This window comes from Pseudomonas sp. SWRI179, assembly GCF_014268705.1.
GTDB lineage: Bacteria > Pseudomonadota > Gammaproteobacteria > Pseudomonadales > Pseudomonadaceae > Aquipseudomonas > Aquipseudomonas zanjanensis.
Genome location: NZ_JABWRA010000051.1, coordinates 1 through 46,091, shown reverse-complemented (window position 1 = coordinate 46,091; position 46,091 = coordinate 1). Strand labels below are relative to the sequence as shown.

Genomic DNA, 46,091 nt, shown 5'->3' with positions numbered 1-46,091 from the left:
TACTGTGGGAGCGGGCTTGCTCGCGATAGCGATCCTTCAGCCGACGCGGATGTTGGATCAACCCTCACTTCCACAAGGGATCAGGGCTCGAGGCCGATGGGGAAAAACTCGCCGCCGCTCCACACACCCAGCCAGCGCTGCCCATCGATCTCGCGACTGACCGCCAGCTCCACCAGTTGATAGAACACGTTGCGGTGGATCAGTGCTTCGAGGTTGCTGCGCACATGCACGTAGGGCGTCGGTTCCTGGGTCTGGGGATCGATCTCCACCCGCAGCGGGTGCTCGGTGCCGGCCTCGGTAGTTTCCTCGACGTTGGTGGTGAAGCGCAGCAACTGCCCTTCCCCCCGCCCTTCCACCTCAAGGGTCACGGCCACGAACGGCGCGTCATCGACCTTGATGCCGACCTTTTCCACGGGGGTGATCAGGAAATAATCATCGCCGTCGCGGCGGATGATGGTGGAGAACAGCTTGACCATCGGTTTTCGTCCGATGGGCGTACCCAGGTAGTACCAGGTACCGTCCCGGGCAATGCGCATGTCGATGTCGCCGCAGAAGCCGGGGTTCCACAAGTGGACCGGCGGCAGGCCTCTGGTCTTGGGGATCTGCCCCAGCAAGTCATTGGCTTTTTGCGGTCCGCTCATGGTGACTCCTCGAGTTACTGGTCGCTCATCCCCAACAGGCTGCGGGCATATTCACGCAGCGGCGCGGCGATGAGGTCTTGGGGCTGTTTGTCGTGGAACGTCAGTAAACCGCCACGACTCTTGATCCGTGCAGTATCAATCAAATACTGCGTGCTGGTCTCGATCAACATGATTTGAATCACGCCGGTATCGACACCCAGGCGATCCACGGCCTCTTCATCCAGCCATTCGTCGGAGTTGCCGATGCGGTTATCGGCCTTGGCGAACCGGGTGTACAACAGGTAATGGGCACCGGCGGCACGGGCTTCGCCCATCGCCTGATCGAGGCCTTCGGGAACACGGGCACGACGGACCATGGGGAAATATTCGATGAAGCCATTGAAGGCTTCTTCGGCCACGACATTGGGACGTGGATAGGCACTGCCCGGCGGAGCGAAGGCGCCCTGGGCGATGTAGATGAACGAGTCGGGCTGGATTCGCAGGTTGTTCACACGACGGCTGTCGCTATGGTCCAGCAGGCCGGCATCGCTCATGTGATAACGAACGCCCTCCCCCATGTCGCTGACATTCATGCAACCGCCAAGCACCAAAACGGCCAGCAGCAAAACCAGGCTACGCATCCTATTCCTCCAAAGACCGGTGTCGGAAAACCGGCGAATGGTCGTGGGATGCAGCTTTTGCGCCAGCTCGCAGGATGGTTGGGGTTGCGCCTTGGAATACCTGTGGCGAGGGAGCTTGCTCCCGCTGGGCTGCGCCCGTAGGAGCTGTCGAGTGCAACGAGGCTGCGATCTTTCCCCAGACACTTGAATCCCAAGCGAAAGATCAAAAGTCAAAAGATCGCAGGCTTCGCCAGCTCCTACAGACTCAAGCCAGGAAAGGTCCGATCAGCCGCCAATGATTTTCATGATGGTCGCACCGCCGGAGAACGCCACTTCCTGCTTGTCCCCCAGCGCCTTGACCAACAAGCGCTGAAGCGCCGGCAAGGCCTGATGGCGTGGCTTGTCCAGAAGATCACCGACGAAGTGACGGTTACTCGACGACAGGCAGCCGTGCAGCCAGCCCGTGGAAGACAGCCGCAGTCGCGAACAGGTACGGCAAAAAGGCACGCTTTCGTTGGCGATCACGCCAAAGTGCCCCAGCCCCGGTATCTCATAACGCACCGCCGTGGCGTCCACCGGCGCGTCGGCCTGCAGGTATTCGTACTGGTCGCCGATCAGGCTGAGCAGTTGTTGAAGGCTGACGAACTGCTGCAGGAAGGCGTTGGAATCGCTGGCCAGGTGGCCCATGCGCATCAACTCGATGAAACGCAACTCATAACCACGCTCCAGGCAGTACTCGAGCAACGGCATCACCTGGTCGAGGTTTTGCCCGCGCAACGGCACCATGTTGACCTTGATCTTCATCCCGGCGGCCCGGGCCTGCTCCATGCCATCGAGCACGGTCGCCAGGTCGCCGCCACGGGCGATACTGCGAAACGCGGCGGGGTCCAAGGTGTCGAGGGAAACGTTGATGCGACGGATACCGGCATCCACCAGCAACGGCAGTTTTTTCGCGAGCAACTGGCCATTGGTGGTCAGGCTGATGTCCTCCAGCCCCATCTGCCCCACCGCCGTCATGAAACGCTCGAGCTTGGGGCTGACCAGCGGCTCGCCGCCCGTGATGCGCAGCCGCTCGATACCGGCGGCCTCGATCAAATACGCCACGCCGCGCGCCATGGCTTCGGCTGACAGTTCATCCTGCGCAGCCACCAACCGCTTGCCGTCAGGCACGCAGTAGGTACAGGCGTAGTTGCAGGCTGAGGTCAGGCTGATCCGCAGATTACGGAAACGCCTGCCTTGACGGTCAACGATCATGGATCACTCCGGCACGAGAAAAATCGGACTCGCAAAAATTGACCTAGAAATCAAGATTTCGCAAGACCCAAACCTGAGTATATTACTGGGGCACTGCGCCATGTAAGCGGACATGGCGCAATAAGGCAGCTGAATGTCTTGGCTCGTGTGGCCAGTCAGGTGCTCGGGTGGTCGGTATCGCGCTTGCGCTTGTTGCCCATGCGCACGCCAATGTCCATCAGGAACTGGAAGAAACCTTCCTGGTCTTCCAGCACGTTGCTCCAGAACGGCGAGTGATACAGCGCCACCGCGCCGTGCACCAACGCCCAGGCGGCGCAGTAATGGAAATAAGGCGGCACGTCCTCGAGCTTGCCTTCGCTGATCCGGCCCTTGATCAACAGGGTCAGGCGTTCGAAGTTGGAGGCGCGGATCTTGTGCAGCTCCTCGACCATTTCCGGGACCTGGTTGCCCTTGACCACCTTCTCTTCCAAGCGGTCGAACAAGCGGTAGCGCTGCGGGTCGCGCATGCGGAACTCGAAGTAGGCCCGGGACAGGGCCTCCTTGTCCTTGTCCACATCGGCTGAATGCAGCAGCTCGTTCAAATCGCGCTCGTAGTCGAGCATCAGGCGCAGGTAGATCTCCGCCTTGGATTTGAAATGTTTATAAATCGTGCCTTTGCCGATACCCACGGCATCCGCAATCATCTCGACGGTGACACTGTCTTCACCCTGGTCGAGGAACAACTTGAGCGCGGTGTCGAGAATTTCCTGCTCGCGGCGGCGAAACTCACGGACCTTACGGGGTTCTTTGTGCATAAGAAAAAGGTCTGAAGGGTCAAAATTCGAAGCCGGGTATTATGCCTAACTTACGCAAAAATGCACGGATCATCCATTCTCGGCCACCGTTCTTCACAAAACCGTGCACACCCGGCTCGTCGTTTCCCTTGCCAACGGGCCGTACTGGCGAGCTTTGACGACAGTGAGAACTTATCCGAAGCGAGCGTATTCCAAATTTGTTTAAAAACCGCCCCGGCCAGACTGGACGGGTGGGCATACTGATCAATACTTGAACTGTCGGCGCGACATCTCCCCCAAGTGACGCGCTGATAAAGGTGCCAACGGACCGCGTGCCTTTGTTTTACTCCTAATGGTCTTAACCCGGATTCACCCCCCAGAACCCGGGTTTTTTTTGCATGAAATTCAGGCGTGCGCCGATCGAACGTGAGCCAGCGGAAACAATTGCTTAAAATTTTCCGTCGTCTGCTCGGCAAATCGCTCGTAGGACTCGCCCCGCAGCATCGCCAGAAACTCCGCCACTTCCCGCACGTATTGCGGAAGGTTCGGCTTGCCGCGATAGGGGATCGGCGCCAGGTAAGGCGAGTCGGTTTCCACCAGCAGCCGATCAGCCGGCACTTTGCTGGCAACGTCGCGCAGGGCATCGGCATTGCGGAACGTGACAATCCCGGACAAGGAAATGTAATAGCCCATGTCCAAAGCAGCCTTGGCCATGTCCCAGTCTTCGGTGAAGCAATGCAGCACACCGGCCTGGGGCAGCGCGGCGTCACGCAGCAAGGCCAGGGTGTCGGCCCGGGCGCCGCGGGTGTGGATGATCACCGGTTTGCCGGTCTGTCGGGCGGCCTCCAGGTGCAGCCGGAACGACGCCTGTTGCACGTCGGCGGCTTCTGGCTCGTAGTGATAGTCCAGGCCGGTTTCGCCAATGGCGACCACCCGTGGATGATCGAGCTCACGCAACAACCAGTCGAGCGCTGGCGCGGCGCCGGGCTGGACGTCCAACGGGTGGATGCCGACCGAACAATCGACATCGGCATAACGCTCCGCCAGCGCCTTCACATCGGCGGCGTTATCGGCGCTGACGCCGATGCACAGGAAGTGACCGACGCCCCGCTCCCGGGCCGCGTCCAGCGCGGCATCCAGGGAGCAGCCATGGGCAGCGAGGTCGAGACGATCAAGGTGACAATGGGAATCTACAAGCATAAAAGGCCAGGCTACATCGTATGGGTGGGACGGTCGGACTTCAGGGAGCCGGCCAAGTGGGTTTCGATCTGATTGCGGGCCGAATTGTCGCCGTCGCTGAACTGCACGCCCACGCCGGCGGCCCGATTGCCCTGGGCGCCCTTGGGGGTCAGCCAGATCACCTTGCCGGCGACCGGAATTTTCTCCGACTCATCCATCAGGCTCAAGAGCATGAACACCTCGTCGCCCAAGCGATAATTCTTGTTGGTCGGAATGAACAGGCCGCCGTTCTTGATGAAGGGCATGTAGGCGGCATAAAGCACCGACTTGTCCTTGATGGTCAGGGACAGGATGCCGTTGCGTGGACCGGGACTGACAGGTTCGTTCATGCTGATCTCCGCTGCGATTGAGCTGAGTCTAGGCGGTACCTGTCAACTTCGACCAGGCAAACTCGCCCACTGCACCAACAGCGCCTCGAGCAACAGCACTCGATTGAGGTTCGCCTTGCTCAGCACCTTCTGACGTTGGGCAAGAATCCAGTCCTGGATGTTCAAGATTTTATCCTGGCTGCTTTTTTGCGCCAGGTACTGGATCACCTTGCGCATGTCGGCCAGCCCCAGGCCGGCCTCGTCTTCGGTCAACTGGTAACGCAGGATCAGGCTCGACCAGTCGCAGAACCAGTCAAACAGCAACAGTAGCGGGATGGCGTTCCAGCCCTCGGCCAGTTGCGTGGGGGACTGCTGCTGCTTGAGCAGTTTCTTGACCCCGTCCACCACCAAGGCCCGCTGCTCACGCACGCCCTGGGCCTGAAGGCTGACAGCCGCCAGGGGCGAGCCAGCCGCGAGGGTCAGCAGCTCGACACGCTCTTCGTCGCTGCTGTCAGGCAGGGCCTGGGCCAACCATTGCAAGCTCATCGCCTCGCTTGGCAGCGGGCAGGCCTGTTGCACGCAACGACTCTTGATGGTCGGCAGCAAGCGACTCGGCTGGTGGCTGACCAGCAGCAACACGGTATCGCCAGAAGGCTCTTCGAGGCTCTTGAGCAAGGCGTTGGCAGCGTTGATGTTCATCGACTCGACCGGCTCGATCAGCACCACTTTGCGCCCGCCCATCTGCGAGGTCTGGACCACGAAGCTGACCAGGTCGCGAACCTGGTCGACTTTGATCGCCTTGTCCGCCTCTTCCGGCTCCAGCACGTAATTGTCGGGATGGCTGCCGGCCTTGAGCAGCAGGCAGGACTTGCATTCGCCGCAAGCGTTGGAGACCCCCGGGCGTTGGCACAACAGGCTGGCCATCAGCCGCTCGGCCAGCGCCCGCTTGCCGATGCCGACCGGGCCGTGTAGCAGATAAGCATGGGCATGCTGGGCACGACCGGCCAGTTGCTGCCAGAGACCGTCTTGCCAGGGATAGGCTTCAGCCACGGACACGCTCCAGCAAACGTGGCAGCAAGCTATCCAGGGACTGCTGGACCTGGGTCAGCGGCTGCGCGGCATCGATCAGCAGGTAACGCGCCGGATCGGCCTTGGCGCGCCCCAGGAAGGCATTGCGCACGGCATTGAAGAAAGCCTGGCCCTCAAGCTCGAAACGATCCAGCCGGCCACGGGCGCTGGCGCGGGCCAGGCCGATTTCCACCGGCAGGTCGAACACCAGGGTCAGGTCTGGGCGCAGCTCACCTTGGACGAAGCTTTCCAACGCGGCGATGCGCTCCACGGACAAGCCCCGGCCGCCGCCCTGGTAGGCATAGGTCGAATCGGTAAAACGATCGCAGAGCACCACGGCGCCACGGGCCAGCGCCGGGCGGATCACCTCGGCCAGATGCTGCGCCCTGGCGGCGAACACCAGCAGCAGCTCAGTGTCAGGGTTCATGACTTCTTCGAGGGGCGCCAGCAGCACCTCGCGAATTCGCTCGGCCAGTGGCGTACCGCCCGGTTCACGGGTCAATACCACCTCGATGCCGGCGGCCCGCAGGCGTTCGGCCAGGTATTCGCGGTTGGTGCTCTTGCCGGCGCCTTCCGGGCCTTCCAGCGTTATAAACAAGCCAGTCACGGGGCGATCCTTAATCAAAGTCATTGCGGGCTCGGTGGCTCGCTGGCGTCCGGTTCCGGGGCAGGTACCTGAGGTGGCACATGGGGCACCGCTTCAGGTGCCGTGTCGGGCGATGCCGCCGGGATCGGCGCCTGCTCGTCCGGCGTTACCGGCGCCGGACTGGAGCGGTAATCGGCACGGCGCTTGAGCTGGAACTCGCGCACCGCGTTGTTGTGCGATTCCAGGTCATCGGAAAACACATGGCTGCCATCGCCACGGGCGACAAAATAAAGACTGTTACCCGGTGCCGGGTTCAACGCGGCATGAATCGCTTCGCGCCCCACCATCGCGATCGGCGTCGGTGGCAAGCCCGGGATCAGGTAGGTGTTATAGGGGTTCTCTTCTTTCAGATGGGCGCGGGTGAGCTTGCCGGTGTAGCGCTCACCCAACCCGTAGATCACTGTGGGATCGGTCTGCAGCAGCATGCCCAGGCGCATGCGCCGGACAAAGACGCCGGCAATTTGCCCACGCTCCTGGGGTACGCCGGTTTCCTTCTCCACCAGGGACGCCATGATCAGCGCCTGGTACGGCATGGTGTAAGGCACATCGGCGGCACGCTGTGCCCATTCCTTGGCGAGCACGTCTTCCAGACGGTCGTAGGCTTTTTTCAGCAGGTCGACATCCGATGTGCCGCGCACGAAGCGGTAGGTGTCCGGGAAGAACCGGCCTTCGGGAAATACTCCCGAATGACCCAGACGGTCCATGACCTCGCTGTCGCTCAGGTTGGCAAGGGTCTGCTGGAGTTTTTCATCCTTGGCCAGTGCGGCGCGCACCTGGCGGAAATTCCAGCCCTCCACCAGCGTCACGCTGTACTGCACCACTTCACCGCGCTTCCAGACACCGATCAGCCCCTCCATGGTCATGCCTGGCACCATCCGGTATTCACCGGAGTGCAACGGCTGGCCGGCAAGATTGAAGCGCCAATAGACACGCAGCCAGAAGGCGTCCTTGATCAGGCCATCGGCCTCGAGGCGCTTGAGGGTTCCGGTCGGGGTGGTTCCGTTGGGCACGTCCAGCAATTCTTCCTGGGTAATGTTCAGCGGCTGTTGCAGCGCCGAATGAATTTTCCAGGCCGAAGCGCCCAACAACAGCCCTGCCAGTACCAGTCCGGTCTCCAGCAGCAGCAAGAATTTACGTCTCACGAATCAAGCATCCAATAGCGCACGGGCAAGGGTTTGCAGTTTACGGGTGAGCGGGCCAACCGACCAGCACGCCGAACCGCATCCGCGTACCGGCCACACGCCATATACGCTGTTGCAGACGAAGACTTCATCGGCCTGGTGCAGTTGTTCGAGGCCGATGTCGGTGATTTGCGTGGCGATGCCCTGGGACTCGGCTTGAAACAATAATTCCGCGCGCATCACGCCGGCCACACCGCAACGGCTCAGGTCCGCCGTGAACAAAACGCCATCGCGCACCAGGAACAGGTTGCTGAATACGCCTTCGATTACCCGCCCAGACGCGTCCAACATCAAGCCTTCGGCGTACTGCCCATCGCGCCATTCGGCACGGGCCAGTACTTGTTCCAGGCGGTTGAGGTGCTTGAGGCCGGCAAGCAAGGGCTGCTCGGACAAACGCACGGTGCAGGGAAACAGGTGGACGCCTTGTTCGGCATGGGCAGTGGGATAAGTGGCCGGCGGGTTCCCTTGCAGGATGCGCCTGGCCGGCACCGAAGGATCAGCGGCATAACCGCGCAGGCTGTCGCCACGGGTCACGATCAGTTTCAGCACGCCACCACCCAGGCAACCGGCGTAGCTGCTCAATTCTGTACTCAATGCGCCCATGTCAACGTTGAGCGCCAACCGCTGGCAACCGGCTTCCAGGCGTTGCAGGTGGCGTTCCAACAGCACCGGGGTGCCATCGTGCACGGCGATGGTTTCGAATAACCCATCGCCGTAAGCCAGGCCGCGATCTTTCAGCGACAGGACGTCGGCCGGCTGACCGTCGACCCAGCTTTCCATCACCCAGCGAACCGGCGGAACACCAGCGAACCGTTGGTCCCGCCAAAACCGAAGGAGTTGGACAGCACCACATCGATATCCATGCTGCGGGCCGTGTGCGGCACGAAGTCCAGGTCGCAGCCATCGTCCGGCTCATCGAGGTTGATGGTCGGCGGCGCCGTCTGGCTGTTGATCGCCAATACGCTGAAGATCGCTTCCACCGCCCCTGCCGCACCCAGCAGGTGACCGGTCATGGACTTGGTCGAACTGACCGCCAGCTTGTAGGCATGCTCGCCGAACACGGTCTTGATCGCCTGGGCTTCGGCCAGGTCGCCGGCCGGGGTCGACGTGCCGTGGGCGTTGATGTACTGCACCTGCTCGCCGTTGAGCTTCGCGTCACGCAAGGCGTTGGCGATGCAACGGGCCGCACCGGCGCCGTCGGCCGGTGGCGAGGTCATGTGGTACGCATCGCCACTGGTGCCAAAGCCAATCAGCTCGGCATAGATAGTCGCGCCGCGCGCCTTGGCGTGCTCCAGTTCCTCGAGCACCAACGCACCGGCACCGTCGGACAACACGAAGCCATCACGGCCCTTGTCCCACGGCCGGCTCGCGCGGGCGGGCTCGTCGTTGCGGGTCGACAGCGCGCGGGATGCGCCGAAACCGCCCATGCCGAGGCCGCATGCGGCCATCTCGGCGCCACCGGCAATCATCACGTCGGCTTCGTCGTACATGATGTTGCGCGCGGCCATGCCGATGCAGTGGGTACCGGTGGTGCACGCCGTGGCGATGGCGTAGTTGGGCCCCTGGGCACCCAGGTGGATGGACAGGAAACCGGAAATCATGTTGATGATCGAGCCCGGCACGAAGAACGGAGAAATCCGTCGCGGCCCCGATTCGTGCAGCGTGCGGCTGGTTTCTTCGATATTGGTCAAGCCGCCAATACCCGAGCCCATGGCCACGCCGATGCGTTCACGGTTGGCGTCGGTGACTTCCAGGCCGGCGTTACGCACTGCCTGAAAACCGGCTGCCAGGCCGTATTGAATAAACAGGTCAAGCTTGCGGGCTTCCTTGACCGACAGGTATTCCTCGACATTGAAGCCCTTTACCGAGCCGCCGAAACGGGTGGAATAGGCAGAAAGGTCGGTGTGTTCGATCAGACCAATGCCACTGCGGCCGGCCAGAATGCCCTGCCAACTGCTCGGCACATCCGTGCCCAGTGGCGACAACATACCCATACCGGTGACTACGACGCGTCTACGCGACACAGCACTCTCCTTTTTCTAATGACGACTTTGCATCAGGCCTAAAGAAAAAACCGCACGCCGTGATGGCAGTGCGGTTTTTCCATGACAGCTAGCGACGACTAAAAACGATTACGCCTGGTGGCTGGTAACGTAGTCGATAGCAGCTTGTACAGTAGTGATCTTCTCAGCTTCTTCGTCAGGAATCTCGGTCTCGAATTCCTCTTCCAGAGCCATCACCAGCTCAACGGTGTCAAGGGAGTCGGCACCCAGGTCTTCTACGAAGGAAGCGGTGTTCACAACTTCTTCTTCTTTAACGCCCAGTTGCTCGGCAACGATTTTCTTGACGCGCTCTTCGATGGTGCTCATACCTTGTTTTCACTCCTAATGGACAAATTCAGGCAGCTGGCCGGTGGGTAAGTGTATAGAAGAACTTTTCGGTTTTTCAACCGAAAGCTTCACTCCTCAAACCCAGCGGCCCGCCGTCTATAAATTGATTGCAGCTTTATAACGGATTTTAGACAGCTCGTATGACATTTTTTTGAAGCAATCCGTCACATTTAACTCATGTACATCCCGCCGTTCACCGGGATTGTAGCCCCGGTCACGTATGCCGCACCGTCCGACGCAAGAAAAGCGACCACGGACGCGATTTCTTGAGCTTGCCCCAGACGACCCAGCGGAATCTGCGTCAACAAGGCTTCACGCTGTGCTTCCGGCAGTTCACGGGTCATGTCGGTGTCGATGAAACCCGGTGCAACCGAGTTTACCGTAATCGAGCGCGAACCCACTTCACGCGCCAGCGCACGGCTGAAACCTTCCAGACCGGCCTTCGCCGCAGCATAGTTTACTTGGCCTGCGTTGCCCATGGCACCCACAACCGAGCCGATACTGATAATTCGACCCCAGCGCGCCTTGGTCATGCCACGCAGAACGCCCTTGGACAGCCGGTACAGACTGTTCAGGTTGGTGTCGACCACGTCGAACCATTCGTCATCTTTCATGCGCATCATCAGGTTATCGCGGGTGATACCGGCATTATTGACCAGGATCGCCGGCGCACCGAACTGCGCCTGAATGCTCGCCAGCACCGCCGCAACGGATTCGTCGCTGGTGACGTTCAGTTCAAGGCCGGTGCCTTGGATGTCGTTTTCCTTCAGGGTCGCGGCGATGCGCTCGGCGCCCGAAGCGGAAGTCGCGGTGCCGATGACGATGGCGCCTTGACGACCCAGTTCCAGGGCGATGGCCTGGCCGATGCCACGGCTTGCACCGGTCACCAGTGCAACTTTACCTTGCAGACTCATGCAAGCTTCTCCTGTTCAGGCCTGCGCTGCACGGGTGGCAGCGAAGGCATCTGGGGTATTGAGATTGGAAGTCGACACGCCTTCGGCGCAGCGTTTGTTCAGGCCTGCCAGCACTTTGCCAGGACCGCATTCGACCAGTTCGGTCGCGCCCTTGGCTGCCAGGGCCTGCACCGATTCGACCCAGCGAACCGGCTTGTAGAGTTGCTCCAGCAGATCACGCTTGAGGGTCTCGAGATCTGGCGCCACGTTGGCGCTGACATTCTGCACCACGGGAATCTGCGGAGCCTGCCAGTCGATGGCAGCGATGGATTCGGCAAAGCGCTCGGCGGCCGGACGCATCAGTTCACAGTGCGACGGCACGCTGACCGGCAGCGGCATGGCACGCTTGGCACCACGAGCCTTGCAGCCTTCGATGGCACGCTCGACGGCCGCCCTGGCACCGGCGATGACTACCTGGCCCGGGGAGTTGAAGTTCACCGCGCTGACCACATCGCCTTGCGCCGCTTCGGCACAGGCAGCGAGCACATCAGCGTCTTCCAGCCCCAGGATCGCGGCCATGCCGCCCTGCCCGGCCGGAACGGCCTCTTGCATCAACTGGCCACGACGCTCCACCAGTTTCACCGCGGCGCCCAGGCTCAGGCTGCCAGCGGCCACCAGGGCGCTGTATTCGCCCAGGCTGTGACCGGCGACGAACGCCGGGCGCGCGCCGCCTTCAGCCAGCCACAAGCGCCACAAGGCGATCGAGGCGGTGAGGATGGCTGGCTGGGTTTTATCGGTTTGATTGAGCTGCTCTTCCGGCCCTTGCTGGGTCAATGCCCACAGGTCATAGCCGAGCGCATCGGAAGCTTCTTTGAATGTTTCGAGGACCAGCGGGTATTGCGCGCCCAGCTCGGCCAGCATGCCGAGGGACTGCGAGCCCTGCCCTGGAAAGACGAATGCGAGGGAAGCAGACATGAAAACAAAGCCCCTAATGATCTTGTCGTCAAAAATTGACGCCCCTGGGGGCGCTAGCAAACTGCACATTGGATGGCGGGTTGAACCGACCGGTCACATTTAAGCATTGTCGGACGAAAACGCCTAAGTTAACAAATCCTCGAGGCGACCGTGCAAGCGCTCCGGCAGGTTCTCCTGGATCTCGATCACCGCTCGGTTGATCGCACTTTGGAACCCCAGCACGCCCGCCGATCCGTGACTCTTGATCACGATACCTTGCAGCCCGAGGAAGCTCGCTCCGTTGTGCCGCGCCGGCGCCAGGTCGGCCTGCAACCGACGCATCAACGGCAGCGCCAAGGCGCCGACCACCCGCGAGGCGAGGCTTTGCCTGAATAAAGTCTCGATGCGCTGGCCGATCATGGTGGCCAGCCCCTCGCTGGATTTGAGCAGGATATTGCCCACGAAGCCGTCACAGACCACCACATCGGCCTCGCCACGGTACAAGCCATCGCCTTCGACGAAACCGATGTAGTTAATACCCCGCGCAGCCTGCAACAACGTGGCCGCCAGCTTGACCTGCTGGTTACCCTTGATGTCTTCGGTGCCGATATTCAACAGCGCCACGCGAGGACGCACGATGCCCAGGGTTTCAGCCGCGACCGAGCCCATCACCGCAAATTGCAGCAAATGCTCGGCACTGCAGTCGACGTTTGCCCCCAGGTCGAGCAACTGACAGAACCCACGCTGGGTCGGGATCGCCGCCACCATCGCCGGCCGGTCGATACCCGGCAAGGTCTTGAGTACGTAGCGCGACAGTGCCATCAGCGCACCGGTATTGCCGGCACTGACACAGGCCTGGACCTTGCCATCGCGCAGCAGCTCAAGGGCCACCCGCATCGAGGCGTCAGGCTTGCCGCGCAGGGCCTGGGCTGGCTTTTCGTCCATGGCGATGATTTCAGACGCCGGGACAATCGTCAGGCGCGCGCGATCCACAGCCGATTGGCCGCTGAGCATGTCTTCCAGGAGGGGGGATTGACCGACGAGGGTCAGGTGCAGCGAGGGAGTAGCATTCAGGCAAGCAAGGCTGGCCTGAACAATGCTGCGGGGACCGAAGTCCCCGCCCATTGCGTCAATCGCGATGACTTGAGCGGACAAGTGATTACTCGTCGGCGCCCTTGTCGATCACTTTACGGCCACGGTATACGCCTTCTGGCGATACGTGGTGACGCAGGTGAACTTCACCGGTGGTCTTTTCTACGGACAGGGTGCTAGCCTCGAGAGCGTCGTGCGAACGGCGCATGTCACGGGCAGAGCGGGATTTTTTGTTCTGCTGAACAGCCATAATTGATTAACTCCTAAACGTTTGGGTCACGCTTTAACTGCGCCAATACACTGAACGGGTTGGACCGCGTTACCTCGTCCTCGCTCGGTTCGGGCTCATCTGCTCCCGCCGGCTGCTGGCATTCTTCCGGATGATGAGCAGGCACAATGGGCAAGGCGAGCAGAAGCTCCTCCTCGATCAGTGACTGCAGATCCAATGGATCTTCGCCCAGTTCCAGCACGTCATAACCTTTCGGCAACGACTGGGTATTCGCACCCTCCTTCACCACGGCGTAACTGCATTCGCTGTGGATCGGCAGGGTGACCAGCTCAAGACAACGCTGGCAAACCATTTTGACTTCGGTGTCGATAAAGCTGTGGATAACCACAGATTTACGTTCATCTCGTTCAAAAACGAATTTGGCCTGGACCGTACCGACATCGTCGGAAAGCGGGTCGCAGAGTCTCTTCAAATCGGCCAGCAGCAGTTCACCTTGAAGGGTGGTGCCACGGTCAGCCAATTTGCGCGGGTCAACGTGAGGTGGAATCGGGTCATTCAACATAGGCGCAGCATTATAGGGATGCCCCCAGCCATGTCAAAGGAAATTCAGCCCTGTCCGTCACTTGCGTGCCTCGCTAGAATTCACCCCTGCCTCCTGGAGACGTCCATGCTGCCTTTATTACTTGCCTCGAGCTCGGTCTATCGCCGGGAATTGCTTGCCCGCCTGGGACTGCCGTTCGTCTGCAGCTCACCCGATATCGACGAAAGCCATCGCCCCGGCGAGCCCGCCGTCGAGCTGGTCAAGCGCCTGGCCCGGGAAAAAGCCCTGGCGCTGGCCGACAGCCATCCGGCCCACCTGATCATCGGTTCAGACCAGGTCGCCGTGCTCGGCGAGCGCATCCTGGGCAAACCCCACACCTTCGACAATGCTCGCGAGCAACTGCTGGCCGCCAGCGGCACCAGGGTCACGTTCCTGACCGGCCTGGCGCTGTTCAACAGCCAGACCGGCGCCTGCCAGGTCGATTGCGTTCCATTTACCGTCAACATGCGCACCCTGGATCCTGGGCGCGTCGAACGCTACCTGCGCACCGAACAACCCTACGACTGCGCCGGCAGCTTCAAGGCCGAGGGGCTTGGCGTAAGCCTGTTCCAGAGCACCGAAGGGCCGGACGCCACCAGCCTGATCGGGCTGCCGTTGATTCGTCTTGTGGATATGTTGCTGGTCGAGGGCGTGCAGGTTCCCTAACGCTAAAATCCGTGGCGAGGGAGCTTGCTCCCGTTCGGTTGCGCAGCGACCGCAAAATCTGGGGCCGCTTCGCAGCCCAGCGGGAGCAAGCTCCCTCGCCACAGGGAAACTTGCACCCACTATATCGCGAGACGCCTAGCGCAACGCAGGCCCCTGGAACCCCATCCACATCGCCAGGTGCTGGGCGACACTGGCACCCAACTTCTTCGAGAAGCGGTCGATCGGTGACTCTTCGACGGTGAAATCCACCAACTCTTTCTCACCAATCACATCCCGAGCCACGGAACTGGCGCTGCCCAGGCCATCGATCAAGCCCAGCGGCAACGCCTGCTCGCCCGACCAGACCAGCCCGGAGAACAACTCTGGATGCTCTTTGTCTTTCAGGCGCTCGCCCCGCCCTTTCTTGACGCTGGCAATGAACTGTTTATGGGTGGTGTCGAGCACGCCCTGCCAGAACGCCGTCTCCTCAGGCTTTTGCGGCTGGAACGGATCCAGGAAGGATTTGTGCTCGCCCGCGGTATAGACCCGACGCTCCACCCCAAGCTTGCCCAGCGTCTCGACGAAGCCATAACCGGCCGCCGTCACGCCAATGGAACCCACCAGGCTGGCCTTGTCGGCATAGATCTGGTCCGCGGCACTGGCGATGTAATAAGCACCGGAGGCGCCGAGATCGGCAATCACCGCGTAGAGCTTGATGTCCGGGTGCGCCGCACGCAAACGAACGATTTCGTCATAGACGTAGCCGGCCTGTACCGGACTGCCGCCCGGGCTATTGATGCGCAGCACCACCCCTTTGACTTTCGAGTCTTCGAACGCAGCTCGCAGGCTACCGATGATGTTGTCCGCGCTGGCCGCTTCCTTGTCGGCGATCATGCCTTCAATATCGATGACCGCCGTATAGGCTGCGCCACCTCCCGGACTCGTTTTCCCGTCAACCGCCTGGTAGATCAGCGCCAAGCCGAAAAACAGATAGATAAAGACCAGGCACTTGAAGAAGATCCCCCACCGGCGCGCACGACGCTGCTCTTCCACCCCGGCCAGCAGGGTCTTTTCCAACAGCTTCCAGCTTTTTTCGTCACCGTTGTCAGCGCTCGCTTTGGCCGGTGCCTTCCATTCATCGGTCATACATGCATCCTCAACAGACTTTAATCAGCGCGCCGGCTCAGCCAGGCGTGCAATTCAGGAAAATGGTCGATCGCCAGTCGCGGCTCGAACGCCTTGAGCGCCTCGATGGACTGCGCACCATAGCTGACAGCCACCGAACCCATGCCGGCGTTACGCGCCATCTGCAGGTCGAACGAGGAATCCCCCACCATCAACGCTTGCGCAGGCTCCACCCCGCAATGGGCCAGTATCTGTTCGAGCATCAACGGATGCGGTTTGCTGGCCGTCTCATCGGCGGCACGAGTGATGTCGAAATAATCTTCCCACCCATGGGCCTTCAATACCCGATCCAACCCCCGACGAGCCTTGCCGGTCGCGACCGCCAAGCGATAACCCTCGCCTTTCAAGGTTTCAAGGGTATGAACCACCCCCTCGAACAACGGCGAAGGCTCAGCCTCCAGCGCGATGTAGTGGTCGGCATAGTGCTGGCGAAAAACCACCAGCGCATCGTCATCGATATCCGGATACAAGCTGCGAATCGCTTCCGGCAATCCCAGGCCGATGATGCCCTTCACTGCAAAATCGTCGCACCGGGCCAAACCCGAACGATCCGATGCGACATGCATCGCTTCGACAATCCGACCAACAGAGTTCGCCAGAGTGCCGTCCCAATCGAAGATCAGCAATTTGTAGTCAGGATGCACTCAACCGCTCCACGGTCTTGGCCCACATGTCATCCACCGGGGCCTGCAACTTCAGCTCGCCACCATCGGGCAGCGGCACGGTGAGCATATAGGCATGGAGAAACAGGCGCTTGCCGCCCAGGTCGCGGATTTCCTTGGTGAAATCGTCGTCGCCGTATTTGCTGTCACCGGCAATGCAGTGGCCGGCATGCAGGGTATGGACGCGGATCTGGTGCGTACGCCCAGTCACCGGCTTGGCCTCGACCAAGGTGGCGAAGTCGTCGAAACGGCGCAATACCTTGAACACCGTCAGCGCCTCCTTGCCCTCCTCGTTGACTTCCACCATGCGCTCGCCGGAACGCAGGTTGCTCTTGAGCAGCGGCGCACGGACCTGCTTGATGGAGGTCTCCCAGCGCCCCCGCACCAGCGCCATGTAGCGCTTGTCGACACCATCGCCGCGCAACTGCTCGTGCAGGTGGCGCAACATGCTGCGTTTCTTGGCAATCATCAGCAGGCCGGAGGTGTCGCGGTCGAGGCGATGGACCAGCTCCAGTTCCTTGGCGTCCGGACGCAACTGACGAAAGGCTTCGATCACGCCGAAATTCAGGCCGCTGCCGCCGTGGACCGCAATGCCCGCGGGCTTGTTGATCACGATCAGGGCCTTGTCTTCATAGACGATCGAGGCTTCAAGGCGTTGCAACAATCCCTGGGCCAGGGGTACCGGCTCATCGCGCTCGGGCACGCGAACCGGGGGCACGCGCACGATGTCGCCGGCCTGGAGCTTGTATTCAGGCTTGATCCGACCTTTGTTCACCCGCACTTCGCCTTTACGCAAAATGCGGTAGATCAAGGTCTTGGGCACGCCTTTGAGCCGGGCCAGCAGGAAATTATCGATTCGTTGGCCGGCATATTCCGGCGAGACCTCGAGCAGTTGAACGCCAGGGGTCGAAGGGGCAGTAGTTGTCATGGCGGCGATCATAACAATTTTTTATGGAATTGAAGCACTTAATCATTGCTGCTATAGTCGCGAACGCCGCCAAAAGTGGCTGGACAGTGGACCAGCGGTCAAAAACCGGCCCTGACCAACGCAATTCACGAGGACGAGAGGCCGTCCTACGGGGCTTTCGCTACGTAACGGTAGAGTTTTCAGGTGTAACGAGCGCAGGTGACATGAGGCCTGAGATACGCCGCAAAGCAGAGTTTTGACTCGCCTTGCGCGCCACATTCACGGCCAGTTCACAAAGTGCAGTCAGCTGCGAACGACCCCGAGCGAGAGCTTCGGAAACAACGCCTAAATTAGCCATGATGCGTGACCTCCCCTTCCGGAGCTCACGGTAAATGCCAACCCGCTGCGGATTCTGCGCGCGGCAGCACCCGAATTATCAGGGATACGTGTAGGGTGGAGACGTACAACCGTCGGACTGTGTAGCACTAGGCTTATATTTAGACGCTTCATCTCGTCCACAGACGCCGGTTGATTCCTCCTCCTGACTGAGTGCTTGAGTACCAGCAAGCAGGACGCGTCCGTCGCGACTTCGCCATCATTGGGCCGAACTCGCTGGACACTGGAATGGCCTTGCCACCTCCAGGACGCACCTGACACCGACCGTGAGAAGTCGTGTGTGCCGAACGCCGTTTCCGGCAGCCCGGAAACCGACGGTACTACATGAAAAGAATGCTGATTAACGCAACTCAACCCGAAGAGTTGCGTGTTGCACTGGTAGACGGCCAGCGCCTCTACGACCTGGATATCGAATCCGGTGCACGCGAGCAGAAGAAGGCCAACATCTATAAAGGCCGGATTACTCGCATCGAACCAAGCCTTGAGGCTGCCTTTGTCGATTTCGGCTCCGAGCGCCACGGCTTCCTGCCCCTCAAAGAAATCTCCCGCGAATATTTCAAGAAGGCCCCTGAAGGCCGCGTCAACATCAAGGACGTCCTGAGCGAAGGCCAGGAAGTCATCGTCCAGGTCGAAAAAGAAGAACGTGGCAACAAGGGCGCCGCCCTGACCACCTTCATCAGCCTCGCCGGCCGTTACCTGGTCCTGATGCCGAACAACCCGCGTGCCGGCGGCATCTCCCGTCGCATCGAAGGCGAAGAGCGCAACGAACTGCGTGAAGCCCTCAATGGCTTGGTCGCACCGGCCGACATGGGCCTGATCGTGCGCACTGCAGGCCTGGGTCGCAGCAGCGAAGAAATGCAGTGGGACCTCGATTACCTGCTGCAACTGTGGACCGCCATCAAAGAAGCCTCGCTGGATCGTTCCGCGCCGTTCCTGATCTACCAGGAAAGCAACGTGATCATCCGCGCCATCCGCGATTACCTGCGCCAGGACATCGGCGAAGTGCTGATCGACAGCGTCGAAGCCCAGGACGAAGCCCTGACCTTCATTCGCCAGGTGATGCCGCAGTACGCCAGCAAGATCAAGCTCTACGAAGACAGCGTTCCGCTGTTCAACCGTTTCCAGATCGAAAGCCAGATCGAGACCGCCTTCCAGCGCGTCGTCGAACTGCCGTCCGGCGGCTCCATCGTCATCGACCCGACCGAAGCCCTGGTGTCCATCGACATCAACTCGGCGCGCGCCACCAAAGGCAGCGACATCGAAGAAACCGCCCTGCAGACCAACCTTGAAGCGGCCGAGGAAATCGCCCGTCAGTTGCGCCTGCGCGACATTGGCGGCCTGATTGTCATCGACTTCATCGACATGACCCCAGCCAAGAACCAGCGCGCCGTGGAAGAAAAGGTCCGTGAATGCCTGGAAGCCGACCGCGCCCGCGTCCAGGTCGGTCGTATCTCGCGCTTCGGCCTGCTGGAAATGTCCCGCCAGCGCCTGCGTCCATCCTTGGGCGAAAGCAGCGGCATCGTTTGCCCGCGTTGCAACGGCACCGGCATCATCCGTGACGTCGAGTCGCTGTCCCTGGCGATCCTGCGCCTGATCGAAGAAGAAGCCCTGAAAGACCGCACCGCCGAAGTTCGCGCCCAAGTGCCGATCCCGGTGGCCGCGTTCCTGCTCAACGAAAAACGCAACTCGATCACCAAGATCGAACTGCGCACCCGCGCCCGTATCGTCATCCTGCCGAACGATCACCTCGAGACGCCGCACTTCGAAGTGCAGCGCCTGCGCGATGACAGCCCGGAAGCCCACACCAACCAGTCCAGCTACGAAATCGCTGCTGCCGCTGCCGAAGTGGAAGAAGTCCAGCCGGCCGCCGCCACTCGCACCCTGGTTCGCCAGGAAGCCGCGGTCAAGACCGCACCGGCCCGCGCCAACGCTCCGGTTCCTACCGAAGTGGTTGCCCCGGTTGCCGCCCCGGCCGCAGCCCCGGAGCCGAGCCTGTTCAAAGGCCTGGTGAAGTCGCTGGTCAGCCTGTTTGCAACCAAGGAAGAGCCAGCTGCCCCGGCCGTCGTCGCCAAGCCTGCCGCTACCGAGCGTCCGGCCCGCAACGAAGAACGCCGCAACGGTCGCCAGCAAACCCGCAACCGCAACGGTCGTCGCGACGAAGAGCGCAAGCCTCGCGAAGAACGTGCACCGCGTGAAGAACGCGCGCCGCGTGAGCCGCGTGAAGAGCGCCAGCCGCGCGAGGCCCGTGAGGAAGCGCCAGTCGTAGCCCGCGAAGAACGCGCACCGCGTCCGCCGCGTGAAGAACGCCAGCCGCGCGCACCGCGTGAAGATCGCAAGCCACGTGGCGAGCGTGAAGAGCGTGTTCGCGAACTGCGCGAGCCACTGGATGCCGCCCCGGCCGTGGCTGTTGCCACTGCTGAAGAGCGTCCGGCTCGCCCGCCTCGTGAAGAACGCGCGCCGCGTCCGCCACGTGAGGAGCGCCAGCCTCGCGCTGAACAGGCAGCCGCCGCTGCCAGCGAAGAAGAAGTGCTGAACGCCGAAGAGCAGTTGCAGGAAGACGGCCAGGACACCGCCGAAGGTGATCGTCCACGCCGCCGCTCCCGTGGCCAGCGTCGTCGCAGCAACCGTCGTGAGCGTCAACGCGACGCCAACGGCAATGTGATCGAAGGTTCGGAAGAGTCCGAGTCCAGCGAAAACGCCGAAGCGCCAAGCGCTGCGGATCTGGCCGCCGGCCTGGCCGTGACTGCGGCCGTTGCCAGCAGCGCGATCAGCGCTCCGGCCGAAGCCCAGGCGCACGAACAAGCTGAACGTGCCACCGCTGCGGTGGAAAGCGCGCCGGTTGAAGCGCCTGCGGTCGAAGCCACCACCCCGGTAGAAGCCACCGCTTCGCCAGAAGTGGAACTCGCACCGGCACCTGAAGCCCAGCCTGGAGCCGAAGTCGCCGCCGAGCCTGCACCGGTCGTCGAGACACCAGTGGTGGCTGCCGAACCGGTCGTCGAAACACCGGCCGAAGAAAAGGCACCCGAGCCTGTCCGCGAAGAGCAGACGGCGTTCAACTGGACCGCCGAGCCTGCCGCACCGGCACCGGTTGTCGAGCCTGAGCCGGCACCAGAGCCCGTGAAAGCGGTCGAGCCAGAAGTGGTCGAGCCTGCTCCAGTGGTCGAAGCGCCCGTGGTTGCCGAAGCCCCTGCCCCGCTGGAAGAGCCTGCACCGGCCAGTGCCCTGACCGCGAATGGCCGCGCGCCGAACGATCCACGTGAAGTGCGTCGTCGCAAGCGTGAAGCCGAGCGTCTGCAGAAGGAAGCCGAACAAGCTGCCGCTGCCGCCGCTCAAGTGCCTGCCGCCGAGCCAGCTCCAGTCGTGGAAGACGTTGCCGAGGCAGCCCCTGCCCCGGTCGCCGAAACCCCGGCTGAATCAGCTCCGACGTTCGACGAACCTCAACACGTCGCTGAGGAAATCGCACCGCGTCACACTGAAGCCCAGGAAAAAGAGCACGAGCCTAAACCTCACGCCTGATTCCACCGCCCAGTACAAAGCCCCGCCTGGTAACGCCAGGCGGGGCTTTTTTATGCCTGCAGACTTATCCACAGGGGAACTGGGCCGGACACAAGACTCATATCCGCCGAAGCTCCCACAATGTTTACTGTTGATCAATCTGTGCCGTGATGGCTGGGAAGCTCTTGTGGCGAGGGAGCTTGCTCCCGCTTGACCGGGCTGGCGCTCCAGTGCGCAGCGCTCATCGCTTTCTGGGGGCCGCTGCGCGACCCAGCGGGAGCAAGCTCCCTCGCCACAGGACCGTGCTGTTCCCATAAACCTTGGGGTATCCAACATCACTGCAAATTGACCCTGCGCCATCGCTCGCACACAAGGGGCCGGGGCCCGGCACGAGGCTCATATCCACTGGAGATCCAATGTGTGAGCCGAGCTTGCTCGCGATAGCGTCGGCTCAGCCAGCATCAATGTTGAATGCCAAACCGCTTTCGCGAGCAAGCTCGCTCCCACAATGTTTACTGTTGATCAATCTGTGCCGTGATGGCTGGGAAGCTTTTGTGGCGAGGGAGCTTGCTCCCGCTTGACCGGGCTGGCGCTCCAGTGCGCAGCGCTCATCGCTTTTTGGGGCCGCTGCGCGACCCAGCGGGAGCAAGCTCCCTCGCCACAGGACCGTGCTGTTCCGAGAAACCTGGTGGTATCCAACATCACTGCAAATTGACGACCCTCCGCCCTCGCGAGCTTGCTCCCAAAGGGTTTTGCGTCGCCTGTTATTTGAAGGTCAGTGCCTCTGGCACATCGACATCCCACGTCACGCCCGGATCGTCCACCGGTACTTCGACTACCTGCGCCCCGGCAAACAATGCCTTGGCGCCACGATCTCCAGTCAACGCCATCAATTTCGGCCCAAACCCACGACCAAATCCCACCGGATGCCCGTACTCCCCAGCCAGGACCGGCACGCTGATCCCATCCTCATGAATCCCCGCCGTCACCTGCTCAATGCTCGACGGCAAGATGAAGGGCATGTCGCCCAGCACTATCAGCCAGCCATCAAGATCAGGGCAAGCCTGGACACCCGCGGCGATGCTGTCACCCAGGCCGGGGGAGTCCAGCTCCAGGAAATCGCACCCATACGCCTGGGCCATGCGTATGGCTTGTGGCCGGTCCTTGTTCGTCACCAACACACGCTTTTCCAGGGAGGCCGGCAGATTCACCAGCACCTGCTCGATCACCGACCGCACGGCGCCGTCACGCCCGGTGCAATCGGCGAGCAATTTATCCTTGTCGGGACCTGCAATCCGGCGGAAACGGCTGCCCGCTCCCGCTGCCAGGATGATCACGCCAATCGACTCGCCCATACGTCCTCCTTGCCCACGGCTTACAACGGCTTTTTCTGCCGCAGCTCCACGCCATTCTTGATGGCCACGATTTCCGCCAGCAACGACAAGGCGATTTCCGCCGGGGTGTGACTGCCGATGTGCAAGCCAATCGGTCCATGCAAGCGTTCAATGGCCTCTGCTGACAAGCCTAGCTGAGCCAGGTTGTCCCGGCGCTTCTGGCTGTTGACCCGCGAACCCAGGGCGCCGACATAAAAAGCCTTGGAGTCCAAGGCCGTGAGCAGCGCCATGTCGTCCAGACGTGGGTCATGGGTCAGGGCCACAATGGCCGTGCGCTCGTCGGTCTGGATGCTCAGCACCGCTTCATCGGGCATGCCGGTGACGAAGCGCCCATGCTGCTCCTCCCAACCGTAGACGAACTCCTTGCGCGGATCGCAGATCAGCACCTCGAAATCCAGCAGCCGGGCCATTTCCGCCACGTAGCGCGACAGTTGTCCGGCCCCGATCAGCAGCAGCCGCCAACGCGGGCCGTAAATGGCCCGCAACACCTGCCCATCGAACATCAAAGCGTCGGTCTTGCCGGCCGGGGTCAAGACCACGTTGCCGCTGGCGACGGTCAGCTCACGGGCAACGATTTCATGGGCCTCGCAACGCTCCAGCAACTGGGCGACCCAGTGCGGATCGCCCACCCGCTCTTCGGTCAGGCGCAGGGTGCCACCGCACGGCAGGCCGAAGCGCGCCGCCTCTTCGCGAGTAACGCCATAGGTGATCAGTTGCACCGGCGGACCGTCCGCCGGAATGCGGCCGTCATGCAACCGGGCGATCAGGTCATCCTCGACACAACCGCCCGACACCGAACCAATCACCACGCCATCTTCACGCAGGGCCAGCATCGCCCCCGGCGGCCTGGGCGCGGTGCCCCAGGTCTGGACCACGGTGAACAACACCACCCGCAGCCCGGCGCGGCGCCATTCAAGCACGCTGCGCAAGACATTCAGATCGACGCTGTCCATCAGGCCTTCGCCTGTTGCCAGCCTTGCAGCTGATAGCGCACAGGCAGGTTACGGATACGCTTGCCCGTGGCGGCGAAGATCGCGTTGCACAAGGCTGGCGCAATCGGCGGCACGCCCGGCTCGCCGACACCGCCCAACGGCACCTCGCCCGGCGGCGTGACCAGGTGCACCGCCACGTCCTTGGGCGCCAGGGACATGCGCGCGATTTCATACATATGGAAGTTGTCCTGCTGCACCTTGCCGTCCTTGAAGCTGATCTCGCCCACCATCGCATTGCCCAGGCCCATGACACAGGCGCCTTCGAATTGTGAGCGGATGCGTTCGGGGTTGATCTGCGGACCGCAGTCCACGGCGATGTCCGCCTTGTGCACGATCACCGTGCCGTCGTCCTTGACCTCGACTTCAATCGCCGCCGCCACGTAGGTGACGAAGCTGTAATGCACCGCCAGCCCCAACCCACGGCCCTTGGGCAACTCGCGCCCCCAACCGGCAGCCTTCGCAGCGGTTTCCAGCACCGTGCGGATTCGCGCCGTATCGATCGGATAACGCTCGGGGGATTCGCCGTAGTTCCAACTGTCATTGAGGCTATTCGGATCGATCTTGCGGTCCGGGCCCAGCAGCTTGAGGTGGTACTTCAGCGGATCCTGGCCGGCCTTGTGGGCCAACTCGTCAATGAAGCTCTGGATCGCAAAACCATGGGGAATGTTCGACACCGAGCGGTACCAGCCCACCCGGGTATGGGCCACCGCCTCGGGGTTTTCCAGGCGCAGGTTGGGAATGGCGTAGGCCATGTTGGTCACGCCCATGCCCACTTCGAACGGCGCCTCGTGGGTCATGCCCGGTGCAAACAATGCGGTGATGGTCGGGGCCACGGTGCGATGCAGCCAACCGGAAGGCATGCCGTCCTTGTTCAAGCCAGCCTTCAAGTATTCGGCCGACACGGTGTGGAAATACGAGTGGTGAATATCGTCCTCACGGGTCCACTGCACGCGTACGGCCTGGCCGGGAAATTCTTTGGCGAGCACCGCCGCTTCGACGACGAAGTCGGGTTTCGACTTGCGTCCGAAACCGCCGCCCAACAAGGTGATATTCACCGTAACCTTCTCGAAAGGAATGCCCAGGCGCTCAGCGACACGTTCACGAGTGACCTGCGGCGCCTGGCTCGGTGCCCAGGCCTCGCATTGGCCATCCTTGAACCGAGCGACGGCAACCATCGGCTCCATAGGCGATTGCGACAGGTGCGGCAAGTAATACGATGCCTCCAATGTCGAATCAGCCTTGGCCAGCGCATCGTCGAGGTCGCCGCTGCTGCGCACGACTTTTCCAGGCTTGAGGGCCGCCGCCTCCAACTCCTTGCGATAGGCAATGGAGTCGTAGCCGGCATTCGGGCCGTCGTCCCACTGGATCTTCAGGGCCTCGCGACCCTTGATCGCCGCCCAGGTGTTTTTCGCCACCACCGCCACGCCGCCCAACGGCTGGAACTCCGAGGGCAGCGGTCGCCCTTCAATCGACATCACCTTGACCACGCCCGGCACCTTCAGCGCCGCGCTGCTGTCCACGCTCTTGACCTTGCCGCCATAGACCGGCGGACGCGCGATGACGGCATAGAGCATGCCCTCGAAATGCACGTCAGCCCCGAAGACTGCGCGACCGTTGACGATGTCCGCGCCATCGATGGCCCGGCTCGCTTCCTTGCCGATATAGCGGAACTCGGACGGCTGCTTGAGGCGCAGGCTGTCACGGGCAGGTACTGGCAAGGCGCTCGCGGCAGCGGCCAACTCGCCATAGCCGAGTTCGCGCCCCGAAGGCTGGTGCACCACCTTATGCATCTGCGCACGGCATTCGCCTACTGGCACGTTCCACTGCGCAGCGGCGGCCAGTTCCAGCATGGTCCGGGCGGCGGCCCCGCAACGGCGCATCGGCTCGTACCAGTGACGCATGCTGCGCGAGCCGTCAGTGTCCTGGTTGCCGAAACGCGCTTCATCGGCCGGCGCTTGCTTGACCTTGACGAGTGCCCAGTCGGCTTCCAGCTCATCGGCCACGACCATGCTCAGGCTGGTGCGCACGCCCTGGCCCATTTCCGAACGGTTGCAGATCACGGTCACGCTGCCATCGGCGGCAATGCTCACATAGACCTTGGGATCGTCGACCGCGCCATGGGGCATGCCCTCGGCGCCAAATTTCTTCTCTTCGGCAAAGGCCTCCGGCAGGCCCCATGTGGCCGCCAGCACCAGCACACCGGTGGCACTCGCGCCCTTGAGGAAACCACGACGGCTGAGGTTGCTCAGCACGAAATCATCGGGCAAGCGGCTCATGCCTTGGCCTCCTTCAGGTGAGTGGAGGCCTGGCGGATCGCGGTCTTGATCCGGTTGTAGGTGCCGCAGCGGCAGAGATTGCCGACCATGGCTTCCTCGATCTGCTCATCGCTCGGGTTGGGGTTGGTCTTGAGCAGCGCCGTGGCGGACATGATCTGCCCGCCCTGGCAGTAACCGCACTGGGCCACGGCGGTATCGAGCCAGGCCTTCTGGACCACTTGCCCGACCGGGTCGGCGTGAAGCCCGTCGATGGTGCTGATGGCCTGCCCTTTCACCGAACCGATTGGCGTGATGCAGCTGCGCGCCGGGGCGCCGTCGATGTGGATGGTGCAGGCGCCGCACAGGCCCATGCCGCAGCCGAATTTGGTGCCGTTGTAACCGGCCACATCCCGGATAGCCCACAGCAGTGGCATGTCCTCGGTCACATCCAGTTGATGGTCTTTTCCATTGAGTTTCAGGGTAATCATGGGCACGCCCGCACAGTGATCGAATTATGGGGTCGAGCAATCTGCCGCTGGGTTAGCGGTTCGGTTCGCGCAGACTGGCTCAGGCTGATCAGGCTCTCTTATGCAAGCGCACGCAGGCGTCTGCATCGGGCCTTTTGGATGCGATGGTCGCATCGTTAGGAGGCTAAATTAACCCAGGATCAAGCAAAACGCCCTGCACAATCCTGCACAAATGATCGTGTGCAGGGTGTGCAGGGCGTTTTTTCAGGCGATTGCGAGAAGGCCGCTCAGTACCGATTCGGCTCCATTTCCAGCTCGACCTGGAAACGTTCGGCAATGTCTTTCTGGATGCGCAGGGCCAGGTCCAACAATTGCGGGCCGGTAGCGTTGCCGTAATTGACCAGCACCAGCGCCTGCAACTTATGCACCCCGGCATCGCCCTCGCGAAAGCCCTTCCAGCCGGCCCGTTCGATCAGCCAGCCGGCAGCGATTTTCATCTGCCCGCCAGGCTGTGGATAAGCCACCAGGTCGGGGTATTGCTGCTTGAGATGCGTCACGTGCGTGGCCGGCACCAGCGGGTTCTTGAAGAAACTGCCGGCATTGCCCAGCACGGCCGGGTCGGGGAGTTTTTCGCTGCGAATGCTGCAAATGGCCCGGCTCACATCCGTTGGCGTCGGCTGATCGATACCCTGCTCGGTCAATCGCTGGCGGACGGGACCGTATTCCAGGTGCAAGTGCGCAGCGCGACTGAGGGCGAAACGCACCCGCAGGATCAACCAGCGCCCGGCCTGTTGCTTGAACAGGCTGTCGCGGTAGGCGAAACGGCATTCTTCGAGGGTGAACTCGTGCAATTCGCCGGTCTGGCGATCCAGCGCGGTGAGGCCAGCGAAGACATCCTTGATCTCCACACCGTAGGCGCCGATGTTTTGCATCGGTGCCGCGCCTACAGTACCGGGAATCAGGCTGAGGTTTTCCAGGCCCGACCAGCCTTGTGCCAGCGTGTGCTGGACGAAGGGATGCCAGGGTTCCCCGGCTTCGGCCTCGACCACCACCCGCTCGCCGTCATCGCTGACCAGGCGGATCCCCTGGCTGGCCATGCGCACCACCAAGGCATCGATGTCGCCGGTCAGCAGCAGGTTGCTGCCGCCGCCGATCATCAGCAACGGCACGCCATGTTCGCTGGCGTAGGCCAGCGCCTGGCGTACATCGGCGTCGCTGTGGGCTTCGGCGAACAAGCGGGCGCTGACGTCCACGCCAAAACTGTTGAAGGGCTTGAGGCTGACGCCCGCCCGCACCTGCAAGGTCATAACCGCCCCTTCAATTCGATCACCAGGCGATCCGTGGCGCGTTCGATCAAGTCCAGCACCTGCTCGAAACCCTGCTCGCCGTCGTAATACGGGTCCGGCACATCGTCGAGTTCGGCTTCGTAGCGCCGCAGGAACAGATCCAGCTCGGCCCTGCCCTTCGCCGGTTGCAGGGCCTGGAGATTGCGCAAGTTACTGCTGTCCATCGCCAGGATCAGGTCGTAGGCGGCAAAGTCGGCGCGCGTCACTTGTTGCGCGCGCTGGGCCGACAAGTCGTAGCCACGCCGCAGGGCCGCGGCCTGGCTGCGCTTGTCCGGGGCCTTGCCGACGTGCCAGTCACCGGTGCCGGCGGAAGCGACTTCCACCTGTCCAGCCAGCCCGGCCTCGCGCAACTTGTGGCGCAAGATGCCTTCGGCGGTGGGCGAGCGGCAGATATTGCCGAGGCAGACGAACAGGACCCGCATCAAGCCTCCAGCAGGCGACGAACGCGCTCGAGGTCTTCGGCGGTGTCGACACCGGTCGGCGGGGCGATCAACGCATCGGCGACATGGATCCGCACGCCATGCCACAAGGCCCGCAGTTGTTCCAGCGCTTCAGTGTTTTCCAGCCAGCACGGGCCCCAGGTGACGAAGTCCTGGAGGAAACCGGCGCGGTAGGCGTAGATGCCGATGTGACGGCGGTACGGCACGCCTTCTGGCAGCACGTCGCGGCCTTGGGCGAAGGCATCCCGCGCCCAGGGCAACGTCGCGCGGCTGAAAGTCAATGCCAGGCCATTGAGGTCACTGACCACCTTGACCACGTTGGGGTTGAACAAGGTCTGCACATCCTCGATCGGCTCGGCCAGGGTGGCCATGCGCGCTTCGGTGTGGGCCGCGAGGTTGGCGGCGACCTGATCGATCACGCTCGGCGGGATCAACGGCTCGTCACCTTGCACATTGACGACGATCGCGTCGGCGGCCAGTCCAAGCTTCGCCGCGACTTCCGCCAGGCGATCGGTGCCGGAATTATGGTCTTCCCGCGTCAGTACGACCTCGGCGCCAAAGCCTTTGCAGGCCTCGACGATGCGCGCATCGTCAGTCGCCACCACGACGCGCTGGGCGTTGCTTTTGCAGGCTTGTTCCCAGACATGCTGGATCATCGGCTTGCCGGCAATCGACAGCAGCGGCTTGCCGGGCAGGCGCGTCGAGGCAAAGCGCGACGGAATGACAACGGTAAAGGCGGTAGTCATTTATCCAGGCGCTCGTCGGTGGTCAGGGTACGGGCTTCGCTTTCGAGCATCACCGGGATGCCGTCGCGAATCGGGTAAGCCAGGCCGGCGCCCTTGCTGATCAGTTCGGTCTTGTCGGCGCTGAGCTTGAGCGGGCCTTTGCAGACTGGGCAGGCCAGAATATCGAGCAGTTTGGTGTCCATGGAATTCCCCTGGGTAAAAGGTGTTAAGGCAAGAGCCGATCCGGCAACAGGCGCATCAACTGCGTATCGAACCAGGCCGCGAAGGCCGGCGACGGCGCGGCGTCCACCGCCAGGTACCACCAGTCGGGCGCGGCGAAGGCACGGCATTTGACCGCGTCTTTTTCCGTCATGACCACCGGCAGGGATGGCGTGAAATTCAAGGCCTGGGCGCTGTATTCGGCATGGTCGGCAAACCCGTGCGGTATGGGCCGCCAGTGTAGCGTTTCGAGGGTCTTGAAGAAACGCTGGGGATTGCCGATGCCGGCCACGGCGTGCAAGGCCTGGCCGGATGGAAAATGGTCGAGGGGACGGCGCTCGCCGCTGGCCAGGTTCACCAGTTCGGTGGGACGCAGTTGGAAGGCGAAGCCGTCTTCGCGGTCGGCACTGGCACCGTTGTACAGCACGGCGTCGACCGATTGCAGGCGCTCCACCGGCTCGCGCAATGGCCCGGCAGGCAGGCAACGTCGGTTGCCGAGGCCGCGGGCGCTGTCGATCAGCACCAGCTCAAGGTCCCGGGCCAACCGATAATGCTGCATGCCATCGTCGGACAGGATCAGGTCCAGCGGTTCGCTCTCCAGCAGCGCCTGGACCGCGCGACTGCGATCGGGGTCGATCATCAGCGGCACGCCCGTGCGCTGGACGATCAACAACGGCTCGTCCCCCGCGACATCGGCGCCCTGCTCGGCCGCGACCCGCCACGGCAGTTGCGGCGGCTTGGCACCATAGCCCCGGCTGACCACCCCGACCCGCAGGCCACTGCGCTGGCAGTGCTGGATCAGCCACAGGATCAACGGCGTCTTGCCGGTGCCACCAACAGTGATATTGCCCACCACCACCAACGGCACGGGCGGCTGGTAGATCTGACCTTCACCTGCCAGGAAACGCTCGCGCTTGCCCACCACCACCCGCCGGTACAACCATTCCAGTGGGCGCAGCAAGTTCAGGGCCGGGTGGCCTTCGTACCACGCGGCAAGCAATCGATCGGACATGGCCATCAGGGTGCCGGAGCCGCCTCGACCGTGGTCATGCGCAGATGGCTGAAACCGAGCTTGCCGGCCGCGTCCATGGCGGTGATCACCGATTGATGAGGGGTCTTGCCGTCGGCGCTGATGGACAGCGGCAGGTTGGTGTCGCCGCCAGACTCTTTCTGCAAGGCCTCGATCAGGCTCGCCAGGTCGCTCTTGGGCAGCAAATGGTTGTTCACCGAGAACGCCCCTTCGGCGCTGATAGTGACTTCCAGGTTCTTGAGTTGCTGGTCTTCGGCCGGCGAGCCGCTGACGGCTTCCGGCAACTCAACCTTGAGCTGGGTTTCCCGGGTGAACGTGGTGGTCACGACGAAAAACAGCAGCAGGATGAACACCACGTCGATCAGCGACGCGAGGTTGATCTCGATGTTTTCCCGGGGCTTGCGGCGGAATTTCACTTCTTGCCCCCAGCCAGGTCCACGTCACGGTCACCCTGCACCACCTCGACCAGCTTGATGGCTTCCTGCTCCATGCCCACCACCAACTCGTCGACGCGGCGTTGCAGGAATCGATGGAAGAACACCGCCGGAATACCGACCATCAGGCCAGCGGCGGTAGTGATCAGGGCCTTGGAAATACCCCCTGCCAGTACGGCGGCGTTGGTGGTCATGCCGGAACCGGTAAATGCGCTGAAGATGTCGATCATGCCCAGCACCGTACCCAGCAGGCCCAGCAGCGGGGACATGGCGGCGATGGTGCCCAGGGTATTGATGTAGCGCTCCAGTTCATGGATGACCCGGGCGGCGGCCTCCTCGATGCACTCCTTCATGATCTCGCGACCATGCTTGGAGTTCGCCAGGCCAGCCGCGAGGACTTCCCCCAGCGGCGAACTGGCCCGCAGCTCCTTGAGCTTGTCCTTGTTCAGCTGCTTGTCCTTGATCCAGACCCAGACCTGCCCGAGCAGATGCTCCGGGGTCACGCGGCTGGCCCGCAGGGTCCACAGGCGTTCGGCAACGATACCCAGTGCCGCGATGGAACTCAGAATGATCGGCAACATCATCCAGCCGCCGGATTTGACCAATTCCCACACAGTGACTGCCCCCTCGAAAAAGTGCGCCACTTTATCACACAGACTCGCCTTGCAGACCCGTCCCGCCGATAAGCGCATCCGCCGATTGCCCTGGATCAATGTTGCCGCGGTGGCCCGACGGCGGGCGGATCGCGCCAGTAGCGTCGGTGCCCGGCCTCGGTGCGTGGCAACTCGAACGCGCCCAGTTGCAGACGAATGGCACCCTGCTCGGCGCTGTCGTAAATCGCCAGGCCCGAGCGGCGGTACCGGGCCATCACTTGGGGATGGGGATGACCGAACGCGTTGCCCTGCCCTCGGGAGATCAGCACCGAATGCGGCTTGAGGCGCGACAGCAAGGCCATCGACGACGAGCTGCGGCTGCCGTGATGAGGCGCGGCCAGCCACTGGATCGGCAGCGCCAAGGCTTCGTCGAGCAGGGCGCGCTCGGCAGGGGTGTCGATATCGCCGGTCAGCAGCAGGCGTTCGCCGCCGGCCTCCACCAGCAGGACGCAGGACTTCTGGTTGCTTTCGACGGCAGAGGCCCACCGCCACAGTTCGAACCCGACGCCATCCCACTCCCAACGCCTGCCGCTGTCGCAAGGCCCGGCCTGCAATTGCTCAGGCAGCGCGTCGGGATCGCCACTGATCACTTCCATCGTCGGCAGCCCCTTGCGCACGGCGCGAGCGCCGCCGGCGTGATCGGCGTCGGCATGGCTGAGAAGCATCAGGTCCAAGCCATGCACGCCGAGTTTACGCAAGGTCGGCAGCACGACACGTTCGCCCACATCGGCCTCGCCAAAACGCGGCCCGGCGTCGTAAAGCAAGGTGTGATGCCGGGTGCGTACCAGCACCGCCAGTCCTTGGCCGACGTCCAGTTGCCAGACCTCGGCGTGCCCTGGCGGCAGGTTCTCTCGCGGCGGGAACACCATCAGCAAGACCATCGGCCACCCCAGCAAGCGCAGCGGCACCCCTTTGGGCAATAGCAGCAGAAAAGCCCCCAGGGCGGCGATACCCAAGGCCCAGGACGGGACCGCAACCGGCACCCAGGCGGGCAATCGCCCAGCCACCAACGCCAGCCCCCTGAACAGCAGATCGAGTAAACCGCCGGCGATCCACAGCAGCCCTTCGCCGATGAGCGGCACTGGCAACAACGCCGTGCCGAGCAGCGCCGGTGGCAAGACCAGCAGGCTGATCCACGGCACCGCGAACAGGTTCACCAGCGGTCCGCTGAGGCTGACCGGCAAGCCCACGATCAACAGCAGCGGACACAGGCCGAGCGCAACCAGCCACTGGGCTCGGGTCCAGGTTTGCCACCAGCGCCAGGGCCCCAGGCGAGCACCAAAGGTGAACATCAAGATGGCGACGGCCGCGAACGACAACCAAAATCCCGGCCGCAGGCTGGCGAGCGGGTCGAACACCAGCACCCCGGCGAAGGCCAGCAGCCAAGCCCACCAGGGATCGGGCTGCTTGAAGCGCAAGCGCCACAACAACACCAGGCCGATCATCGCGCAGGCCCGTCGCACCGGCACCTCGAACCCGGCGAGCAAGCCGTAGCCCAGGGCGGCGCAAAAGGCCAGCGCACAGGCCCAAGGCAACCACGCGAGCCCCGCCGGCCAAAGGCCATAACGCGCCGCGCCGGCCACCAGCAGGTACACCAGGCCGGCAAGCAGGCCGATGTGTTGCCCGGAAATCACCAACAAATGAACGGTGCCGGTGTCCTGCAAAACCTGCCAATCCTCGCGACTCAGCCCGCCACCGTCGCCCAGGACCAATGCCGCCAGCGCACCGGAGCGGCCGTAGGCATCGACCTGTGCCAGCGCCTGGCGCACCTCGTCACGCCAGGCGCCCCGGGCCGCTTGCAGGAGATGCCCTTGCTTGATCGTCCCGGTCGCGCCGATACCCCGGCTCAACAACCAGGCGGCATAATCGAAGCCGTGCGGGTTCAGCAACCCGGCGGGTCGCTTGAGCTTCACGGCCAATCGCCAGCGTTCGCCGCTGTTGACGGACGGGCCACCAAACCAGGCGAGGCGCAGCGTTTTCGGTAAGCGGGTACGACGTGATTGGACATCGGCCAGTTCGAAGCGCACCACGCCGTCGCCCTGTTGCGGCAAACCGACGACGCGCCCTTCGACCCAGCGGGTTTCTCCGTCCAGGGTTGCGGGTAACCGATCGTCCAGCGCCCACTGCGCCGACAGGCAGGCCCAGGCCAGCCCGAACAGGAAAAAACCCAGCGGGTAGGTTCGAAACGGCAACACCATCAACGCCAGCAGCGGCATGGCTGCAACCAGCCACAACGGCGGCAGTGCCGGTAAAAAAATCGGGGCCACCAGCCCCAATGCAAGCGCGACTAATCCTGTGCGCATAACCCGTCCTTGAGAGTGCCCTCTTCAGGCATAGACGGTTCGCGGCACCGCTGGCGTTATCAATTGTCACAAAGTCTGAATCTGCCAGCCGTAGAATCCAGACATACTTGCGGCTTTAATTGCGTTGAACCGACCGAGAAGCCTTATGCCCCGGCGCCTATTCAAACGTTACATGCCAGACCCAGAGAGCATTCGGGAACATAAGTCCTTACGTTTTCTCGGTACCCTGCTGCACGATCCCAATCTTTGGCACCTCAATCGGCACTCAGTGGCCCGGGCGATGGCCGTTGGCCTGTTCGCCGCGTTCCTGCCGATCCCGTTGCAGATGTTGCTGGCCGCGGCGCTGGCCGTTACGGTGCGCGGCAATATGCCGATTGCGGTGAGCCTGGTGTGGCTGACCAACCCGATCACCATGCCGGCGGTGTTTTTCTGCACCTACCAGACCGGCGCCTGGCTGATGGACGTGCCCGCCCGGACACTGCCCGAAGAACTGACCTGGGAATGGATCAGCGGCCAGTTGTCCACCTTGTGGCAGCCGTTCCTGCTGGGCTCGGTGGTGACCGGCCTGGTGCTCGGCGCCCTGGCCTACTTCGTCACCATGAGTTATTGGCGCTGGTGGGTGGCTCGACAGTGGAGGCGGCGCAAGAAAAGCCGGATGTGAGATGCAAAAAAGGCCTCTTGGGAATGGAGGCCTTTTTTTGTGGTGTTCTTGCTGGCCTCTTCGCGAGCAAGCCCGCTCCCACACTGATCCATGCCAAACGCCAATCTTGCGTTCACTGAATATCGAATGTGGGAGCGGGCTTGCTCGCGAAGAAGGCGACGCGGTCTTGTCAGGTACGCATCCCGCGCCCGCTGACCAGCAACCGCGCGCAGCCGATGTAGAGCACCACGGTCGCCACCAGCATGAAGGTGATGGCGATGCTGATCTTGATGTCCGACACACCGAGGATGCCGTAGCGAAAGGCGTTGACCATGTGCAGCACCGGGTTGGCCAGGGACACGGTCTGCCAGAACGGCGGCAGCAGGGAGATCGAGTAGAACACCCCGCCCAGGTAGGTCAGCGGCGTGAGCACGAACGTCGGGATGATGGAGATGTCATCGAAGTTGCGCGCAAACACGGCATTGATGAAACCCAGCAGCGAAAAGATCGTGGCAGTGAGCACCACCACCAAGACCGTCACCCCCAAGTGATGCACCTGCAGATCGGTGAAGAACAACGACAGCAGCGTCACGATCAGGCCCACCGCCAGGCCGCGCAGTACACCGCCCAGGGTGTAGCCGATGAGAATCGTATGGGGCGACACCGGCGAGACCATCAGCTCTTCGATCGAACGCTGGAACTTGCTGCCGAAGAAACTCGACACCACGTTGCCGTAGGAGTTGGTGATCACCGACATCATGATCAGCCCCGGCACGATGTAGTCCATGTACGTGAAGCCACCCATGTCGCCGATCTGCCGGCCGATCAGGTTACCGAAGATCACGAAGTACAGGACCATGGTGATGGCCGGCGGCAGCAGCGTCTGTGGCCAGATCCGCATGAAGCGGCGGACTTCACGGTAGACGATGGTATTGAGGGCGATGAGGTTGGGGCGCAGTTCGGAACTCATGCTCATACCGCCACCTTCGCCAGATTTTTCTCCACCAGGGACACGAACAACTCCTCGAGGCGATTGGTTTTGTTGCGCAAGCTCAGCACTTCAATGTTTTGCAGGGCCAGTTGGGTGAACAAGCCGGTGATGCCCGCGGCTTTGTCCACTTGCACTTCCAGGGTGTGGCTGTCCACCAGGCGAGCCGGATAACCGATGAGCTGGGGCGCGGTCATCAGGTCGCCTTTAAGGTCCAGCAGGAAGGTCTCCACATGCAGTTGGCTGAGCAACTGGCGCATGCTGGTGTTTTCGACGATGGTGCCGTGGTCGATGATGCCGATGTTGCGGCACAACTGCTCAGCCTCTTCCAGGTAATGGGTGGTGAGGATGATGGTGATGCCTTTCTGGTTCAGCTCGGTCAGGAAGCTCCACATCGAACGACGCAGCTCGATATCCACGCCGGCGGTCGGCTCGTCGAGGATCAGCAGGCGCGGCTCATGCACCAACGCGCGGGCGATCATCAGTCGACGTTTCATGCCGCCGGACAGCGAGCGGGACGGCACGTCACGCTTGTCCCACAGGCCCAGTTGGGTCAGGTATTGCTCGGCGCGCTCGTTGGCGATCTTCGGCGGGATGCCGTAGTAACCGGCCTGGGTCACGACGATGTCGAAGGTCTTTTCGAACTGGTTGAAGTTGAACTCCTGGGGCACCACGCCGATGCAGCGCTTGAGGGCGGCGGGCTCGCGGTCCAGGTCATGACCAAAGACATTCACCGTGCCGCTGGTCTTGTTCACCAGGGTGGAAAGAATGCCGATGGTGGTGGATTTTCCGGCACCGTTAGGGCCGAGCAAGGCGAAGAAATCACCTTCGGCGACATCCAGATCGATACCACTCAGGGCCTGGAAACCGTTGCCGTAGGTTTTGGTTAACTGCCGGATGGACAGAGCGGAACTCATATCGGATTACGCACCAAGAAGGGAGGGAAGAAAAGAATAGATAAGGGCGGGCGGCGAGCAATACAACCACGGCGCACGAAGGCAATGGTGCTTGGCGTCGCCGCACAAGTACAGTCAAGCGTGTCGATAGTAAGTATTAAGTCAACGCGGTCATGACGGCCTTGCGGTAGGCCGCACGCTCCTGCAACCGCCCGTACCAGGCCTGTACACCAGGCCGCTCGGCGCGCTGGATGGGCATCTCGAACCAGGCATAAATGAAACTGCCCAGGGGAATGTCGCCCATGCCGATTTCATCTCCCGACAGGTAAGGTTGCTCGCTCAAGGTCTGCTCGACCATCGCCAGCAAGTCGTCACATTCCTGGATCGCCGCATCGATGGCCGCCCAGTCCTGTTGTTCGGCCGGGGTACGCAAGACGCCCCAGAACACCGTGCGAAACGGTGCGGCAAAGCTGGATGTGGTCCAGTCCATCCACTTCTCAGCCTGGGCCCGTGCCTGCACGTCAGCCGGATACCAGGCCGAGCCCGACGCATGGCCCGCCGCCAGGTAACGCACGATGGTGTTGGATTCCCAAAGTACGAAGCCGTCGTCCTCGATCATCGGCACGCGGCCGTTGGGGTTTTTCGCACGGTACTCGGGCGTGTCCACCACACCGAATGCCCCGCCGGCATCGATGGCCTCGTAGGCCAGCCCCAACTCTTCTGCGCACCACAACGCCTTGCGCACATTCGATGAATTTTTCCGGCCCCATATCTTCAGCATCACGGCGTCCCTCGATGGATAAATGCCGCAGCAGCATACGCCGGATCAGGCGCGACTCAAATCGCCCTGCATGTCGCCGAGCAAGCGCGGCACCTGCTCGCCGAACAGGTGCGGATAGCATTTTTCCAGGTGTTCGAAGAAGAAGGCCTCGGGCACATCGGCGAACTGGCCGTGCTCGGTGACGTACTCCATCAGCTTCGCCCCTTGCCGATTGAACGGGTGGAAGACGCTGTCGTGGCGACCGTCGAACTCCAGCGGGGCCACATCGAACAACTCGCACAAACCCTGGTTGAAAGCCGGCGTGGCCTTGACCCAGCGGTCGCCCAGGTACAGCTCGGTATAACCGTGCATGGCAAACACGTCGCTCCTGAGCAATGCCAGCAGGCGCGGCGTAGACAGGTGATTACGGACATCCGCCAGGCCAATACGCGCCGGGATGCCACAATGCCGGGCGCATCCGGCCAGCAAGGTGGCCTTGGGCACGCAATAGCTTTCGCCGGCCATCAACGCGTAACTGCCGCGCAGGGTCGCCGGGTCACGGCTGAAGGTGTAGGGGTTGTAGCGCACAGCCTCGCGCACGGCGTAATACAGGCTGACCGCCTGGGCCAGCGGGTCGCGATCGGCGCCGCGGTGGGTGTCGGCGAAGTCGATGACCGCGGGGTGATCGCTGTCGATGAAGCGGCTGGGGTTCAGGTATTGCTGCATAAAAGGAAGACCTCTTGGGAAACATCACCGCTGGTATGCCGAACCAGATCCTTGTGGCGAGGGAGCTTGCTCCCGCTGGGCTGCGTAGCGGCCCCCCGGCTTTTACGGTTGCTGCGCAACCGAGCGGGAGCAAGCTCCCTCGCCACGGTAAGCGTCTGCACCACAACAAGGGTTGGTGTATTGGCATCGGGAAAACACGAGTCTATCCACAGCCCCAGCCCAGCGATAACGGCATTCCTGCCAAACAATGGCGTTTTCTCACTTCGATAACGAACGATTTCCCACGGCTGTTGCCAACCAGACTGGCGCAATGAACCCAGGGTTTCCCACGAAATCAATCACATCGCGCTGACCGCCGGTTTTGCAGAGGCCGTCTAAGCTCTGAAGGTCGGTTTTGCCTTGGTTCACGGAGGATTACATATGCTGTTGTTGTGGATACTGGTCTTGGTCGTCGGGATCGCCTGGCTGGCGCATCGGCGCACCGACCCGCTGCCCGCGCTGGGTATCGTCGCGGTCTACCTGTTCGCCATGGGCATTTTCAGCCATGCGCCCGGCTGGCTGCTGCTGATCCTCTGGGTGGCGCTCGCGGCTGTCGCGGCCCCGCTGCTGCTACCGGACCTGCGCCGCAAATATTTCAGTGCGCCGATGTTCGACTGGTTCCAGAAAACCCTGCCGCCCATGTCCGAGACCGAGCGCGACGCCATCGATGCCGGCACGGTGTGGTGGGACGGCGAACTGTTCAGCGGCCGCCCGGACTGGGACCTGCTGCTGTCTTACCCCAAGGTGCAACTGACGGAGGAGGAGCAAGCGTTCCTCGACGGCCCCACCGAAGAACTCTGCGCGATGGTCAGCGACTGGCAGATCGGCCAGGCCATGGACCTGCCGCCTGAAGCCTGGGCGCACATCAAGAGGCACGGGTTCTTCGCGCTGATCATCCCCAAGGAATATGGCGGCAAGGGCTTCTCCGCCTATGCCCACTCCCAGGTGGCGATGAAACTGGCCACCCGCAGCGGCGACCTGGCCTCCACCGTCATGGTCCCAAACTCCCTCGGCCCGGCGGAACTGCTGCTGCACTACGGCACCGATGAACAACGCGACCACTACCTGCCGCGCCTGGCCCGTGGCGACGACATTCCCTGCTTCGCCCTGACCGGGCCGCTGGCCGGCTCTGACGCCGGAGCCATGCCCGACACCGGCATCATCTGCAAGGGTGAATGGGAGGGTCAGGAAACCCTCGGCCTGCGCCTGAACTGGGAAAAGCGCTACATCACCCTCGGCCCGGTGGCCACCCTCTTGGGCCTGGCGTTCAAGGCGTATGACCCCGATCACCTGCTGGGTGACGAAGAGGACCTGGGCATCAGCCTCGCCTTGATTCCCACCGACACCCCTGGCGTGCACATCGGCCGCCGTCACCTTCCCCTCGGCGCCGCGTTCATGAACGGGCCGAACTGGGGCAAGGACGTGTTCATCCCGCTGGACTTCCTGATTGGTGGCCAGGCCATGCTCGGCAAGGGCTGGATGATGCTGATGAACTGCCTGTCGGTCGGACGCTCGATTTCCTTGCCGGCGGTGGGCACCGGTGCGGCGAAATTCACCAGCCTGGTAACGGGCCAGTACGCCCAGGTGCGTGAGCAGTTCAACGTACCGTTGTCGGCATTCGAAGGCATCCAGGAAGCCATGGCGCGCATCGGCGGCAATGCCTGGATGATGGATGCGGCACGCATGCTGACCGCCAACGCGGTGGACCTTGGGGAAAAACCCTCGGTGCTGTCGGCCATTCTCAAGTACCACCTGACCGAACGCGGTCGCGAGTGCATCAGCCACGCCATGGACGTGCATGGCGGCAAGGGCATCATCATGGGCCCGAACAACTACCTGGGTCGCAGTTGGCAAGGTGCGCCGATCTTCATCACGGTCGAAGGCGCGAACATTCTGTCGCGCAACCTGATGATCTTCGGCCAGGGCGCCATTCGCTGCCATCCGTTCGTGCTCAAGGAAATGGCCTTGGCGACCCGTGAAGACAAGGACCAGGCACTGGTCGAGTTCGATGCCTTGTTGCTCAAGCACATCGGATTCGCGGTCAGCAACGCCGCCAGCACCCTGGTGCTCAACTTGGGCCTGGGGCATTTCGAGAGAGCACCCGGCAATGCCTTGAGCCAGGGGTATTTTCGCGCCCTCAACCGCCAGGCAGCGGCATTCGCCCTTCTGGCAGACCTGAGCATGATGCTGCTGGGCGGCGAGCTCAAACGCCGCGAACGCCTGTCGGCCCGCTTGGGCGATGTCTTGAGCAACCTGTACCTGGCGTCCGCCGCGCTCAAGCGTTATCACGACCTCGATTCGCCGGAGCACATGGCGCCGCTGTTCAACTGGGCCATGGAGGAAAGCCTCGGCCAGGCGGAACGCGCGCTGGATGAGCTGCTGGGCAACTTTCCGAACCGGGTGCTGGGTTGTCTGTTGCGCCTGGTGGTGTTCCCCTTCGGTCGTCGTCACAAAGGCCCGAGCGACAGGCTCGACGCCGAGGTCGCCGCGGTCATTGGCCGCCCCAAGGGTGACCCGACCCTCGAAGAGTTGCTGCAAGGTTGCTATCGTCCGCAATCGACCGACGACCCGGTGGGCGCCTTGCAACACGCCGCCGATCTGCTGGCGGCCGCCCATCCGCTGCACAAGAAACTGCACGGTGCGCTCAAGCAGGGCCAGCTCAACCCGGCGCCAGGCGAACCCCTCATCGACGCGGCGCTGGACGCCGGTGTGCTGCAAGCCGGCGAAGCGCAGACCTTGCGCGCGGCCGAGGCGGCGCGGCGCAAGGTCATCGATGTGGATGATTTCGATAAGGACGAGCTGACACTGGCGCAGGACAAGGTCCGTTGACGCTGACGGCCAGGTACGCTCGCCAGCTATAGCTCTTCAACTATAAAAGCGGGCGCAAGGGCTTTATACTCCTGCGCCCGTTTTGCTCTTGAGGACTTATCTCGTGTCCAACATCGTTGCCGACCACCTTATCTTGCTTGACCATTTGCGCAGCATCCTGGTCGCCGTGGGTGAGGCCGAACAGGTGCCCGAAGAAAGCCACGCCTTGTTCCTGGAGCGCTTCGACGAACTGCGCGCGCAACTGCCCGTCGACCCGATCGAAAGCCAGTACCTGGGTCAGGACCTGCTGTGCCAGGTAATCGTCCGTTATCCACAGATCGCCCACCTGGTGCCTCGCGACCTGCTCTGGTACTTCGCCGGTGACTGCCTGCACTATATGCCCGACGAAGAAATCGCCCTGTACCAAGCCCTGGAAGAGCGTCGTTTCGAAGCCGAGCAGAACGACGAGCCTTTCGACTGGAACCAGGAAAAGCAATTGCTGGCGATGTCGGACCAGGACAGCAAGCACTGATAACGATCCGTCATGCAAAAGGCCCGCACGGTTCACCCTGCGGGCCTTTTTTTGTCTGGGCAAAGTGTGTTGCCTGGATGGGCCTCATCGCGAGCAGGCTCACTCCCACACTGGTTGCGGTTGATCATAGGAATTCATGTGCGCCACAGCCCCCCTGCTCGCGAAAGCGTCGGGTCAGCTTGCGACGATGTTACCTATACTGCCGTCTTCGCGAGCAAGCCCGTTCCCACACAGGTTGCGGTTGATCATAGGAATTCATGTGCGCCACAGCTCCCCTGTGGGAGCGGGCTTGCTCGCGAAAGCGCTGGGTCAGCTTGCGACGATGTTACCTGTACTGCCGTCTTCGCGAGCAAGCCCGCTCCCACACTGGTTTGTAAATGATCACATGATTTATGTGCACAGCAGACCTCTTGCTCGCGATGGCGCCCGTCAGAACAACCCATCACTCTCCGGCAATTCATAGTGCGCCGCGACCTTGCCGGACCGACTCCCCGTGCCCACTTTGTTCAAGGTCGGCTCCTTCGCCAGGCACTCCACCAGATAATCAATGAACACCCGCAGCTTCGGCGGCAGGTAGCGGGTCGGCGAATGCAGCAACCACAAGCCACCGTGGTAGGAAGCCAGGAACGTCCAGTCAGCCAGCACCTGCACGATCAACCCCTGTTCCAAGGCATGTCGGGCGGTAAAATACGGCAGGCTACCGATGCCGATGTGCTGCAAAACCGCCCCCAACCGCACGCCCGTGTGATTGGCCGCATAGCGTCCGCGCACGGCTACGGTGACGGCCTTGCTGCCCTTCTTGAATTTCCAGCGCGCATCGTTCGGGGTTTCTCCCAGGTAAATGCAGCTGTGCTCCAGCAAGTCGTGGGGATGCGTGGGAACGCCGTGTTCCGCCAGGTATTGCGGCGTGGCGCAGAGCAAGTGGTCAACGGTCAGCAATTGGCGCCCCACCAGCCCGGCCGGCGGTTGATCGGTAATCCGGATGGCCAGGTCGACATGATCATCGATCAAGTCGACCTGTCTATCTTCCAGGAACAGCTCCACATCGACCTTGGGATAACGGCGCAAGAATTCAGGCATGTGGGGATGAATCACGAAACGCCCTACCGCCTTGGGCACACTGACGCGGATACGCCCTTGCGCTTCCTGGGTGAACTGGCCGCTGATTTCCATCACCGATCGAGCGGCGGCGACCATTTCCTGGCAGCGCTTGAACACCTCTTCCCCGCCATCGCTCAAGCGCAACTTGCGGGTGGTGCGCTGCAACAATCGGGTCGCCAGGGCTTTCTCCAGGCGGGAAATGCTGCGGCTGATGGCCGACGGCGATGAGCCGGATTGACGGGCCGCTTCGGAAAAGCTGCCGGTCTCCACGACCTTGACGAAGATGGCCATTTCGGCAAGCAACGGCAACGGTAGATTTGTGCTCATGGCGCAACAGTCCTTTGAAATTGGAACGGATTATCACCAATTTCAGCATACTTTATAATCGCGACAGGAAATTCTGATAAGGATATGGAATATGACGCTTCGCCTTTTTTTCCATAGCGATGACCTCAAGGCCAACGCGGAAGTCTTGGATTGCAGCCCCCAGGAAAATGAATTTGCCGTGGTACTGCGCGCCACCCTGTTCCATCCCCAGGGCGGCGGTCAGCCCTGCGACACCGGATGGATCGACGACGCCCAGGTGCTGCGCGTCGTTCAGGACGGGCAACAGATCGTTCATTACGTCGATCGCCCAGTGGCCCCGGGCATGGCCACGATCCGCGTGGATGAGCAACGGCGGTTGCTGAACTCACGCCTGCACTCGGCCGGACACCTGATCGGCCATTTCGCCGAAAGCCGTGGCTGGAAGCCGATCAAGGCCCACCACTGGCCCGGCGAAAGCCGCGTACAGTTCCAGCCCGGCGAACATGCCAAGGAGCTGGATACATCGATCATCCAGCAGGGCATCGATGCCTGGATCGCCGAGGACCTGCCTCGCCTGGTCGCACTTCGCCAAGGCACGCGGGAAGTCGGCTTCGGTGAGCTGACCGCCTACGGCTGCGGCGGCACCCATATACGGCGGCTGCAGGAACTGGGAGCGGTCACCATCGCCTCGCTTTCAGAGAAGAAAGGAACGTTGTCAGTTCATTATCACGTGGACTGACACCCACCGTAGCGTGCGGCCTGATAGCGGTTCGCAGGCCTATACATGGATCAGCCCTTAGATCCTTACCGTCGAGAACCTCGATCGGCACTGCGTCCTGCTCTTCAGATAAACCAACATGTTCTCCTGAACCCACCACAGGATAGCTAAACCCCTTCCTTTCCATGTGAATACGTCAACCGAAAACCGCAACAAAAGACAGATTATTGACGCGAATTTTCACCAACTTTTCCGCCCGTCAGCTTTTAGTCATTTTTTTGTCCCGAGACGTGGCGCTTTGCCATGCGTGAACTACCGTCAAACACAAGCGAGGACGGGGCCGGTAAAAAGTGCCTCATACGCCCTGATCGATACCGTCACTGCCCTCGACAATCCCGGAGATCCCGGGACCCAAAAAGGTTGTTCGCAAGCTGCCTGTCGTTCAGTCGGGCCGGTGTAATGCGCCCGTTCGCTGGTAGCGATGAGGCCTGAAGCCGGTACTCATGAACAATCTGGCGAGATGAAAAGGGGCAGCCCGGGCCTCTTAAGTGATCCGAGGCATCAGGCAAGCCTAGGGAAGGCCTCTCCATCGAGGATCACTTCATGACCCAGCGCACCGCACCCGTTTTAAAACATTTCATTCACGGCCTGTTCTGGATGAGTCTTGGCTTGGAAGCGGCGCAGGCCGCAGCGGCGAACTGTTCACAACTGGACAGCTTGCCGGCGACCTTCGAGGTTGGCCAAGGGCTCCAGAGCGAACTGCGCATCCTCGCCCCCGTGACGAAACTGGCCGTCGGCGACCCGAAAATCGCCGATGTGCAACCCAGTGGCAGCGATGCCTTCATCCTCACGGGCCTGGCGCCCGGCGCCACCAGCCTGATGGTCTGGACCGACTGTTCGAAAATACCGCGCCAGAGCATGGTCTTTGTCAGAGGCCGGGCCACTGAGGCGCTGACGAGCGCTGCGAGCATGCCTTCCGAAGACCCGATGCTGCTCGCCCAGGTACAGACCGACATCCGTTTCGTGGAAGTCAGCCGGACCAAGCTCAAGGAAGCCTCGACCTCGATTTTCGGCACCCGCGGCAATTTCCTGTTCGGTTCGCCAAGGACCTTGCCCACCATCGGCGGTGTGGTCCGGCCTTCATTGCCGGTCAATAACGACATGTTCAACCTGTCGTTCGCCACCGGTAAGACCCTCTTGATGATCAACGCCCTGGAAGGCAGCGGTTTCGCCTACACACTGGCGCGGCCGAGCCTGGTGGCCCTCAGCGGGCAGAGTGCGAGTTTCCTGGCCGGCGGCGAAGTGCCGATCCCGGTGCCCAGCGCAGGCAGCGACAACGTGTCCATCGAGTACAAGGAGTTCGGCATCCGCCTGACCCTGACCCCCACCGTCATCGGCAAGAATCGCATCGTCTTGAAGGTGGCGCCGGAAGTCAGTGAGCTGGACTTCACCAACGCCGTGAACATCGCCGGGACATTGGTACCCGCCCTCACGGTACGCCGCACCGATACCAGCATCGCCCTGGCCGATGGCGAAAGTTTTGTCATCAGCGGCCTGATCAGCACCCGTAACAGCTCCCAGGTGAACAAGTTTCCAGGGCTGGGCGACGTGCCGATTCTCGGCGCGTTCTTTCGTGACAATTCCATCAACCGCGAAGAACGCGAACTGTTGATGATCGTCACCCCACACCTGGTCCAACCATTGGCAGCCAACGCGCAACTGCCGAGCTTGCCCGGCGAGCAACTGCGCAATTACGACCCGAACTTCTATCGCATGTACTTCCTTGAAAGTGGCGAGTTTGACAACCGCAGCGGGCTTTCCCAATGAGCCGGCGCCTGATGTGCAAGGCGTTCGATGTCCAACGGCTCGCCAAGGGGTATTCCATGAAAACAGTGATCGCTTTAACGGCGGCCTTGATGCTTGCCGGCTGCGCCAGCAACGGTGTGGTGGCTTCACGCTCGGCCGATTGTGCCAAGCCCGGGGCCGACCAGGAGCTGGCCCTGAACATGGCGGAAGACATGGCCAACGAGGGCCGTCTATACGCCAGCCTGGCGAACCTCGAACGCTTGCCCGAGGACTTGGTCCAGGTCCGCCTGCGCAAGGCTCGGGTGCTGCGGCTGATGGGCCGCAACGAGGCCGAACCGCTGTATAAAAGCCTGCAGGGGACGTGCCTGGCCGCTGACGGTGAACATGGCCTGGGTCAGCTGGCGGCGGCCAAACATGACAATGCGGCCGCGACACAGTACCTCGAACGCGCCGCGAAAATGGCCCCGACCGAGGGCAAGATCCGCAATGACCTGGGGGTGGTCTACCTCAACCAGCGGCGCATTTCAGAAGCCCGCTTCGAGTTCATGACCGCCATGGAGCTCCAGCAGTCCGACACGCTGGCCGCGATCAACATGGTGACCCTGCTGATTTACCAGGACAACTGGAAGCAGGCCGCCGAGCTCGCCAACATGGCCAAGCTCAGCCCCCGGCAAGTAGCAGATGCCCAGGCCCGTGCGGAAAAAATCAGGGGCTCGGCCCCTCAGGCAGTGACGTCACCCGCCAACCGCCTGACCGAAGTTGTCGATGCTTCAACCGGCGCGGTCAAGTAGAGCGTTACGAGGAGTTCAAGAAATGATGACCAAACAATTGATGATCGTGTGCATGGTGGGCCTGTCCACCGCCGCCTGGGCCATTGAGCCAGGCCCCTCCTCGGTCGCTCAGCAAGGCACCGAGAGCTGGATGCAACTGCAGATTCGCGGCGTGGCGGCCTCCACCCACCTGCAAACCGCCTCGGCCGCCGAGCGCGAGATGGCCATGCAGCGTTGGCTCAACAGCTTCAACTATCCGATCCCGGAGTTCTTTGACCAGGACTCGGCAGGAGAAATTACCAGCGGCAAATGAAACACGCTGGAAACGAAACACCGCAGCCTTCGACAGTCCCTGCATTTGATCCGATGCAGGGACTGCCGAGGGCTGCGGTCTTTTAGCTTGAGCGGCCGCCAGACCACAGGCCTGAACCTGTGGGAGCGGGCTCGCTCGCGAAGGCGGCTGCACATCCAACATCAATCCAAACTGACCCACCGCTATCGCGCGCAAGCTCGCTCACACAATGGTGCAGAGCCGCCGCAAGAAGCCGGGGCCGCTGCGCAGCCCAGCGGGAGCAAGCTCCCTCGCCACAGGTGCGGTGTTTCGAT

General features: G+C 62.1%; 46 protein-coding genes. 9 read left to right on the top strand and 37 right to left on the bottom strand.

Annotated elements, in window-relative coordinates:
• Positions 1–80: 80 nt before the first annotated feature.
• From HU767_RS23655 to HU767_RS23575, 17 genes are all read right to left on the bottom strand, one after another.
• On the bottom strand, positions 81–641 hold the full coding sequence (locus HU767_RS23655) for a DUF1285 domain-containing protein (RefSeq protein ID WP_186707203.1): 561 nt from the start codon (positions 639–641) through the stop codon (positions 81–83).
• 14 nt (positions 642–655) lie between these two features.
• Positions 656–1,261, bottom strand: a complete 606-nt coding sequence (locus HU767_RS23650) for a DUF4823 domain-containing protein (protein WP_186707202.1) — start codon at positions 1,259–1,261, stop codon at positions 656–658.
• A 264-nt stretch (positions 1,262–1,525) separates the two neighbouring features.
• Positions 1,526–2,494, bottom strand: a complete 969-nt coding sequence (locus HU767_RS23645) for a radical SAM protein (protein ID WP_003204238.1) — start codon at positions 2,492–2,494, stop codon at positions 1,526–1,528.
• A 155-nt stretch (positions 2,495–2,649) separates the two neighbouring features.
• A complete protein-coding gene (locus HU767_RS23640; RefSeq protein ID WP_186707201.1) occupies positions 2,650–3,288 on the bottom strand; it encodes a TetR/AcrR family transcriptional regulator in 639 nt (212 codons plus the stop codon).
• Between the two features lie 384 nt (positions 3,289–3,672).
• Positions 3,673–4,467, bottom strand: coding sequence for a TatD family hydrolase (locus HU767_RS23635; RefSeq protein ID WP_186730600.1), 795 nt, complete (start codon positions 4,465–4,467; stop codon positions 3,673–3,675).
• Positions 4,468–4,478: 11 nt separating this feature from the next.
• On the bottom strand, positions 4,479–4,835 hold the full coding sequence (locus tag HU767_RS23630) for a PilZ domain-containing protein (RefSeq protein WP_186707199.1): 357 nt from the start codon (positions 4,833–4,835) through the stop codon (positions 4,479–4,481).
• Between the two features lie 42 nt (positions 4,836–4,877).
• Complete coding sequence (locus HU767_RS23625) at positions 4,878–5,864, bottom strand: DNA polymerase III subunit delta' (protein WP_186707198.1); 987 nt, start codon at positions 5,862–5,864, stop codon at positions 4,878–4,880.
• Positions 5,857–6,489: a dTMP kinase gene (gene tmk, locus HU767_RS23620; protein ID WP_186730601.1), complete on the bottom strand. Its 633-nt coding sequence runs from the start codon at positions 6,487–6,489 to the stop codon at positions 5,857–5,859. The genes HU767_RS23625 and tmk overlap by 8 nt, the downstream gene beginning before the upstream one ends.
• Before the next feature lie 20 nt (positions 6,490–6,509).
• The gene (gene mltG, locus HU767_RS23615) at positions 6,510–7,670 is read right to left on the bottom strand and encodes an endolytic transglycosylase MltG (RefSeq protein ID WP_186707197.1); all 1,161 of its coding nucleotides are present in this window, start codon (positions 7,668–7,670) and stop codon (positions 6,510–6,512) included.
• A 3-nt stretch (positions 7,671–7,673) separates the two neighbouring features.
• The gene (pabC, locus tag HU767_RS23610) at positions 7,674–8,489 is read right to left on the bottom strand and encodes an aminodeoxychorismate lyase (RefSeq protein WP_186730599.1); all 816 of its coding nucleotides are present in this window, start codon (positions 8,487–8,489) and stop codon (positions 7,674–7,676) included.
• On the bottom strand, positions 8,489–9,733 hold the full coding sequence (gene fabF / locus HU767_RS23605) for a beta-ketoacyl-ACP synthase II (RefSeq protein ID WP_186707195.1): 1,245 nt from the start codon (positions 9,731–9,733) through the stop codon (positions 8,489–8,491). Before fabF ends, pabC begins: the two co-directional genes overlap by 1 nt.
• A gap of 108 nt (positions 9,734–9,841) precedes the next feature.
• The gene (gene acpP, locus HU767_RS23600) at positions 9,842–10,078 is read right to left on the bottom strand and encodes an acyl carrier protein (protein ID WP_003175607.1); all 237 of its coding nucleotides are present in this window, start codon (positions 10,076–10,078) and stop codon (positions 9,842–9,844) included.
• Between the two features lie 191 nt (positions 10,079–10,269).
• On the bottom strand, positions 10,270–11,013 hold the full coding sequence (gene fabG / locus HU767_RS23595; protein ID WP_186707194.1) for a 3-oxoacyl-ACP reductase FabG: 744 nt from the start codon (positions 11,011–11,013) through the stop codon (positions 10,270–10,272).
• A gap of 15 nt (positions 11,014–11,028) precedes the next feature.
• Entirely contained in the window at positions 11,029–11,967 is a 939-nt protein-coding gene (gene fabD / locus HU767_RS23590; RefSeq protein ID WP_186730598.1) for an ACP S-malonyltransferase, read from the bottom strand.
• A gap of 123 nt (positions 11,968–12,090) precedes the next feature.
• Entirely contained in the window at positions 12,091–13,101 is a 1,011-nt protein-coding gene (plsX, locus tag HU767_RS23585) for a phosphate acyltransferase PlsX (protein ID WP_186707192.1), read from the bottom strand.
• A gap of 4 nt (positions 13,102–13,105) precedes the next feature.
• On the bottom strand, positions 13,106–13,288 hold the full coding sequence (gene rpmF / locus HU767_RS23580; protein ID WP_003179396.1) for a 50S ribosomal protein L32: 183 nt from the start codon (positions 13,286–13,288) through the stop codon (positions 13,106–13,108).
• Positions 13,289–13,301: 13 nt separating this feature from the next.
• Positions 13,302–13,829, bottom strand: coding sequence for a YceD family protein (locus tag HU767_RS23575; RefSeq protein WP_003204262.1), 528 nt, complete (start codon positions 13,827–13,829; stop codon positions 13,302–13,304).
• 105 nt (positions 13,830–13,934) lie between these two features.
• Here HU767_RS23575 and HU767_RS23570 point away from each other — a divergent pair, with 105 nt between their 5' ends.
• Positions 13,935–14,513 (top strand): nucleoside triphosphate pyrophosphatase, encoded by a 579-nt coding sequence (locus tag HU767_RS23570; RefSeq protein ID WP_186730597.1) that lies wholly within the window; start codon positions 13,935–13,937, stop codon positions 14,511–14,513.
• Positions 14,514–14,648: 135 nt separating this feature from the next.
• On the opposite strand, the gene HU767_RS23565 is transcribed toward HU767_RS23570, so the two are convergent.
• The 3 genes from HU767_RS23565 to rluC are packed head-to-tail and all read right to left on the bottom strand — an operon-like array spanning position 14,649 to position 17,267.
• Positions 14,649–15,638 carry a S49 family peptidase gene (locus HU767_RS23565; protein ID WP_186707190.1) on the bottom strand — a complete coding sequence of 330 codons (990 nt, stop codon included), beginning with the start codon at positions 15,636–15,638 and terminating at the stop codon, positions 14,649–14,651.
• A 20-nt stretch (positions 15,639–15,658) separates the two neighbouring features.
• Complete coding sequence (locus HU767_RS23560) at positions 15,659–16,321, bottom strand: HAD-IA family hydrolase (RefSeq protein ID WP_186730596.1); 663 nt, start codon at positions 16,319–16,321, stop codon at positions 15,659–15,661.
• Complete coding sequence (rluC, locus tag HU767_RS23555; RefSeq protein WP_060743156.1) at positions 16,311–17,267, bottom strand: 23S rRNA pseudouridine(955/2504/2580) synthase RluC; 957 nt, start codon at positions 17,265–17,267, stop codon at positions 16,311–16,313. The genes HU767_RS23560 and rluC overlap by 11 nt, the downstream gene beginning before the upstream one ends.
• A 699-nt stretch (positions 17,268–17,966) precedes the next feature.
• Here rluC and rne point away from each other — a divergent pair.
• A complete protein-coding gene (gene rne, locus HU767_RS23550; RefSeq protein WP_186730595.1) occupies positions 17,967–21,158 on the top strand; it encodes a ribonuclease E in 3,192 nt (1,063 codons plus the stop codon).
• A 743-nt stretch (positions 21,159–21,901) separates the two neighbouring features.
• Here the strand turns inward: rne and HU767_RS23545 are convergent.
• The 12 genes from HU767_RS23545 to HU767_RS23490 form a co-directional block, all read right to left on the bottom strand.
• On the bottom strand, positions 21,902–22,492 hold the full coding sequence (locus HU767_RS23545) for a nucleotidyltransferase family protein (protein ID WP_186730594.1): 591 nt from the start codon (positions 22,490–22,492) through the stop codon (positions 21,902–21,904).
• 20 nt (positions 22,493–22,512) lie between these two features.
• Complete coding sequence (locus HU767_RS23540; RefSeq protein ID WP_186730593.1) at positions 22,513–23,484, bottom strand: XdhC family protein; 972 nt, start codon at positions 23,482–23,484, stop codon at positions 22,513–22,515.
• Positions 23,484–25,799 (bottom strand): xanthine dehydrogenase family protein molybdopterin-binding subunit, encoded by a 2,316-nt coding sequence (locus HU767_RS23535; RefSeq protein ID WP_186730592.1) that lies wholly within the window; start codon positions 25,797–25,799, stop codon positions 23,484–23,486. The genes HU767_RS23540 and HU767_RS23535 overlap by 1 nt, the downstream gene beginning before the upstream one ends.
• Complete coding sequence (locus tag HU767_RS23530) at positions 25,796–26,266, bottom strand: (2Fe-2S)-binding protein (RefSeq protein ID WP_053123841.1); 471 nt, start codon at positions 26,264–26,266, stop codon at positions 25,796–25,798. Before HU767_RS23530 ends, HU767_RS23535 begins: the two co-directional genes overlap by 4 nt.
• 266 nt (positions 26,267–26,532) lie before the next feature.
• Positions 26,533–27,552 (bottom strand): UDP-N-acetylmuramate dehydrogenase, encoded by a 1,020-nt coding sequence (gene murB / locus HU767_RS23525; protein ID WP_186707184.1) that lies wholly within the window; start codon positions 27,550–27,552, stop codon positions 26,533–26,535.
• Positions 27,549–28,013, bottom strand: coding sequence for a low molecular weight protein-tyrosine-phosphatase (locus tag HU767_RS23520; RefSeq protein ID WP_186707183.1), 465 nt, complete (start codon positions 28,011–28,013; stop codon positions 27,549–27,551). The genes murB and HU767_RS23520 overlap by 4 nt, the downstream gene beginning before the upstream one ends.
• The gene (kdsB, locus tag HU767_RS23515) at positions 28,013–28,777 is read right to left on the bottom strand and encodes a 3-deoxy-manno-octulosonate cytidylyltransferase (RefSeq protein ID WP_186730591.1); all 765 of its coding nucleotides are present in this window, start codon (positions 28,775–28,777) and stop codon (positions 28,013–28,015) included. The genes HU767_RS23520 and kdsB overlap by 1 nt, the downstream gene beginning before the upstream one ends.
• The gene (locus HU767_RS23510) at positions 28,774–28,959 is read right to left on the bottom strand and encodes a Trm112 family protein (RefSeq protein ID WP_003179363.1); all 186 of its coding nucleotides are present in this window, start codon (positions 28,957–28,959) and stop codon (positions 28,774–28,776) included. Before HU767_RS23510 ends, kdsB begins: the two co-directional genes overlap by 4 nt.
• A 23-nt stretch (positions 28,960–28,982) precedes the next feature.
• Positions 28,983–29,993 (bottom strand): tetraacyldisaccharide 4'-kinase, encoded by a 1,011-nt coding sequence (lpxK, locus tag HU767_RS23505; protein WP_186730590.1) that lies wholly within the window; start codon positions 29,991–29,993, stop codon positions 28,983–28,985.
• Entirely contained in the window at positions 29,993–30,421 is a 429-nt protein-coding gene (locus HU767_RS23500; protein ID WP_186707180.1) for a biopolymer transporter ExbD, read from the bottom strand. Before HU767_RS23500 ends, lpxK begins: the two co-directional genes overlap by 1 nt.
• Positions 30,418–31,053, bottom strand: a complete 636-nt coding sequence (locus HU767_RS23495) for a MotA/TolQ/ExbB proton channel family protein (protein WP_024616893.1) — start codon at positions 31,051–31,053, stop codon at positions 30,418–30,420. Before HU767_RS23495 ends, HU767_RS23500 begins: the two co-directional genes overlap by 4 nt.
• A gap of 95 nt (positions 31,054–31,148) precedes the next feature.
• Positions 31,149–33,395: a DNA internalization-related competence protein ComEC/Rec2 gene (locus tag HU767_RS23490; RefSeq protein WP_186707179.1), complete on the bottom strand. Its 2,247-nt coding sequence runs from the start codon at positions 33,393–33,395 to the stop codon at positions 31,149–31,151.
• A gap of 145 nt (positions 33,396–33,540) precedes the next feature.
• Here HU767_RS23490 and HU767_RS23485 point away from each other — a divergent pair, with 145 nt between their 5' ends.
• Entirely contained in the window at positions 33,541–34,056 is a 516-nt protein-coding gene (locus tag HU767_RS23485) for a DUF2062 domain-containing protein (RefSeq protein WP_046063671.1), read from the top strand.
• A gap of 169 nt (positions 34,057–34,225) precedes the next feature.
• Here the strand turns inward: HU767_RS23485 and HU767_RS23480 are convergent, their stop codons facing one another.
• The 4 genes from HU767_RS23480 to HU767_RS23465 form a co-directional block, all read right to left on the bottom strand.
• Complete coding sequence (locus HU767_RS23480) at positions 34,226–35,005, bottom strand: ABC transporter permease (RefSeq protein WP_053124195.1); 780 nt, start codon at positions 35,003–35,005, stop codon at positions 34,226–34,228.
• A 2-nt stretch (positions 35,006–35,007) separates the two neighbouring features.
• Positions 35,008–35,940 (bottom strand): ABC transporter ATP-binding protein, encoded by a 933-nt coding sequence (locus HU767_RS23475; protein WP_186730589.1) that lies wholly within the window; start codon positions 35,938–35,940, stop codon positions 35,008–35,010.
• Positions 35,941–36,076: 136 nt separating this feature from the next.
• Positions 36,077–36,700 (bottom strand): glutathione S-transferase, encoded by a 624-nt coding sequence (locus HU767_RS23470; RefSeq protein ID WP_186730588.1) that lies wholly within the window; start codon positions 36,698–36,700, stop codon positions 36,077–36,079.
• A gap of 45 nt (positions 36,701–36,745) precedes the next feature.
• Complete coding sequence (locus HU767_RS23465) at positions 36,746–37,405, bottom strand: transglutaminase family protein (RefSeq protein ID WP_186730587.1); 660 nt, start codon at positions 37,403–37,405, stop codon at positions 36,746–36,748.
• A gap of 420 nt (positions 37,406–37,825) precedes the next feature.
• On the opposite strand from HU767_RS23465, the gene HU767_RS23460 reads away from it, so the two are divergent.
• Positions 37,826–40,273 carry an acyl-CoA dehydrogenase gene (locus HU767_RS23460; protein ID WP_186730586.1) on the top strand — a complete coding sequence of 816 codons (2,448 nt, stop codon included), beginning with the start codon at positions 37,826–37,828 and terminating at the stop codon, positions 40,271–40,273.
• A gap of 103 nt (positions 40,274–40,376) precedes the next feature.
• Complete coding sequence (locus HU767_RS23455) at positions 40,377–40,784, top strand: PA2817 family protein (protein WP_186707174.1); 408 nt, start codon at positions 40,377–40,379, stop codon at positions 40,782–40,784.
• A gap of 429 nt (positions 40,785–41,213) precedes the next feature.
• Here HU767_RS23455 and HU767_RS23450 read toward each other — a convergent pair whose 3' ends face one another.
• Positions 41,214–42,212: a LysR family transcriptional regulator gene (locus HU767_RS23450; protein WP_186730585.1), complete on the bottom strand. Its 999-nt coding sequence runs from the start codon at positions 42,210–42,212 to the stop codon at positions 41,214–41,216.
• A 91-nt stretch (positions 42,213–42,303) separates the two neighbouring features.
• Between HU767_RS23450 and HU767_RS23445 the strand changes: the two genes are divergently transcribed.
• From HU767_RS23445 to HU767_RS23430, 4 genes are all read left to right on the top strand, one after another.
• Positions 42,304–42,930 carry an alanyl-tRNA editing protein gene (locus tag HU767_RS23445; protein WP_186730584.1) on the top strand — a complete coding sequence of 209 codons (627 nt, stop codon included), beginning with the start codon at positions 42,304–42,306 and terminating at the stop codon, positions 42,928–42,930.
• Between the two features lie 582 nt (positions 42,931–43,512).
• A complete protein-coding gene (locus HU767_RS23440) occupies positions 43,513–44,736 on the top strand; it encodes a type II and III secretion system protein family protein (protein WP_186707171.1) in 1,224 nt (407 codons plus the stop codon).
• 56 nt (positions 44,737–44,792) lie between these two features.
• On the top strand, positions 44,793–45,506 hold the full coding sequence (locus tag HU767_RS23435) for a tetratricopeptide repeat protein (RefSeq protein WP_186730583.1): 714 nt from the start codon (positions 44,793–44,795) through the stop codon (positions 45,504–45,506).
• 22 nt (positions 45,507–45,528) lie between these two features.
• Positions 45,529–45,798, top strand: coding sequence for a DUF3613 domain-containing protein (locus HU767_RS23430; protein ID WP_186730582.1), 270 nt, complete (start codon positions 45,529–45,531; stop codon positions 45,796–45,798).
• The last annotated feature ends 293 nt before the right edge of the window (positions 45,799–46,091 follow it).

What these genes read in the sequence shown, in the direction of transcription:
- HU767_RS23655 (WP_186707203.1), bottom strand. Translation starts at nt 641, where the DNA reads ATGAGCGGACCGCAAAAAGCCAATGACTTGCTGGGGCAGATCCCCAAG.
- HU767_RS23650 (WP_186707202.1), bottom strand. Translation starts at nt 1,261, where the DNA reads ATGCGTAGCCTGGTTTTGCTGCTGGCCGTTTTGGTGCTTGGCGGTTGC.
- HU767_RS23645 (WP_003204238.1), bottom strand. Translation starts at nt 2,494, where the DNA reads ATGATCGTTGACCGTCAAGGCAGGCGTTTCCGTAATCTGCGGATCAGC.
- HU767_RS23640 (WP_186707201.1), bottom strand. Translation starts at nt 3,288, where the DNA reads ATGCACAAAGAACCCCGTAAGGTCCGTGAGTTTCGCCGCCGCGAGCAG.
- HU767_RS23635 (WP_186730600.1), bottom strand. Translation starts at nt 4,467, where the DNA reads ATGCTTGTAGATTCCCATTGTCACCTTGATCGTCTCGACCTCGCTGCC.
- HU767_RS23630 (WP_186707199.1), bottom strand. Translation starts at nt 4,835, where the DNA reads ATGAACGAACCTGTCAGTCCCGGTCCACGCAACGGCATCCTGTCCCTG.
- pabC (WP_186730599.1), bottom strand. Translation starts at nt 8,489, where the DNA reads ATGGAAAGCTGGGTCGACGGTCAGCCGGCCGACGTCCTGTCGCTGAAA.
- acpP (WP_003175607.1), bottom strand. Translation starts at nt 10,078, where the DNA reads ATGAGCACCATCGAAGAGCGCGTCAAGAAAATCGTTGCCGAGCAACTG.
- fabG (WP_186707194.1), bottom strand. Translation starts at nt 11,013, where the DNA reads ATGAGTCTGCAAGGTAAAGTTGCACTGGTGACCGGTGCAAGCCGTGGC.
- fabD (WP_186730598.1), bottom strand. Translation starts at nt 11,967, where the DNA reads ATGTCTGCTTCCCTCGCATTCGTCTTTCCAGGGCAGGGCTCGCAGTCC.
- rpmF (WP_003179396.1), bottom strand. Translation starts at nt 13,288, where the DNA reads ATGGCTGTTCAGCAGAACAAAAAATCCCGCTCTGCCCGTGACATGCGC.
- HU767_RS23575 (WP_003204262.1), bottom strand. Translation starts at nt 13,829, where the DNA reads ATGTTGAATGACCCGATTCCACCTCACGTTGACCCGCGCAAATTGGCT.
- HU767_RS23570 (WP_186730597.1), top strand. Translation starts at nt 13,935, where the DNA reads ATGCTGCCTTTATTACTTGCCTCGAGCTCGGTCTATCGCCGGGAATTG.
- HU767_RS23565 (WP_186707190.1), bottom strand. Translation starts at nt 15,638, where the DNA reads ATGACCGATGAATGGAAGGCACCGGCCAAAGCGAGCGCTGACAACGGT.
- rluC (WP_060743156.1), bottom strand. Translation starts at nt 17,267, where the DNA reads ATGACAACTACTGCCCCTTCGACCCCTGGCGTTCAACTGCTCGAGGTC.
- rne (WP_186730595.1), top strand. Translation starts at nt 17,967, where the DNA reads ATGAAAAGAATGCTGATTAACGCAACTCAACCCGAAGAGTTGCGTGTT.
- HU767_RS23545 (WP_186730594.1), bottom strand. Translation starts at nt 22,492, where the DNA reads ATGGGCGAGTCGATTGGCGTGATCATCCTGGCAGCGGGAGCGGGCAGC.
- HU767_RS23540 (WP_186730593.1), bottom strand. Translation starts at nt 23,484, where the DNA reads ATGGACAGCGTCGATCTGAATGTCTTGCGCAGCGTGCTTGAATGGCGC.
- HU767_RS23535 (WP_186730592.1), bottom strand. Translation starts at nt 25,799, where the DNA reads ATGAGCCGCTTGCCCGATGATTTCGTGCTGAGCAACCTCAGCCGTCGT.
- HU767_RS23530 (WP_053123841.1), bottom strand. Translation starts at nt 26,266, where the DNA reads ATGATTACCCTGAAACTCAATGGAAAAGACCATCAACTGGATGTGACC.
- murB (WP_186707184.1), bottom strand. Translation starts at nt 27,552, where the DNA reads ATGACCTTGCAGGTGCGGGCGGGCGTCAGCCTCAAGCCCTTCAACAGT.
- HU767_RS23520 (WP_186707183.1), bottom strand. Translation starts at nt 28,013, where the DNA reads ATGCGGGTCCTGTTCGTCTGCCTCGGCAATATCTGCCGCTCGCCCACC.
- kdsB (WP_186730591.1), bottom strand. Translation starts at nt 28,777, where the DNA reads ATGACTACCGCCTTTACCGTTGTCATTCCGTCGCGCTTTGCCTCGACG.
- HU767_RS23510 (WP_003179363.1), bottom strand. Translation starts at nt 28,959, where the DNA reads ATGGACACCAAACTGCTCGATATTCTGGCCTGCCCAGTCTGCAAAGGC.
- lpxK (WP_186730590.1), bottom strand. Translation starts at nt 29,993, where the DNA reads ATGGCCATGTCCGATCGATTGCTTGCCGCGTGGTACGAAGGCCACCCG.
- HU767_RS23490 (WP_186707179.1), bottom strand. Translation starts at nt 33,395, where the DNA reads ATGCGCACAGGATTAGTCGCGCTTGCATTGGGGCTGGTGGCCCCGATT.
- HU767_RS23485 (WP_046063671.1), top strand. Translation starts at nt 33,541, where the DNA reads ATGCCCCGGCGCCTATTCAAACGTTACATGCCAGACCCAGAGAGCATT.
- HU767_RS23480 (WP_053124195.1), bottom strand. Translation starts at nt 35,005, where the DNA reads ATGAGTTCCGAACTGCGCCCCAACCTCATCGCCCTCAATACCATCGTC.
- HU767_RS23475 (WP_186730589.1), bottom strand. Translation starts at nt 35,940, where the DNA reads ATGAGTTCCGCTCTGTCCATCCGGCAGTTAACCAAAACCTACGGCAAC.
- HU767_RS23470 (WP_186730588.1), bottom strand. Translation starts at nt 36,700, where the DNA reads ATGCTGAAGATATGGGGCCGGAAAAATTCATCGAATGTGCGCAAGGCG.
- HU767_RS23465 (WP_186730587.1), bottom strand. Translation starts at nt 37,405, where the DNA reads ATGCAGCAATACCTGAACCCCAGCCGCTTCATCGACAGCGATCACCCC.
- HU767_RS23460 (WP_186730586.1), top strand. Translation starts at nt 37,826, where the DNA reads ATGCTGTTGTTGTGGATACTGGTCTTGGTCGTCGGGATCGCCTGGCTG.
- HU767_RS23450 (WP_186730585.1), bottom strand. Translation starts at nt 42,212, where the DNA reads ATGAGCACAAATCTACCGTTGCCGTTGCTTGCCGAAATGGCCATCTTC.
- HU767_RS23445 (WP_186730584.1), top strand. Translation starts at nt 42,304, where the DNA reads ATGACGCTTCGCCTTTTTTTCCATAGCGATGACCTCAAGGCCAACGCG.
- HU767_RS23440 (WP_186707171.1), top strand. Translation starts at nt 43,513, where the DNA reads ATGACCCAGCGCACCGCACCCGTTTTAAAACATTTCATTCACGGCCTG.
- HU767_RS23435 (WP_186730583.1), top strand. Translation starts at nt 44,793, where the DNA reads ATGAAAACAGTGATCGCTTTAACGGCGGCCTTGATGCTTGCCGGCTGC.
- HU767_RS23430 (WP_186730582.1), top strand. Translation starts at nt 45,529, where the DNA reads ATGATGACCAAACAATTGATGATCGTGTGCATGGTGGGCCTGTCCACC.